The 57,671-nt window shown below is 40.5% G+C and carries 48 protein-coding genes and 1 pseudogene (1 of these 49 running past the window's edge); 23 read left to right on the top strand and 26 right to left on the bottom strand.

What is annotated here, in order from left to right; genetic code table 11:
- A protein-coding gene (gene ushA / locus L1272_RS13510; RefSeq protein WP_054552198.1) for a bifunctional UDP-sugar hydrolase/5'-nucleotidase UshA crosses the window boundary here: on the top strand, positions 1 to 15 show its end. Its footprint begins 1,599 nt before the window's first position; only the last 15 of its 1,614 coding nucleotides appear in the window; its start codon lies off the left edge, out of view; it ends in the stop codon at positions 13 to 15.
- A gap of 69 nt (positions 16 to 84) precedes the next feature.
- Here the strand turns inward: ushA and L1272_RS13505 are convergent, their stop codons facing one another.
- Together L1272_RS13505 and L1272_RS13500 are read right to left on the bottom strand one after the other, a co-directional pair.
- Complete coding sequence (locus tag L1272_RS13505; RefSeq protein WP_166340978.1) at positions 85 to 1,032, bottom strand: hypothetical protein; 948 nt, start codon at positions 1,030 to 1,032, stop codon at positions 85 to 87.
- Entirely contained in the window at positions 1,019 to 1,921 is a 903-nt protein-coding gene (locus L1272_RS13500; protein WP_187490391.1) for a hypothetical protein, read from the bottom strand. The genes L1272_RS13505 and L1272_RS13500 overlap by 14 nt, the downstream gene beginning before the upstream one ends.
- A 218-nt stretch (positions 1,922 to 2,139) precedes the next feature.
- Between L1272_RS13500 and L1272_RS13495 the strand changes: the two genes are divergently transcribed.
- Together L1272_RS13495 and L1272_RS13490 are read left to right on the top strand one after the other, a co-directional pair.
- Positions 2,140 to 3,003: a S1/P1 nuclease gene (locus L1272_RS13495; protein ID WP_235373659.1), complete on the top strand. Its 864-nt coding sequence runs from the start codon at positions 2,140 to 2,142 to the stop codon at positions 3,001 to 3,003.
- Positions 3,004 to 3,037: 34 nt separating this feature from the next.
- Complete coding sequence (locus tag L1272_RS13490) at positions 3,038 to 6,199, top strand: TonB-dependent receptor (RefSeq protein WP_235373650.1); 3,162 nt, start codon at positions 3,038 to 3,040, stop codon at positions 6,197 to 6,199.
- A gap of 506 nt (positions 6,200 to 6,705) precedes the next feature.
- Here the strand turns inward: L1272_RS13490 and L1272_RS13485 are convergent.
- From L1272_RS13485 to L1272_RS13465, 5 genes are all read right to left on the bottom strand, one after another.
- Positions 6,706 to 7,716 carry an ABC transporter ATP-binding protein gene (locus tag L1272_RS13485; protein WP_138617300.1) on the bottom strand — a complete coding sequence of 337 codons (1,011 nt, stop codon included), beginning with the start codon at positions 7,714 to 7,716 and terminating at the stop codon, positions 6,706 to 6,708.
- 11 nt (positions 7,717 to 7,727) lie between these two features.
- Entirely contained in the window at positions 7,728 to 9,227 is a 1,500-nt protein-coding gene (locus L1272_RS13480) for an ABC transporter permease (RefSeq protein WP_054552193.1), read from the bottom strand.
- The gene (locus L1272_RS13475; protein ID WP_235373649.1) at positions 9,227 to 10,267 is read right to left on the bottom strand and encodes an extracellular solute-binding protein; all 1,041 of its coding nucleotides are present in this window, start codon (positions 10,265 to 10,267) and stop codon (positions 9,227 to 9,229) included. The genes L1272_RS13480 and L1272_RS13475 overlap by 1 nt, the downstream gene beginning before the upstream one ends.
- The gene (locus L1272_RS13470) at positions 10,267 to 11,079 is read right to left on the bottom strand and encodes a hypothetical protein (RefSeq protein WP_054552191.1); all 813 of its coding nucleotides are present in this window, start codon (positions 11,077 to 11,079) and stop codon (positions 10,267 to 10,269) included. Before L1272_RS13470 ends, L1272_RS13475 begins: the two co-directional genes overlap by 1 nt.
- 95 nt (positions 11,080 to 11,174) lie before the next feature.
- Positions 11,175 to 11,630 (bottom strand): MarR family winged helix-turn-helix transcriptional regulator, encoded by a 456-nt coding sequence (locus tag L1272_RS13465; RefSeq protein ID WP_235373648.1) that lies wholly within the window; start codon positions 11,628 to 11,630, stop codon positions 11,175 to 11,177.
- 103 nt (positions 11,631 to 11,733) lie between these two features.
- Here L1272_RS13465 and hmgA point away from each other — a divergent pair, with 103 nt between their 5' ends.
- Both hmgA and maiA read left to right on the top strand, forming a co-directional pair.
- Positions 11,734 to 13,038 (top strand): homogentisate 1,2-dioxygenase, encoded by a 1,305-nt coding sequence (hmgA, locus tag L1272_RS13460; protein WP_235373647.1) that lies wholly within the window; start codon positions 11,734 to 11,736, stop codon positions 13,036 to 13,038.
- Entirely contained in the window at positions 13,038 to 13,667 is a 630-nt protein-coding gene (gene maiA, locus L1272_RS13455; RefSeq protein WP_138617312.1) for a maleylacetoacetate isomerase, read from the top strand. Before hmgA ends, maiA begins: the two co-directional genes overlap by 1 nt.
- A 53-nt stretch (positions 13,668 to 13,720) precedes the next feature.
- Here maiA and L1272_RS13450 read toward each other — a convergent pair whose 3' ends face one another.
- Positions 13,721 to 13,951: a TIGR02647 family protein gene (locus L1272_RS13450; RefSeq protein ID WP_166340967.1), complete on the bottom strand. Its 231-nt coding sequence runs from the start codon at positions 13,949 to 13,951 to the stop codon at positions 13,721 to 13,723.
- 77 nt (positions 13,952 to 14,028) lie between these two features.
- Between L1272_RS13450 and L1272_RS13445 the strand changes: the two genes are divergently transcribed.
- The gene (locus tag L1272_RS13445; protein WP_235373646.1) at positions 14,029 to 14,328 is read left to right on the top strand and encodes a DUF1496 domain-containing protein; all 300 of its coding nucleotides are present in this window, start codon (positions 14,029 to 14,031) and stop codon (positions 14,326 to 14,328) included.
- 56 nt (positions 14,329 to 14,384) lie between these two features.
- Positions 14,385 to 14,651 carry a VF530 family DNA-binding protein gene (locus tag L1272_RS13440; protein ID WP_054552185.1) on the top strand — a complete coding sequence of 89 codons (267 nt, stop codon included), beginning with the start codon at positions 14,385 to 14,387 and terminating at the stop codon, positions 14,649 to 14,651.
- 4 nt (positions 14,652 to 14,655) lie between these two features.
- Here L1272_RS13440 and L1272_RS13435 read toward each other — a convergent pair whose 3' ends face one another.
- Positions 14,656 to 16,278, bottom strand: a complete 1,623-nt coding sequence (locus L1272_RS13435) for a diacylglycerol kinase family protein (RefSeq protein WP_235373645.1) — start codon at positions 16,276 to 16,278, stop codon at positions 14,656 to 14,658.
- Positions 16,279 to 16,613: 335 nt separating this feature from the next.
- Between L1272_RS13435 and L1272_RS13430 the strand changes: the two genes are divergently transcribed.
- From L1272_RS13430 to L1272_RS13405, 6 genes are all read left to right on the top strand, one after another.
- Positions 16,614 to 17,144, top strand: coding sequence for a sigma-70 family RNA polymerase sigma factor (locus L1272_RS13430; protein WP_235373644.1), 531 nt, complete (start codon positions 16,614 to 16,616; stop codon positions 17,142 to 17,144).
- Positions 17,141 to 17,830, top strand: coding sequence for an anti-sigma factor (locus L1272_RS13425; RefSeq protein WP_166340963.1), 690 nt, complete (start codon positions 17,141 to 17,143; stop codon positions 17,828 to 17,830). The genes L1272_RS13430 and L1272_RS13425 overlap by 4 nt, the downstream gene beginning before the upstream one ends.
- 122 nt (positions 17,831 to 17,952) lie before the next feature.
- Positions 17,953 to 19,545, top strand: coding sequence for a DUF4331 domain-containing protein (locus L1272_RS13420; RefSeq protein WP_235373643.1), 1,593 nt, complete (start codon positions 17,953 to 17,955; stop codon positions 19,543 to 19,545).
- Positions 19,546 to 19,559: 14 nt separating this feature from the next.
- Positions 19,560 to 20,072 carry an Ig-like domain-containing protein gene (locus L1272_RS13415; protein ID WP_235373642.1) on the top strand — a complete coding sequence of 171 codons (513 nt, stop codon included), beginning with the start codon at positions 19,560 to 19,562 and terminating at the stop codon, positions 20,070 to 20,072.
- 39 nt (positions 20,073 to 20,111) lie between these two features.
- Entirely contained in the window at positions 20,112 to 21,104 is a 993-nt protein-coding gene (locus tag L1272_RS13410; protein ID WP_235373641.1) for a tetratricopeptide repeat protein, read from the top strand.
- Between the two features lie 9 nt (positions 21,105 to 21,113).
- A complete protein-coding gene (locus L1272_RS13405) occupies positions 21,114 to 21,623 on the top strand; it encodes a hypothetical protein (protein WP_235373640.1) in 510 nt (169 codons plus the stop codon).
- 126 nt (positions 21,624 to 21,749) lie between these two features.
- Here the strand turns inward: L1272_RS13405 and L1272_RS13400 are convergent, their stop codons facing one another.
- The 7 genes from L1272_RS13400 to L1272_RS13370 form a co-directional block, all read right to left on the bottom strand.
- Positions 21,750 to 22,367, bottom strand: a complete 618-nt coding sequence (locus L1272_RS13400) for a TetR/AcrR family transcriptional regulator (protein ID WP_235373639.1) — start codon at positions 22,365 to 22,367, stop codon at positions 21,750 to 21,752.
- A 128-nt stretch (positions 22,368 to 22,495) separates the two neighbouring features.
- Positions 22,496 to 23,899 (bottom strand): efflux transporter outer membrane subunit, encoded by a 1,404-nt coding sequence (locus L1272_RS13395; RefSeq protein WP_235373638.1) that lies wholly within the window; start codon positions 23,897 to 23,899, stop codon positions 22,496 to 22,498.
- Entirely contained in the window at positions 23,899 to 27,030 is a 3,132-nt protein-coding gene (locus L1272_RS13390) for an efflux RND transporter permease subunit (RefSeq protein WP_235373637.1), read from the bottom strand. Before L1272_RS13390 ends, L1272_RS13395 begins: the two co-directional genes overlap by 1 nt.
- 12 nt (positions 27,031 to 27,042) lie before the next feature.
- Positions 27,043 to 28,206, bottom strand: coding sequence for an efflux RND transporter periplasmic adaptor subunit (locus L1272_RS13385; protein ID WP_138599815.1), 1,164 nt, complete (start codon positions 28,204 to 28,206; stop codon positions 27,043 to 27,045).
- Between the two features lie 213 nt (positions 28,207 to 28,419).
- Entirely contained in the window at positions 28,420 to 29,508 is a 1,089-nt protein-coding gene (locus tag L1272_RS13380) for a 6-phosphofructokinase (RefSeq protein WP_235373636.1), read from the bottom strand.
- Between the two features lie 71 nt (positions 29,509 to 29,579).
- A complete protein-coding gene (locus tag L1272_RS13375; RefSeq protein WP_235373635.1) occupies positions 29,580 to 29,993 on the bottom strand; it encodes a hypothetical protein in 414 nt (137 codons plus the stop codon).
- 87 nt (positions 29,994 to 30,080) lie between these two features.
- Entirely contained in the window at positions 30,081 to 31,775 is a 1,695-nt protein-coding gene (locus L1272_RS13370) for a cyanophycinase (protein ID WP_235373634.1), read from the bottom strand.
- 343 nt (positions 31,776 to 32,118) lie between these two features.
- On the opposite strand from L1272_RS13370, the gene L1272_RS13365 reads away from it, so the two are divergent.
- The 3 genes from L1272_RS13365 to iadA all read left to right on the top strand — a co-directional run bounded on the left by L1272_RS13365 (position 32,119) and on the right by iadA (position 37,776).
- The gene (locus L1272_RS13365; RefSeq protein WP_235373633.1) at positions 32,119 to 35,046 is read left to right on the top strand and encodes a TonB-dependent receptor domain-containing protein; all 2,928 of its coding nucleotides are present in this window, start codon (positions 32,119 to 32,121) and stop codon (positions 35,044 to 35,046) included.
- A gap of 142 nt (positions 35,047 to 35,188) precedes the next feature.
- Entirely contained in the window at positions 35,189 to 36,598 is a 1,410-nt protein-coding gene (gene yfcC / locus L1272_RS13360) for a putative basic amino acid antiporter YfcC (protein WP_235373632.1), read from the top strand.
- Positions 36,599 to 36,609: 11 nt separating this feature from the next.
- On the top strand, positions 36,610 to 37,776 hold the full coding sequence (gene iadA, locus L1272_RS13355) for a beta-aspartyl-peptidase (RefSeq protein ID WP_235373631.1): 1,167 nt from the start codon (positions 36,610 to 36,612) through the stop codon (positions 37,774 to 37,776).
- 15 nt (positions 37,777 to 37,791) lie between these two features.
- Here the strand turns inward: iadA and L1272_RS13350 are convergent, their stop codons facing one another.
- The 4 genes from L1272_RS13350 to L1272_RS13335 form a co-directional block, all read right to left on the bottom strand.
- Positions 37,792 to 39,078: a hemolysin family protein gene (locus tag L1272_RS13350; RefSeq protein WP_054552168.1), complete on the bottom strand. Its 1,287-nt coding sequence runs from the start codon at positions 39,076 to 39,078 to the stop codon at positions 37,792 to 37,794.
- A 138-nt stretch (positions 39,079 to 39,216) separates the two neighbouring features.
- Positions 39,217 to 39,909, bottom strand: coding sequence for a substrate-binding periplasmic protein (locus L1272_RS13345; protein WP_138617338.1), 693 nt, complete (start codon positions 39,907 to 39,909; stop codon positions 39,217 to 39,219).
- A gap of 125 nt (positions 39,910 to 40,034) precedes the next feature.
- Positions 40,035 to 41,144: an arginase family protein gene (locus L1272_RS13340; RefSeq protein WP_054552166.1), complete on the bottom strand. Its 1,110-nt coding sequence runs from the start codon at positions 41,142 to 41,144 to the stop codon at positions 40,035 to 40,037.
- Positions 41,145 to 41,433: 289 nt separating this feature from the next.
- Entirely contained in the window at positions 41,434 to 42,213 is a 780-nt protein-coding gene (locus tag L1272_RS13335) for a DUF2189 domain-containing protein (protein ID WP_054552165.1), read from the bottom strand.
- A 145-nt stretch (positions 42,214 to 42,358) separates the two neighbouring features.
- Between L1272_RS13335 and udp the strand changes: the two genes are divergently transcribed.
- Positions 42,359 to 43,114: a uridine phosphorylase gene (gene udp / locus L1272_RS13330; protein ID WP_054552164.1), complete on the top strand. Its 756-nt coding sequence runs from the start codon at positions 42,359 to 42,361 to the stop codon at positions 43,112 to 43,114.
- Here the strand turns inward: udp and cdd are convergent.
- Both cdd and L1272_RS13320 read right to left on the bottom strand, forming a co-directional pair.
- Complete coding sequence (gene cdd, locus L1272_RS13325) at positions 43,111 to 44,043, bottom strand: cytidine deaminase (RefSeq protein WP_194441100.1); 933 nt, start codon at positions 44,041 to 44,043, stop codon at positions 43,111 to 43,113. The two genes, udp and cdd, sit on opposite strands and share 4 nt — an antisense overlap.
- Before the next feature lie 165 nt (positions 44,044 to 44,208).
- Positions 44,209 to 44,577 (bottom strand): hypothetical protein, encoded by a 369-nt coding sequence (locus L1272_RS13320; RefSeq protein ID WP_054552162.1) that lies wholly within the window; start codon positions 44,575 to 44,577, stop codon positions 44,209 to 44,211.
- A gap of 343 nt (positions 44,578 to 44,920) precedes the next feature.
- On the opposite strand from L1272_RS13320, the gene L1272_RS13315 reads away from it, so the two are divergent.
- Entirely contained in the window at positions 44,921 to 46,951 is a 2,031-nt protein-coding gene (locus tag L1272_RS13315) for an ATP-binding protein (RefSeq protein ID WP_235373630.1), read from the top strand.
- On the opposite strand, the gene ppc is transcribed toward L1272_RS13315, so the two are convergent.
- On the bottom strand, positions 46,948 to 49,593 hold the full coding sequence (gene ppc / locus L1272_RS13310; protein WP_235373629.1) for a phosphoenolpyruvate carboxylase: 2,646 nt from the start codon (positions 49,591 to 49,593) through the stop codon (positions 46,948 to 46,950). The two genes, L1272_RS13315 and ppc, sit on opposite strands and share 4 nt — an antisense overlap.
- A gap of 423 nt (positions 49,594 to 50,016) precedes the next feature.
- On the opposite strand from ppc, the gene L1272_RS13305 reads away from it, so the two are divergent.
- Both L1272_RS13305 and L1272_RS13300 read left to right on the top strand, forming a co-directional pair.
- Positions 50,017 to 50,763, top strand: a complete 747-nt coding sequence (locus L1272_RS13305) for an SDR family NAD(P)-dependent oxidoreductase (protein ID WP_235373628.1) — start codon at positions 50,017 to 50,019, stop codon at positions 50,761 to 50,763.
- A gap of 10 nt (positions 50,764 to 50,773) precedes the next feature.
- A pseudogene (locus L1272_RS13300) lies at positions 50,774 to 51,383 on the top strand (flavin reductase family protein).
- Between the two features lie 15 nt (positions 51,384 to 51,398).
- Here L1272_RS13300 and L1272_RS13295 read toward each other — a convergent pair.
- Positions 51,399 to 52,478: a M24 family metallopeptidase gene (locus tag L1272_RS13295; RefSeq protein ID WP_235373627.1), complete on the bottom strand. Its 1,080-nt coding sequence runs from the start codon at positions 52,476 to 52,478 to the stop codon at positions 51,399 to 51,401.
- Between the two features lie 129 nt (positions 52,479 to 52,607).
- Between L1272_RS13295 and L1272_RS13290 the strand changes: the two genes are divergently transcribed.
- The gene (locus L1272_RS13290) at positions 52,608 to 53,828 is read left to right on the top strand and encodes a M24 family metallopeptidase (protein WP_235373626.1); all 1,221 of its coding nucleotides are present in this window, start codon (positions 52,608 to 52,610) and stop codon (positions 53,826 to 53,828) included.
- A 152-nt stretch (positions 53,829 to 53,980) separates the two neighbouring features.
- Complete coding sequence (locus tag L1272_RS13285) at positions 53,981 to 55,387, top strand: YfcC family protein (RefSeq protein WP_235373625.1); 1,407 nt, start codon at positions 53,981 to 53,983, stop codon at positions 55,385 to 55,387.
- 222 nt (positions 55,388 to 55,609) lie between these two features.
- On the opposite strand, the gene L1272_RS13280 is transcribed toward L1272_RS13285, so the two are convergent.
- Entirely contained in the window at positions 55,610 to 55,939 is a 330-nt protein-coding gene (locus L1272_RS13280; RefSeq protein ID WP_209327721.1) for a HigA family addiction module antitoxin, read from the bottom strand.
- A 10-nt stretch (positions 55,940 to 55,949) separates the two neighbouring features.
- Positions 55,950 to 56,237: a type II toxin-antitoxin system RelE/ParE family toxin gene (locus L1272_RS13275; RefSeq protein WP_130167541.1), complete on the bottom strand. Its 288-nt coding sequence runs from the start codon at positions 56,235 to 56,237 to the stop codon at positions 55,950 to 55,952.
- 308 nt (positions 56,238 to 56,545) lie between these two features.
- On the opposite strand from L1272_RS13275, the gene L1272_RS13270 reads away from it, so the two are divergent.
- Positions 56,546 to 57,671 (top strand): IS1182 family transposase (locus L1272_RS13270; protein WP_235373624.1); only part of this gene is annotated, 1,126 nt, incomplete at its 3' end.

Below are 57,671 nucleotides of genomic sequence, written 5' to 3'. Positions count from 1 at the left end.
CCTAAGCAGTTTTAGATACCTAATCATCAATATCTAAATAGATAAAGGGAAGTCAGTGACTTCCCTTTTTACTTTAAAACTAGATTATTTGCCTATGACTTCAATATCGGTGATCTCAATCGACTTCAATCCGTAATGATGTAATCGAGAGCGTGAACCTTCACCATGGGCTTTAGGCGGATAATAGGTTTCTTTTATCTCAAGCTGGTCTTGCCAAACTTCATCAAGGGCTGCCCGAATTTCGCTTAAAGTTTTTTCTAAGCTATTGGTAAAGTTTGGTCGTTTACGTATTGTGTGACCAAGCTCAACTAACCGGTAAAAATACTTGTTCGCTAAAGTCAGTAATTCTTCTGGTACATCTTTATTTTGATTAAGCACTACGTCTGGTTGCTCAATACAAAACTCAACTAAAGCGAGATAAAAACACAATGGTTTATTCGCAAGGGCCACTGTTTTATCGACATCGCAACTAGCAGCCAAGGTTTTATTTTGAAGATCGACTATCAATTTAGGTTTTTCTTCTATCTGAACTGCAACTTCAGGTTCGTTTTTAGCTATTTGAATCTTGGTTCGTTCACTGATAAATAATAAGTAGGTAAATGTAGATGCAAATAAGCAGACCAGAATGAACACAGCTATATCGTTTTTATCTAATAAGGAAGATGCGATAACAAAGCTAACCGTTAATGATTTTTGAGGTGCATGTAATTGCTTAGTAATTAAATCAGCACGAGCAGGATATTCCGAAATACCTTCAATAGAGTAAACCATCACGCCTGAGTCTGCTAACTGAGCATTAAGACGCGTGATATAATTGAGTACCATGTCTCTACTACCGGAGTGCTTCAAAAAACCATCTGGTAAATTTAAATGGTTTAAATCAAGAGCAATACGGTTTTCAACTTTTGCTAAAGTCAGTGCATCATTAGTTGTTGTCTTATAAGCTTTTGCAGTAATGAAGGTAGCAAATAATACCAAGCAGCAGCTTAAAAATATTGCGCCATAAATAAGCTTAATTCTAATTGGCAACATTGCTATCCCCTACTTTCATTGTTTGCTGAGTCGAGTCACATTCCCAAAAAGACTCAACATGATTAAAGTAATGAGAATTCTGATTGTGTGCCAAAAGGGTTAATTGCGCTTGAACTGCACATAAAAGGTCGGTGTTTTCGTCCTGCATTTTTAAATACCAACGACTGCCACTTATATTGTCGCGTATAGGCGTAATATAATTTTTAGAAAAACGTTGCTGATCACTGTCTTGCCAATAAGAAGAAATTAAATCAACCTTTCCACTGGCAAGCAGCTCTCTTAACTCAGTATGGGAACTAGCGTAAGTTATATCTAGGTTTTCTAGGTTGATATCTAATTTTTTAAATAGCTGCTTTGGTAAAATATGTCCTGAGCGACTGGTTGGGTAATCAAGTAAACCAATGCGTTTATCTAAAAAGTAGCTCTTATCAATTCTAGGTTTTTCTTTACTCGAAATTAAATAGGCAGTGTAATCAGGAAATCCAACAACAGCTTGATAGTTGTAAGTTGACTCCGCCATAAAAGCGTTAATTAAATTTTCTTTAGCAAGGATTAAATCAGCAATCCCTTTGCCTAAAAACTCAATCGTGTCTGAGGTTTTATAACCCCAATAAGAGGTTACCTTGCCATATTGTTTACTTATGATGTCATCATCGCATAAGGTTTTAGCCACATCCTCAGCCAACACTTTGCCCGATGAATACACCACTAACTCGTTAAGGTTAACCTCTGATTTGGTATCACATTGAAAAGACGTTTCAATAAATGCATCGATATCAGAAACAGCCGGTTTACCCTGCAAAATTCCGATATAAAAAAACAAAATAACTGATAGAAACAAAAATGTAACAATCGAAGATTTTTTTATTAGTATTGTTCTTAAATTCAATTTTAATAGCCAACAACGCTCCGTTGTCTCTATTTGAACAATTATTCTTACTTATTACAACAAGTAATTTTACCTGAATAATTTAAACTATTGATAAATAACATATATGAACAAGAAATTATGAATCTTATTGAGTCCTTTCTATTTGATTTTAAATTCAGGAAAATATGTCACAAGAAATCGTGCTTCATTGCACATTCATTTTGGACACTGAGTCAATGTTACAAAAAACAATAAAAATGTTGCTGTTATCAACACCAGTTATTTCAGCAGTGTTAAGCACCCCTGCAAATGCATGGGGTCAAAATGGTCATCGTATTGTTGGTGAAATTGCATCTAAGCATATTACAGACACCACTAAACTAGCATTAGTTCCTCTACTCGATGGTGACTCACTACCACAAGTTGCAACGTGGGCTGATGAAATGCGTTCTGCTCCAGAAAATTTCTGGCAAAAGAAATCTTCGCGCTGGCATTACATTAACTTTAAAGAAGGCGATGCTAAACCCCATTACGATTCAGATGCCCATCATAATAAAGAAACCGTGTCAGATATCCTTGAAGGCATGGAATACTCAATCTCAGTTTTACAAAACCAGAAAGCCTCACTAGCTGAAAAACAGTTCGCACTGCGTTTTTTAGTTCATCTAGTTGGTGACAGCCACCAACCTTTTCATGCCGGACGCGGTGAAGATCGTGGTGGCAACAATATTTCTGTCACATTCTTCGGTCAAGATACCAATTTACATAGCCTATGGGACACAAAACTCATTGAAAATGAAAATTTGTCCTATACTGAGTTTGCGCAATTTATAAATACAACAAATCAAGCGTTAATCACGGACTATCTTGCCAGTTCACCTAGCGATTGGTTAATCGAATCAAATAATATTGCAAATTCACTGTATAACGAAAATGAAACAAACGTAAGTTATAGTTATATCTACAAAAACTTACCCATTGTTAAAACTCGCCTACAACAAGGCGGTATAAGATTGGCTGGTTTATTAAATACGTTATTTGATAAATCAGCAAAACCGTTAGTAAAGGCACTTAAGATGCCAACTGACAGCAAACTATAAATGAAACATAACCTCTAACACGGGAAATAACATAATGAAAATCCAACTCCGCAAAACAGCTCTATCACTTGCTATTGCAGCATGTGTTGGTGTGAGTGGTGCAGCGTTAGCAAATGAAACAACATCTGCTATCAAGGGTCAAATCAAAGGTCCTAGCGGCAACCCTGCTGCTGGCACTAAGATCACTATCGTTCACTTACCTTCAGGTTCAACTAAAGAAACTGAAACGAACGATGCGGGTTACTTCACAGCAAAAGGCCTACGTGTAGGTGGTCCTTACCGCGTTGTTGTAGATTCTGACGTATTCGCAGATCAAACATTCAACAACATTAACCTACAAGTGGGTGCTGACTACCCAGTTAATGTTACGTTAGAGAGACAATCTGATGTAGAACAAATCGTAGTTACTGGTCGCCCTATCAGCCGTATGTCTGGTGGTACAGGTCCTGCTGCAACGTTCACTCTTGAAGATTTAGAAAACCAACCAGCTATCAACCGTGATTTAAAAGATATCATCCGTATCGACCCACGTGTAACTATCGATGATAGCCGCGGTTCAATCAACTGTGGTGGTGGTAACCCACGTTTTAACAGCTTAACCCTTGACGGTGTTCGTATGAACGATAACTTCGGTTTAAGCTCAAATGGTTACCCAACTATCGGTGCTCCTTTCTCTTTCGATTCAATCGAGCAAGTTGCAGTTGAGCTAGCACCATTTGATGTTCAATATGGCGGTTTCACATCATGTAACATCAACGCAGTTACTAAATCTGGTGGTAACGAAGTACACGGTGGTGTTTTCTTCGATTACACAAATGATTCAATGAAAGGCGATAAAATCGAAGGTGAAGACTACGACAACGGTGATTACACTGAAAAACGTTACGGCTTCAACGTTGGTTTACCACTAATCAAAGATAACCTTTTCTTATTCACCTCATACGAAAAAGTTGAAGGTGTAAAACAATACGAGTATGGCGGTTTAAACACAGGTAGTGTTTCAGCTGCAGACGTTGCTCGTGTACAGCAAATCGCACAAGACGTATACGGTTATGACGCAGGTGGCATGCCATCTAGTGCTCCAGTAGAAGATGAAAAAATCTTAATTAAGTTAGACTGGAACATCAACGATGACCATCGTGCAAACTTAATCTATAACTACAATGATGCTTTCACGCTATCTCAATCAGATGCATACAGCGATACAGTAGCTTTAGATAATCACTTCTTCAAGCAAGGTGCTGAGTTTACATCAATCATCGGTTCACTATACTCAGATTGGTCAGACAACTTCTCAACTGAAGTTCGTATTGGTAAGTCAGAGCTAGATGCAACGGTACAATCTTTAGATGCTGCAAGTAGCTTTGGTGAAATGCAAATTGATACCGCTGACGGTGGTACTATCTACATTGGTCCAGATGACTCACGTCAATCAAATGACCTAGACTATGAGACAACGACTGTAAAACTTGCAGGTACTTACTACCTTGATCAACACACGATTACCGGTGGCTATGAGTACGAAAAGCTAGACGTATTTAACCAATTCGTACAGCATACGCAAGGTGAGTGGCGTTTTAACTCTGTAGATGATTTTGAAGATGGAATTGCTGATGGCTTGTACTACAACAATGCTGCGGGTACAAACAACCCGACCGATGCAGCTGCAAGCTTCTCTTATGCACAACATACTTTCTATGTGCAAGATGAGTACAGCTTCACAGATTTAGATGCGACGTTAACATTTGGTCTTCGCTATGATAAATACACAAGTGATGACTCACCTAATTACAACGAGAACTTTACAAACCGCTACGGTTTCAGCAACCAAGCAACATTTGATGGCATCGATTTAATTCAACCACGTGTAGGCTTTGAATGGTATGCAACAGACTCGTTAGAAGTACGTGCAGGTGTAGGCCTATTCTCTGGTGGTAACCCGAACGTTTGGTTATCTAACTCGTACTCAAACGACGGTATCACTAATATTAGTACCGGTATTAAAGATGTAGACGGTGTTTATTATCTAGATGAAGAACAAAGACAAGCACGCCTAAACCTATTTGACACTCCAAATGTTAATGGTGGTACTCCAGGTTACGAAGTACCTCAAGATTTATATGATAAAGTTGCTAACACTGAAATAGGTGCAGGTGACTCATCAGTAAATGCTGTTGACCCAGACTTTGAAATGCCATCAGAGTGGAAATACTCAGTAGGTGCAACATACACAACTGAAGATGAATACGTTTTCACTCTAGATTACTTATTCACTAAGCGTAAAGATGCTGCAATTTTACAAGACATCGCATTACAAGATTCAGGCAGAACTACATTTGACGGTCGTCCAATTCTTGAGTCTATCGAAGGTCGTAGCGGTGACTTACTGCTGACTAACGTAAGTGGTGATAGCGGTGAGTCTCACATCATTTCTGCTGCAATGAGTAAGCGTTTTGATAACGGTATTAGCGTACAACTTGCTTATGCTTACACTGACTCAACAGATGTAAACCCAATGACTAGCTCTGTAGCGAGTTCAAACTACGGTAACATGGCGACATACGATCCGACTAACCCAGGTGCACACACATCTGATTACGAGATCCCTCATCGCTTCACAATGACATTAGGTTATACAACTGAGTTGTTTGATGGCTACAGCACACGTTTCAACTTATTCAGCGAAACGTTCAAAGGTCTACCTTACAGCTATACATATAACGGTAGTGACGGTGTTTGGGGTGATAGCAACTCTAACCGCAGCCGTCAGCTAATGTATATCCCTGAAGTAAATGACCCTAACGTTGTTTACGACATGACACCTGAAGAAGTAACTGAGTTTAACCAGTGGATTTCAGCTCAAGGCCTTGAACGCGGTGAAATCGTTAGCCGTAACAGCCAAAATGCTGATTGGTTCACTAAAGTTAACTTCAAGGTGACTCAAGAGTTACCTGGTTTCATGCCTGGTCACAAAGGTGAAGTATTCTTCGTTATCGATAACTTAACTAACATGTTAAACGATGACTGGGGCGTACTTAAGAAAGGTAACTTCGTTGGTAACCGTATGATCAAAACATCAATCGATGACCAAGGTCGTTACGTATACTCTGACTTCAGCCCTAACAATGGTAAAACTGCAACTCAAAGCGGTGCATCAGTTTGGGAAATGCGTGTAGGTGTACGTTACACATTCTAATAACGAGTTAAACTTGTTATGAAGCAAAAGCCCGCCCCTACTGGCGGGCTTTTTTACGTTTTGGAGAAAGTTAGGGAGTTGCTAGTTACGAGAGTAAAGCTACTAGGGGAAAGTTAGCAAGCGTAAAGCTCCAAGAGTAAAGTTAGCGAGTTGCTAGGTAGCAGCGATTTTACATCGCGCCCTTCTACATAAAACCTAGAACCTAATACCTGATAAATCTTTTCGTAGGACTGGCTTTAGCCGGGAATGGGTGTAGATATGAGATACGAGATACGAGAGGAAAATAAGCCAGTACCAAGATTAAAGCTTGAAATAACAAATTAATGCATTTACATGTAGCAGATTTTATATCGCGTCTGAGGGCTGATGTTTAACTCGATCTAAGATTGTTATGTAGGTCGTCATTTATGGCGACAAATGTTTAAACACCGAATGATGACGGGCTAAAGCCCGACCTACACTGATATGTAAATGCAGGCCAATGAGACCTGCACAGTTATGTCTATTTAAGCTGCGTAAACCGCAAGAGGGTGTGTTGTATTGATAGAAACATGCACTGCATCACCTGGGCGTACCATCACTTCATGGCTAACACGGCTTGTCACCACAGTATCACATGCCAGTTTAACAGCGCATAAGCGGCTGCCACCTTCGTAACGGACCCATGTCACTTTACCATTACTGGTATCAGCATTTTGAATAAGATTAATATCATCAGGGCGAAGTAATACATCAACCTTCGCGGTTTCATGATCAACCTTAATAGCTGGGGCATTACCTAAATCAGTGGTGGCAATATCACCTTCACAGTTACCGGCAATGAAACTTGCTTCACCTAAGAAACGCGCAACAAAGCGATTGCTTGGTAAGCTAAAGCAGCGTTCAGGGGTATCGATTTGCTGAATAATCCCTTCTTTAAGTACGCCAACTCGGTCACCGACAGATAAAGCTTCCTCTTGGTCATGGGTTACCCAAATTGCAGGTACACCCGCATCTTTTAATGCATTACGAATATCCCAACGAAGGGTATCTTTTAAAGCTGCATCAAGGTTTGATAACGGTTCGTCAAGCAATACAAAGTCAGGTTCGTGAGCCAATGTACGGGCAAGTGCTACACGCTGCTTTTGACCACCCGATAAAGTAGCGGGCTTTTTATCACGAAAAGCTTCAAGACCCAGTAACTTAATCCAGTGATCTGCTTTAGAAGTATCGGTTAATCTAAAGCAAATATTTTGCTGTACCGTTAAGTGCGGAAATAACGCAAAGTCTTGAAATACCATCCCTACTTTACGCTTTTCTGGTGGTACTTTTAATTTGGGTGTTGCCCGCCATGAGCCTAAGTTAATTTCGCCTTCGCTGATAGGAATAAGACCAGCTAACGCTTGTAAAATTGTACTTTTACCACAGCCAGTTGGACCAACTAGCATGAGGATCTCACTTTCCCCAAGTGATAAGTTAAGTTCACTTACCACACGATTGCTACCATAATCGATAGACAGCTTACTAACTGATAGCATTAAACTGATCCTTAATGTTCTAATTGACTGCGCTTTTCACCTGAGAGCATTATAGCTAAGCCACATGCTGATATCACTACTAACAAGAGCCCAGGAATGGCAGCGCGACCGAAATAACCGGCTTCATAAACTCGCCACAAATAGGTTGATAGGGTTTCAAATCCTGTTGGGCCGAGTAACAATGTTGCTTCAAGCTCTCGCATTGATTCTAAAAATACCAAGGCTGCACCAGCAATGATACCGCGCAGTGTTAAAGGCAATGTAATACGCATAAATGCTTCACGAGGGCTTGCGCCTAATACGCGTGCTGATTTAATTAAACTCGAATCTAAGTGCTCTGTGCTGGTTCGCACAGAGCCAACTGCCAACGGTAAGAAGCGCAGCACATAGGCAATCACTAATAATGCCAGAGTTTGGTATAAAAGCGGTAATTGCAGGCCACCATAAACAAGTGCAGTACCCATTACGATACCTGGAATACCAAATCCGAAATAAGTAACCCGTTCCATAATGCGCCCTACTTTACCGCTTAAGGCAGCATGCGCTACAGGCACAGCAACCACAACAGCGACAATAGCCGCAATGCCAGATGCATAAGCTGAGTTCCACGCAATGCTGAAATCAAAATCAGCAACACCATCACGGGCAAGCCAAAGGGTAAAAATGGCTAACGGCAAACAAATAGCCAATAATAAAACAGGTAGAAAAGTCACCAGCATGGCTAACTTTTGCCCGTTAGATGGGAATAACATTAGCGGTCTACCGTGGCGCTCTGAAGCTGTTTTAATTTGTGATTCGATGAACAGTAAAAAGCCTACTATTACCATTAATTGAAGCGACAACATCGCTGCACGACTTAAGCCAAAGGCGTTATATTCAACATAGATTACCCGAGTAAAGGTATCTAAGCGCATCATCGCCGGTGTACCAAAATCTGATAGGGTATAAAGTGCAACCAGTAATGAGCCCGCCGCAATACCGTTTATTACGCGCGGTAATATGACTTTAAACACACTCATCGGCATCGACATGCCTAAAGTGCGAGCCGCGTTTACCATGCTGGCATCGAGACTAAGTAAAGACGAACGCGTAGTTAGCATCACAAACGGAAATGTGTATAGCGTCATTACAATGGCTGCCCCCGTTAAGCCATACATAGGCGGGGTTTCAAAGCCTAGCAGCTGATTTATCTCACCACCGGGGCCAAATGCTGCATATAAAGTAAACGCGCCAATATAACTTGGAATAGCAAGTGGCGCTGCAAACAAAACAAGCCAAAGCTTTTTAAAAGGAAGTTGAACATAGGCACTAATAAACGCCAGAGGCACGCCAATTAAAATAGAGCCTAAAACAGTTAACACCATAAGTGATAAGGTGTTACCTAGAATTTTTAAATTATGACTATCAAAAACAGCCGTCGCATCACTGGCTAAGGTGATCAGAATATAAACTGGCACTAACGCCAAAAGCGCTGCAAGCAGCGCCATGGGATAAGAAGCAGGTATGCGCATTATAAAATACCGCTACTGCGCATAAGGTCAAGTGTTGGCCTTAAATCTGCCAATTGAGTTAAATCGATTTTCGGCGGTGACACATCCGTTAATGCTGGTAACCCAGCAGGCTGTTCAATGCCCTGGATCAATGGAATTTCGTACGCTTCACGTGCTAAGTAACTTTGTACTTCAGAACTTAGTAAGTAGCGCATAAAGTTCATTGCATTTGGGTTGTCTGTCAGTGATAACACACCTGATGCATTAACTAAACAACCGGCATCTTGATTGGTGAATGCTAGATCAAGATTAGCATCAGGTTTACCTGACTTAAGACGTAACGTGTAATAATGGTTTGCAAAACCGATATCCACTTCACCACGCTCAACAGCCATCACTACGCCAAGCTCGCCTGCATAGGTTTTCGAACGTTTTTGAACTTTCTTAAGCCATTTAGCGGTTTTATCTTCACCTTCAAGAATACGCATTGCCGTGACAAATGATTGGAAAGAAGCATAAGCCGGTGCCCAACCAATAGATAAATCGCTATCAGCAATGGCCATTATGCTATCTGGGATCTGATCTTTACTTAGGCGCTTAGTGTTATAAGGCAATGTACGAATACGACCTGTCACAGGTGCCCAGCCCGGATAACGAAACTGCGGTTGTAACTGCGCCTCTAAGTCAGATGGTAGCGGTTTAGCTAAACCTGCATCTGTGACTAAGCCAATCGCACCAGAGTCAACCGCCCAAAATAGATCAGCACGTTTAACACCCGCTTTCGCTTCTGCCACTATCATGTTGGCAAGTGCAGCAGTTGGGCCACGGCGAATAGATAAATTAAGTTTTGGGTTTTTCTTTTGGATTGATTGCAGTACGTTTTCGTACAAACCACCTTCACCACGGCCTAAATATAAAGTTAGGTCACCCTCTAGGGCTGGTAAGTTTTTCACTGAAATTGGGCTTGCAGCAGAGGCTGCAAAGGCACGAGAAAGAGGTAGCGGCATTGCGCCTACTACCCCAAACGCAGCCAGGCCTTGAATAAAGGTCCTACGCTTCACTAAAATACATCCTTACGTGCTTTTTCGGCTTCTTCTAGTAACACCTTAGCGCGATCTAGTTTTTCTTGCATATCAACAACCACTGCACGGACTTGGTCAACAGACCCTTTATCAGAAATAGCTTTAGGCAGGGTTACGTTAAAATCTTTTTCGAGTACTTCTACTAACTTCGCATCTTTTTCGATAAGTGTACCTTCAACACCTTCAAATAAGTGAAGGTAAGTATCGTGTACAATTTGCGTTGCTTCATCGCTTAAACGTTCTGCGTATTTTGCAACAACACGGTCTAATTTATGTTTGATCTCATCGATAGTAGCGCTTTGCGTCATTGTTTCAGAAGCAGTTGCTTTTACAGCTTTTAATAAGCCTTTTTGCTGGAAGTCAGCAGCAAGTTTAACAGCTCCAAGACCCTGCCACAAGGCAGCATTTAAGGCCTTTTGGTGCTTACGTACTTCGCTTGCTGGTTTTTTGTCATCAATAGCCATTTTGATACCATAAATGCCTTGCCAGATTGATGCATAAACCGGCACATAATTCGTTTCAATCGCACTGTGAAACTTTACTGATTCCCAGTATTCAATTAAATCATCGCTTTTAACTGCTTTTGCGCCTTTTGTTTCATAATCGGTAACCATGGTGTCAACTTTACCGACCATCCACTCAACGTCTTCTGAGTAATCTTTTAAATTTTCTTTTAGATGATTAACGTGCTCACCAATTGGGCCATTTGCCAATACAGGTTGGGCAATAAAAGTAGATGCTAATACTAGGCTAAGACCTAGTGTTTTAACGGTGTTTAACGCTAATTTCATAGGGGGGACATCCAAGTTTCTAATTGTAAATGATAGCCATTATCATATACGTATCGATTGTCTAAATCAATTGCTATAAAGCCTTGATTACAGATTTAAACATTTTTATTTAAGTGATTGGAAAGCTTACTAAGAGTGTTCATAAATTGTTTAAGTTCTTGGCTATCTAAGTCACTCACTAAATCTGCTTGCCACTCATTTGCTAATGGCACAATTTGATCATGCAAACGGTTCCCCTCAACGGATAGTGATAACAAACTTGCGCGTTTATCCTTAGGGTTTTCTTTGGCCATTATAAGGTTTCTGGTCAATAGCGACTTTACTGCACGAGACACCGTTGATTTATCCATTTGTGCCATATCACATAACTCTTTGGCAGTGCGCTCGCCATATTGGGCCAAATTCGCAACTATACGCCATTGTGGCACGGTTAAATCGAACTGCTGTTTATATAGCTCACTAAACTGCTCACTCATTTGCATTGCAATATTAGTTAGTGAATAAGGTAAGAACTGTTGTAAATCGAGCGTTGTTTGATTATCTGTCGTCATGGCTGCACTACTGTCAAAGAATATTTACACAAGTAAATTCAGTGTAGTTTGAATTTAGTCTCACATGAGAGTATCTTACCTAAAACCTTTCAGGAGTCTAGTGATGAATAACGAATTACAATATATGACTGGCTTTGGTAATGAATTTGAAACCGAAGCATTACCCGGTGCATTACCTATCGGTCAATTCAGCCCGCAAAAAGTTAAATACGATTTATATGCTGAGCAGTTCAGTACTACGGCTTTTACAGCGCCCCGTGCTGATAATCGTCGAACTTGGTTTTACCGCATTCGCCCGTCAGTAATACAAGGTGATTACACGCCAATTGATAATGGCCTTATTCGCACCGCTCCTATTACAGAAGTGCCAACACCACCGACGATGCTGCGTTGGGATCCAATCGACATTCCTACGAAGCCAACTGATTTTATAGATGGTTTAGTCACTATGGCTGCCAACGGTAGTGCCAATGCACAAACAGGTATTGGTATTCATATTTATGTCGCTAATAAATCAATGCAACACCGTTACTTTTATAATGCTGACGGTGAAATGTTATTCGTGCCGCAACAAGGTGAGCTATTACTTAGAACCGAGTGCGGGATACTCACCGTTCGTGCAGGCGAAATTGCCGTAATTCCTCGTGGCATTAAGTTCGCAGTTGATTTGCTTACTGATACAGCCCGTGGCTATATCTGTGAAAACTATGGCCATGCCTATATTTTACCAGAGCGCGGCCCTGTCGGTGCCAATGGTTATGCTAATGACCGTGACTTCCACTACCCTGTAGCGGCTTTTGAAGATGTAGAAGGTGATTTCGAACTCGTTGCTAAATTCAATGGCAATATGTTCCGTTGTGATATTGGCCACTCGCCATTAGATGTGGTTGCTTGGACGGGTAACAGTGCACCTTACAAGTATGACCTTGCTAGATTCAATGTTATGAATACAGTAAGTTACGATCACCCAGACCCATCAATCTTTACTGTATTAACATCACCATCAGGTACAGAAGGTGTTGCTAATATCGATTTTGCTATCTTCCCTCCACGCTGGATGGTGGCTGAAAACACATTCCGCCCACCTTATTACCACCGTAATATCATGAGTGAGTTTATGGGCCTAATCGAAGGTGTCTACGATGCCAAAGAGCATGGCTTTGTACCAGGTGGTTCTAGCTTACATAATTGTATGTCGCCACATGGACCAGAAGCCGATGTATTCGAAAAAGCATCAAATGCTGAACTTGAACCACAACGCTACGAAAACACTTTGGCATTTATGTTCGAATCGCGTTACGTTATTTCACCAACTAAATATGCCCTTGAAGGTAAAGAGCGTCAGCCTAATTACACTGACTGTTGGCGCACTATTAAAAAACATTTCACAGGTAAACAGGACGTATAATGAAACTTTATAGCTATTTTCGTTCATCAGCTGCATATCGAGTACGCATTGCGCTTAATTTAAAGAACATTGATCACGAGTTGGTGACAGTTAATTTATTAAAATCCGAACAGCAAAGCGACGAGTACCTAGCTAAGAACCCTCAAGGGTTATTGCCTGCATTAGAAACTGAGCAAGGGGTACTTGCGCAATCGCTGGCTATTTTAGAGTGGCTAGAAGAAACTCATCCAGAAACGCCACTGTTAACGGGTGATGCATGGCAAAAAGCTCAGATCCGTAATTTATGTTATGCCGTAGCGTGTGATATCCACCCTATCGATAATTTGCGCGTATTAAAATACTTGGCTAACGATCTGGGTGTTGATGAAGAAGCAAAAACAACCTGGTATAAGCATTGGGTAGAAGTTGGCTTTGAGAGTATCGAAAAGCTACTTGATGAAGCGAACACGTTTTGTGTGGGCAACAAACCAACGCTTGCAGATGTGTGCTTAGTGCCGCAAGTATTTAATGCCTTGCGCTTTAAGGTTGATATGACCAATTACCCTAAAATTGCAGCTGTTTATGAGCAATGTAATAAGCTTGATGCCTTTATAGATGCTGCACCACAAAATCAGCCAGATGCGATTTAAGCGTTAGTATGATTAATGTAAAAGGCCCGAACAATTCAGGCCTTTTATATTTGTTATCTAAGCGCTGAGTTAATCACACTCACATGGTTGATTAAATCGAGCCCTAAGTCCGTTAAGTAGCCCCCATCAGGACTATCAGTAATACCTTTATCATAAAGCCGTTTTGCTGCATCTTTAATTGAGTTTTCAGCATCGGAGTGTATTTTAATTCCCTGCATTTGAGAGTTACGAGGAAATTTTGCAAGCAGGATTAGTTCATCGATCATATTTTTATCAAATTGCATGTGTTCACCTTTTTATTATTTATTCCTTGTCATAAGCTTAGTGTAGTTATACAAATCTGCCCAACGGGAGGCGTATTTTGTTAAAGAAAATTTTACTGTTAAGTACTTTGTTTACTTTAGGGTTTCTAAATCAAGCGCACGCTAAGGAAAAACCATTAATCGTGCTTGATGGTCAAGAGGCGTTAAACAATGAAGAAGTGTGTTGGTATGAAAATAAACGCTATACCGAAGGTGCCTATATTGTCGTTGGCGAGATGACCTTAATTTGCAGCGCCAAACAGCCTAATTTTTCAAACAGTGATTTGGCGTGGCTCAGACTAAATGCTAATGGCGAGATTATTTACCCTAAACAAACGAAAACGATTCACGTCAATTAGATTAAAACGCACAGATAGGGTACTATTGCGCGGTTGCAAATAACCTAAGATTTATCATGGACAATCAACCAAATAATCCGTTACATGGCGTTAAATTAGCCGACATCGTTACTAAACTTGAAGAAAAACTTGGTTGGGAAGGTATGGCAGCGCACGTCGATGTACGCTGCTTTCAAAATGACCCAAGTGTAAAGTCGAGTCTTAAATTTTTACGAAAGACCCCTTGGGCACGAGAAAAAGTAGAGCAGTTATATATTGATACCTTTATCAATAATGACCTAGCTGATGATGGCACTTTCCAATGGAAAAGCATCAAAAAGTAACCACTTAATCTTCAGCTGCTACAATCACCGAAAGCGATTTCGGTGATATCTCCACCTCTAGTTTATCTGCGGTTTTCACCTCACCATCAATAACATAGCTCAACCCTTTTGCTGCGCTTACTGTTACTCGTTTAGCATTTGTGTGGTGACTGTTAATAGCAAAACTAGTTTGCGTAATACTCGAGAACACTAACTCCGCAATACTTAAAGTACTCGCTTTAGAATCGGCACTAGGTGTTAGCCAGTTAACATCCAATAAACCATCTTGGTGATCTGGCTGCCCTGCGGATTGCGCAAGTAAGGTAGTAAATGGCGCGGCGTTGGCGATGATTAAACTGGTGGTATTGATTGTTTGCTCATCGTTATTATCAACCGTAACAATATAGTCTTGCGCCTCATGCTCACCTAATGCTTGCCAAAACCCTTGTAAATAAGCTAATTGCCCAGACTCATTTTTTGCATCACGATGGGCTTTTTCAATCATCTTTTGTTCAAAACCAATTCCTGCAAGTAATAACATACGCTCGCCATTACACACAGCGGTATCTATCCGACTCGCCTGCCCTTCAATAATAAGCTCACACGCCTGCTCTACCGGAATAAGCTTCGATTGTATACCCATCAACACATGAGCGAGGGCATTTGCAGTACCTAAAGGAATAATCCCCAGTTTACAGTCTGTATTAACAAGTACACTTGCCACCTCTGTTACTGTACCATCACCACCACAGGCGATGACTACATCAGGGTTCAATTCAAGTGCTTCTTTGGCTAACTCAGTACCATTTACCTGCTCTGAAGTGGTGTAAACAGTTAAATCGTAATACTCAGACAAACGAGATGTAATTTGCTTACGTTTAGCTTCCCACAGTTTAGTGCCAGAAACAGGGTTAGCAATGAGCACAGCTTTATTTTTGATTAATAAGTCACCTCTACGATGGCGGCGCACTAGATGACGCAGCTGGCGCTTGTTTAAATTCGCAGTTTCTCTAGTTTCTTTAATTTGTGCGAGTACTTGGTGTACATCGGCATCTTTATTTTGGCTAAGTAAGTAAGCAGCCATCACAAATACAGAACGGCCACGCCCTAAAGCGCAATGGACTACCACACGTCTATCTGCTTTTACTTGATGGTCAATCCAATTAATCGCTTGGTGTAGTTGCGCGCGTGTTGGCACGCTATGATCAAGAACAGGGATATTTAAATAACGAATATTCTCTTGCGTAGAAGACCATTCAAGGCCATCAAACTCGCAAGTTACATCTAAAATAGCCGTAATACGCATTTCTTTCATAGTGTCTATATCGGAAGGAAATAAACGACAGGCTAAAAATAAATGCTCATTAATTTGTTGTAATGGCGGTACTTTATCGTGTTTACGCGACCAAGCATTGTAAAGCTGTGCACCCAATAAAAAGGGGATAAAAGCCCAACGAATATAAATAGGAATAACGCCATTTTCGCGTTTTCTAAAAATACGCGCGATATTAAAAAAATATGCGCCACTGACTAATAGTAACGACAGTGCAGTCCAATAAAAAAACAGTGCAAAGTACACAGTTTCTACGCGAATAGCCGCAATTATAAATACAATCGCTAATGCTAAGTAACTAAATGCTGCCCACATAATCACTCCTTGTTATTCTAATTGCACAATACCTTGCAAATTTCACTCCATATAAAGCCATTTAAATAGCTTTATAGACTATGAAAAATCAGCAACTTAGCAATTATTAAAAAGCTTACCAATTTAGTTTAGGACATTTTTTCACTACTTTATGAATAACTTACACAAGTTTACATAATATTCACATGTAAGTTTGCCTTGTCTTGCAACCCTGCTACGCTAACTAATGGAAAAGAATTACTTTTACAAAATTAAACCATTCTTTTTGTAAAAACATAAATGAATTGCATCTAAAACTGTCAGCTAATCGTTATTAATAATAACAAAGGAAATCTATGGAAAACGATGAATTATTAACCCTATTAAGTGCTACAGCTAAAGGCGATAAAATTGCTTTTGGTCACTTATATCAGAAGACCAGCGCAACACTTTTCGCAATAAGTCTTAAGATGCTTGGCAATCGAGCGCACGCCGAGGAAGCTTTACAAGATGCTTTTGTTAAAGTTTGGCATAACGCAAGTGAATATCAATCATCTAAAGGCGCTGTTATGTCTTGGATGATCAGCATAGTTAGATATCGAAGCCTAGATATGATTCGCCATCACAAAGTGCGTAAGGAACAAACTCTTGTTGATGAAAATGATCATTTAGATGATTTACCTATTGATGTTAATTATGAAGACAACAGCAAATTGGTAGATTGTATCGAACAGCTTGATCCTCAGCAAAGACAGGCTATTCATTTAGCATACTATAGAGGTTTGACTCATCACGAATTAGTTGACCACATCGCGACACCGCTTGGAACAGTCAAAAGCTGGATCCGACGTGGTTTTCAGCAACTACAAAGGTGCTTAACGCTATGAATTATGAAAATCAAACACTCATTGATATGTTAGCGGCTGAATATGTACTGGGGACATTACGTGGTTCAGCAAGAGATAGATTCACTCGGTTAATGCTAACTTCAACGCGGGCACGTGAAGCAACTTGGATGTGGGAACAACACTTGAACAACCTTGCAAGTTCAATAGAATCTGTGCCTCCAGATGAACATGTTTGGCAGAAAATTGTTAGCAGGATCGATCCTCAGGTAATACCTATAACAAGCAAGCCAAATAAATCTAAATCATCGATATTACAAGCTTGGTCACTCATCGCTACGGCTGCATGTATAGTGTTAGCTTTAATTATTTGGCAACCTCAGGAAATAACGAAAGTTAAATCAGAACAAATAGCCCTTTTTAAAAATGAGGCTGAACAACCCCTTTGGTTTATTGATGTAAAAGATGAAAACTTATCGATTCGAGCTGCAACAGCACTTGTTCCGCGCACTGATAAAGATTATGAGCTATGGATGATCTTAAAAGGTAAAGATGCGCCGGTTTCTTTAGGTTTACTTCCAAAATCGGGAACACTTGAATTACCAAAACACATAGACTTTGATGCGACAGAAATTTCACTACTCGCTATCAGTTTAGAACCTCTAGGAGGCTCGCCAAATGGCTCTCCAACCGAGGTACTTTTCACTACAGAACTCATTATTTTGTAAATTAAAAGCCGTGTTTAAACACGGCTTTTTACTTTTTTCTAAAAAACTTTAACTTTTTTGCATCCAATAAGATTACCAATTCGTTACTAGCAATGACTTATTTTACAACTAAGGAAAAAGTCATGAACAAAGTAATACCATCTCTAATCACTATTGCAGTATGTAGTACCTTATTCACTTCTATTTCTGAAGCATCTAGCCACCGAGAAGCACCTAATATTACGCGCTTTCCAACGTTAGATTCGACTGACTTTTATGCTTTTAATAGTTACGAAGAAGGTCGAGGTGACTACGTAACCTTTATTGCCAATTATATTCCTTTGCAAGATGCCTATGGCGGACCAAACTACTTTGCGATGGATCCAGACGCGACTTATAGCATCCATATTGATAACGATGGTGATGCTGTTGAAGATATGACATTCGCATTTAATTTTAAAAGTATGTTACCGAACAACAATATGGGAGTTGCTCTTACCGTCGGCCCCGAAGGTAATCAAAGAACAGTCGCAGTTCCTCTAAAAAATGTTGGTGGCGTTTCAGCAGGCAATAATGCTGCCGTTAATTTCAGTGAGTCATATACTGTGAGTGTAATTTCTGGCTCACAACGTTCCGGCACAAAAAGCATGCTGACAAACATCACCAATAGCAGCAACGATTTTTATAAACCTCTCGATTACATTGGTAATAAGACATTCTCTTCAATGGCTTCATACCAAGAGTACGCAAATCAATTTGTTTATAGTGTCGCACTGCCTGGATGTGATGGCATGGGCAAAGTGTTTGTAGGTCAAAGAAAAGACCCATTTGTTGTGAATCTAGGCAAAACATTTGATTTAGTTAATTACGTCCCTGTTGAAGGTGATAGTGCGCCAGGTGCTGGCGATGGTGGTGGATTCCCAGGCGGGATTACACAAACAGCTGATAATGATGACTTAGCTATGAAGAATGTCACTGCAATTGCTGTAGAAGTACCAAAAGCCTGTGTAATAGGTGAAGGGAATGGCACAATTGGTAGCTGGACAACGGCAAGTTTGCCCCAAGCACGCATTTTAAATCCTAATGCCGCATTTGCAAAAACTTCGGTAAATGGCGGTGCTTTAACGCAGGTTTCGCGTCTTGGTAACCCATTAGTGAACGAATTAGTAATTGGCCTTAAAGATAAAGACACATTTTCTACTTCAGCACCTGCCGATGATGGTCAATTTGCCGACTATGTTACCCACCCTTCTTTACCTGAATTATTAAATATTCTCTTTAAAGACGCTGTTAATACGACGTTGGGCACAGATATTGAAACATTGGCACCGACTAACTTCCCACGAAATGATTTAGTCACCGCATTTTTAACGGGTTTCCCTGGTGTAAATCAACTTGCTACAGTAACGCCATCTGAAATGCTGCGCTTAAACACAGCAATTGCCGCAACACCTCAAAATGAACAATCAGCATTTGGTGTCGCAGGTGATGATTTAGCTGGCTTTCCGAATGGCCGTCGCCCTGGTGATGATGTAGTTGATATCGCATTACGTGTTGTAATGGGCCGTTTATGTTATCCGATCCCTGTTAATGGCACAGACACTGATCTTGGTTTATGTACATCAGATGATGCAAGTGTTGGTAATGTACCTTTCACAGATGGTGCGCCTCTTGATGCAAGCATGATGGATAGCAGTTTCCCATACCTTGCTACTCCAATTGCTGGTTCTAAATAAACAGGAGAGTCATTATGTGTAAATTACAACTCTCAAGTATCACACTCATTGTATTGTCTAGCTTACTAGTCGCTTGTAACGATAGTGATAGTAAGAAAAATATGGATACTGAAGTCGTTAATTCAGCACCTAGCGCAGAAGATGCAATGGTAACCACTCAGACTGAAACCGTTATTAACGACATGCTCGAAGGCTCAGACCCTGATGGCGATACGTTAACGTTTAGTTTAGTGAGTGAGCCAAGTTTAGGTACTGTAAATGTAAATACGGATGGTAGCTATATTTATACGCCAAGCCTAGAGACTGTCGGTTCTGATAGTTTTCAATTTGCAGTCAGTGATGGTGTGAATAGTCAGGTAACAGCAACAGTAAGTATCACGATAGAGACCTTACAAGTTGACTTTGCAACGCTTGGTCGCGCCGCATTTATTCAAGATGTAAATGATGAACCTCTTCGATTGAATGGTCGAGAATTTATTAATACAGGTTCTGAGGCAAATTTTGATGATCTATTAAACGGGAATTAGTTTTTAGCTTGGCCACGGATGGCTATTTCTGGAGCAATCATGAAATATCTTTTATACATAGCTTTCGTTTTTAGCACTTACAGTCATGCGGATCCTTATATACCCAATGATAAAGATGTTATAGCCTTATCAAGCAAACCGAAAGAAACTGAATTCACTAAAGAGCAACTAACCGCCTTATTTAATAAAAGCCAATTTGTTGGTCAAACAGAAACAAATCAAGGTATGTTAAAAAGCTATTTAGAAAAACAAATTACTCTAACCGAAGATCCCGATATACATTATTTTTATGCTCGCTTACTACAAAGAGAACATGAGTTTGAAACAGCAATTAATATTCTGACAGAAGTTATCTCACGCAAACCTGATCATACGAATGCTATTTTATTAAAAGCAAATTTACTGATGGTTAAAGGTCGATTTGAACAAGCACTTGCACAGTGTTTATCATTATTTGGTTTAGTTGGACTGGAAACTATTTCTACCTGCTCTCTCGATGTTAAGAGTCAAACAGGTGAACTTGAGCAAAGTTATCAAGCTTTACAAACCATTGTAAAAGAATCGTCAATGACTAGAAACACGCGTCATGTGCTCGCAGAGATGGCCTATAGGTTAGGCTATCCAGAACAAACGATAACTTACCTCAGTAAGCTTGACCTAAAAACAGCCCCTGTCAGTTTAGTTGTTCTATGGGCTGACGCTCAAATGGCAAAGAAAAACCACCAGCTAGTATTATCAACGTTAGCACGTTTAACTGCTGAAAATACTAACTTGGAAGACGCTATCTTATTACGCCTAGCGCAAGCTGAAAAAATTGAGAACCAATCAGATAAATGGCAAGAAAAAATGAGAAAGCGAGTGATACTAAGAGAACGGCGTCAAGACACCTATCATGCCAGTGATTTAGCTTTGTATTACTTAACATTAGATAAAAATAATGTAAAAGCTAAATATTGGGCAGAAATGAACTGGCAACAAGCTAAATTAGACAGTGATAAAAAACTTTTAGCACTCACTAACACTAGCAATTAAGGAATTATCATGAAAATCTTAGCAGCGGCTTTTTTATTTTTAATAGCATGTAGCTTTAAAATAAACGCCCATCAATTAAGTACAGCGTATCTTAACTTAACAAAAACCGAAAACGAGCAGTTAGTGTTAAAAGGGCAATGGCAAGTTGCTGTTATTGACTTAGAACATGTTATACCTTTTGACATTAACACAAATGATGTAATTACATGGCAAGAGATCAAGACCCAAGAAGAGAGTATTTTAAAATACTTAGCTAAACATTTGGTTGTGAATCAGAATGACATAGGCTGTAAGCTGCATAAAGAGGGGGATTTAAAAATCGACTCACATTTTAATGAATCATATATTGTCGTGCCTGTTCAAATAACATGCCCTACAACACAAGCATTCACCATAAACTACAGTGCGTTGTTTGAAGTTGATGCTAATCACAAGGCAATTGCTGACATTGCAAACTTTAGTAGAGTGTTCACGTTAAGTGAAAATAATCAATCATTTGATACCAATTTACCTAATTAGTACGTCGATTGATAGGTATGAAAACCCTATGCTACTTAGGCAAAATTTCGTTTTGTAAATCGATTTATTGCCATGAAATTTAGTTCGTAACTATCTAAAGCTTTAGTAAGCGCTAGTAGATGCGCTTTATTCAAAAGGTAGTAACAAGGTTTTCATTGTTGGGCGAAGTGCTTTAAGTAATTCATTAATATCTAGATCTGGGTTCAGCATTTTGCGTAGTAAAAGCCCCCCCATCACAGAAAACATCACTTCAATACGAGCATTCACTTCTTCAAGTGCCGTTCCTTGTAACGGCCCTCTTTCACCCACTAATAATTCGCGCATTGAATCACGGGCGTGGCTATCTGACTCACGCAGTAAGTTAGCGACTTTTTCATTACGTGCTGCTTCGGCAAGCATTTCTAAATCAAGCGCACCTTGATTTAAATCGGTATGGCGCTCAACGCCTCGGTCAAGACCATCTAGCAGAACAGTGACACGATCGCCGGGTTTATCAGCAAACTCTTTAAAGATTGAGAACATTTCTTCCATATCACGTTCAACAATCGATTCTATAATTGCTTCTTTACTGGCGAAGTAATTATAGATATGGCCAGCACTCATACCCGCAGTCTTCGAGATTTCCGCCATTCCCGCGCCATGATAGCCTTTACGTCGAAAACAATCTGCCGCGGCACAAAGCACTTGATTACGTCTTGCCTCGGCAAGCGCAGGGTCACTGTGTCTTTTTGTTTTTTGCGTCATGGTTTCTCCAAGCTTTACTGACTAGGGTTAACTTTAATTTAAACAAGGTTTACAGGATCTTAATCTTAGAGGAGAGTCAAAACAACTAAGAACCTGCAAAACCTTAAATAAATTATGCTTTTGCTGATTTATTGCACAGTATTTTGTGCATTCCAGCCGCCGCCCAGTGCTTTATACAAATTAATTTGGCTCGCCAAATACGCTTGCTTACCCAAAATTAACTGTTGTCCTGCACTGTACCAATTTCGTTGTGCATCCAATACTTGCAAGTAGCTGTCTGCGCCTTTTTGAAAACGCGCATCCGATAAAGTAAAAGATAGCTCATTACTTTGGTACAAATCATTCAGGGCATCTAGCTGGTGCATATAACCTTCACGGTCAGCAAGGGCATCAGAGACTTCTTTAAATGCCTGTTGAATGGTTTGCTCGTAACTGGTTATTGCCATTTCTTGCTGTGCTTTTGCAACATCGAGATTAGCTTGATTGCGACCCATATTAAAAATAGGCAAGTTTACTGAAGGTACAAAACTCCAAGTACCTGAACCTGAATCAAAAAGATTACTCAAGTCAGCAGAAGCTGTACCCGCATTCGCGGTTAAACTGATGCTTGGATAGAATGCCGCTTTTGCCACACCAATATTTGCATTGGCTGCCAATAAATCATGCTCTGCAGCTTTGATATCAGGTCGCTGAGTAAGAAGCTCTGACGGTAACCCTACTGGCACATCCGGTAAACTCAGTACATCATCAATATTTTGTGATGGTAATAAATCCGCAGTCACGGTTTTACCCACTAAAAAATCGAGAGCATTTTTATCGCGCTTTAATAAACGCTGATAGTTTGCGATATCAACTTTCGCGGTTGCTACTGTGCTTTCAAGTTGCGATAGCGTTAACTGAGAGGCAGCACCCAGAGCAAATGTTTTACGGGTTAGCTCTAAAGACTCCTGCTGAGACTTTAAAGTCTCGTTTGCTAAAGCCAATAGCTCTTTGTCAGTCGCATAGTTAAGCCATGCATTCACTAATTCAGAAATCAAACTAATGCGTACACTGGTTAAACTGTATTCTGCAGAATACAGGTTTTGCAAAGCTTGCTCTGATTGGTTGCGGACTTTGCCCCAAAGATCAATCTCATAAGCGGTTAGGCCTACAGTTGCTGAATAGTTTTCAGAGATAGTTGCTTGACCAGTACCAGATAAATCTGCCGGAAGACGCTGACGGTTTCCCGATGCATTGAGATCAATGCTTGGGTAAAGTGCAGAATCTTCAATCTGATACATTGCTCTAACCTGCTGCACATTCAGTGCAGCAGTTTTAATATCTTTGTTGTTTTCAAGCGTTAGCGCAATCAACTGTTGAAGTTGCGCATTACTGAAAAATGACTCCCAATTGAGCGCATTGATATCGCCTGCTGTACCTTGGGTATCATAGTTTTGAGCAACAGGTAATTCACGTTGCTCCATATCTGGCGCCATATTACAGGCAGATAACATAAGTGCAGCAACAGACACTGAGATAAGTTTAGCTTTCATTATGCCTGCTCCTCATTAGTTGATTTTGTTTTGCCTGGGAATACTCGGCGCACCAGTACAAAGAACAGCGGCACAAAGATTACCACAATGGTCGATGACGCAAGCGTACCGCCAATAACAGCAATACCGAGTGCGTTTTGTGCACCTGAGCCTGCACTTGATGCAATTGCCAGTGGTAGTACACCACACACAAATGCCATTGATGTCATAAAGATTGGACGTAACCGTAGACGAATAGCTGCTACCGCGGCATCGACAAGTTTCATACCTTCATCCATTTTATGAATAGCAAACTCTACAATTAAGATGGCATTTTTTGATGCCAAACCTATGGTGGTTAATAGACCCACTTGTAGATAAATATCGTTTGATAAATTAAATACAAATGACGCAATCGACGCACCAAATACACCAAGCGGTACAATGAGCATAACCGCTGCAGGAACTGACCAGCTCTCATATAACGCCGCTAAACATAGGAATACAACCAATAATGAAAGTGCATAAAGTAATGGCGCTTGACCACCACTTAAACGTTCTTCATATGAAATACCTGTCCATTCGAACGATACACCCGGTGGTAACTTCTTAACCATTTTCTCAACTTCAGCCATCGCTTGACCCGTACTGTAACCCGGTGCAGCAGCACCTTGGATTTCCATCGCTGAGAAGCCGTTATAACGCTCAAGACGCGGTGAGCCATAAGTCCAATAAGAATGAGCAAAGGCAGTAAATGGCACCATGTCACCATTATTGTTACGTACATACCACTCATCTAGGTCTTCTGGCACCATGCGTGATTCTGGCGTACCTTGTAAGTACACTTTTTTCACACGACCACGGTCAATAAAGTCATTTACATAGCTACTACCCCAAGCCGTTGATAACGTATTATTGATATCTGCTTGCGTTAGGCCTAATGCTTCGGCTTTTGCTAAATCAATATCAAGCTCAAGCTCTGGCTTATCTTCTTGACCATTCGGGCGCACACCTGATAACACCGGGGTTTGTGCAGCCATACCTAAAAACATGTTGCGTGCTTCAAGTAGTTTTTCGTGACCTAGGCCAACCCTATCTTGTAAGAACAAGGTGAAACCGTTTGCAGTACCAAGCTCAACAACCGCAGGAGGTGGGAAAGCAAACACGAATGCTTCTTTAATGGTTGAGAAGTACCCCATGGCTTTACCTGCAACCGCACCGACGGTTAGATCAGGGCGTTGACGCTCATCCCAGTGTTTTAAACCCACAAAGCCGATTGCCGCGTTTTGACCAGAACCTGCAAAGCTAAAGCCTGTTACCGTAAAGATAGATTTTACCGCTTCTGATTGTTCTTCTAAGAAGTGATGTTCCATCTTTTCAACAACTTTTAACGTTTGCTCTGTTGTCGCACCGGCAGGTAAGCTGACTTGGTTAAACAAAATACCTTGGTCTTCATCTGGTAAGAATGCCGATGGTAATTGTGAGAAAATAAACACCATGCCACCCACGATTAAACCGTAAATAAGTAAATAGCGTTTACTGTGCTTGATCATGCGAGACACAAAACCTTGTGTACCCGAGTTCGTTCTGTCAAAACCACGGTTAAAGCCAAGGAAGAAACGACCAAATAAAGATTTATCGTTATGTACATGACTTGGTTTTAGCATTGTCGCACATAAAGCTGGCGTTAAAATCAATGCGACAAGCACTGATAAACTCATCGCAGTTACCAAGGTAATTGAGAACTGGCGATAAATAACCCCTGTTGAGCCTGGGAAGAACGCCATAGGCACGAATACTGCCGAGAGCACCATCGCAATACCAACAAGGGCACCTTTGATTTCATCCATTGATTTACGTGTTGCTTCAAGAGGAGATAAGTTCTCTTCAGTCATAACACGTTCAACGTTTTCAACAACAACGATGGCATCATCTACCAGTAGACCGATTGCAAGTACCATCGCAAACATGGTTAGGGTATTAATTGAGAAGCCAAACACTTGCAAGATAGCAAACGTACCAAGCAATACAACAGGTACTGCAATAGTCGGAATAAGTGTTGCTCTGAAGTTCTGTAAGAATAAGTACATGACCAAGAACACCAGCACAACAGCTTCGATTAGAGTGCTTACTACTTTCTCAATTGAAAGTGATACGAATGGCGTCGTATCGTAAGGAACAACCGTTGTTAAACCTTCAGGGAAGAAAGGCTCAAGTTCAGCAAGAGCGGCTTTTACGCCATCTGCTGTATCAAGTGCATTAGCACCACTGGCAAGCTTAACACCTAAACCTGATGCCGGTTTGCCGTTAAAACGCGCAACAACACCGTAGTTTTCACCACCTAATTCAACATCAGCAACGTCACTTAAACGAACAACTGAACCATCAGCATTGGTTTTTACAAAAATATTTCTAAATTGCTCAGGCGTTTGTAAGCGGCTTTGTGCAGTCACCGTTGCATTTAATTGCTGGCCACTCACCGCTGGCAATGCACCTAGTTGACCTGCTGAAACCTGCGCATTTTGAGCACTGATTGCAGCACTAATATCAGCAGGAGTTAATGAGTACTTCAGTAATTTAGCTGGGTCTAACCAAATACGCATTGCATATTGAGAACCAAACAGCTGTACTTCACCGACACCGTTTACACGCGAAATAATATCAAGCACGTTTGATGAAACATAATCACCGATATCGATGTTGTTCATACTACCGTCTTCAGATACAAAGCCTACAACCATTAAGAAGTTACGAGCCGATTTTGCAACCGATACACCTTGACGCTGTACTTCTTCTGGTAATAACGGTGTTGCAAGCGACAATTTGTTTTGTACTTGAACCTGTGCGATATCAGGGTCTGTATCTGCACTAAAGGTTAAGGTTAACGTCGCTGAGCCGTTAGACTCAGAGGTTGAAGACATGTAGAGCAAGCCATCTAGCCCTTTCATTTTTTGTTCAATAACCTGTGTAACCGTATCTTCTAGAGTACGGGCCGACGCACCAGGGTATGTGGCTTGAATACTAATTGCAGGTGGTGCAATGGATGGATACTGCGCAACCGGCAAACTTCTAATTGCTAAGATACCTGCCAGCATCACAACGATAGCAAGCACCCATGCAAATATGGGCCGATCAATAAAAAATCGTGACATTAAGTTTCTCCGTTACTGGCTGTTAGCTGCTGATTCTGCAGGCATTGCATTGACTGGTGCACCTGGGCGGATTTTCTGTAAACCTTCAACAATTAACTTATCGCCACTGTTTAGGCCGTCTGTCACTAACCAATTTGAACCAACAGTACGATCAGTTTTAAGCACGCGTGCTTCTACGGTATTGCCTTTGCTTACTACCATGGCAGTAGGCTCACCTTTGGTGTTTCTGCTTACGCCACGCTGTGGTGCTAAAATCGCATCACTTTTCACACCTTCAACAATCACTGCACGAACATACATACCTGGCAACAGTAATTTTTCAGGGTTAGGAAATTCAGCACGCAAGGTTACTGAGCCTGTGCTTGGATCAACAGTCACTTCAGAGAATTGCAATGTACCTTTATGTTGATAAGTACTGCCGTCTTCCATCTTTAATTCAACTTTTGAATGTAAAGCGGCATCTTTATCAAGCTCACCCGCAGCAATGGCTTTTTTCAAACGTGTTAGTTCACTGCTTGACTGGGTTAAATCAACATAGATTGGGTCTAATTGAGTAATGGTTGCTAATGCTGTTGCTTGATTAGCACTCACAAGGGCACCGGCTGTGACATCTGATTTACCAATTTGGCCACTAATTGGCGCTAATACTTTGCTGTAGTTTAAATTGATTTCAGCGGTTTTAAGCTGCGCTTGAGCCGTTAGTAAATCAGCTTTTGCACCTTTGTATGCTGCATCAGCTTCGTCGTAATCTTGTTGGCTTACAGCTTTGATGCTCAATAGCTCTTTGTAGCGTTCTGCTTTTGCCTTGGCATTAGCAATACTGGCTTGAGCTTTAGTAATAGCGGCTTTACTAGTCGCTACTTCAGCTTCAAATGTAGATGGGTCAATCTGATATAAAGCTTGGCCTTTTTCAACCTCAGCACCTTCAACAAACATACGAGACTGAATAATACCGTTAACCTGCGGACGAATTTGCGCAATACGTGAAGCAGCCACACGACCTGGCAATTCTTTAGTTAGTGTAAGTGGTTTACTTTGCATCTCAATAACGCCAACAGGAACAGCTTGAGCTGCCTGCGTTTGCCCTTGAGCCGATTCTGATTGGCCGCAGCCTGATAATAAAACAGCACCAGCCAAAGCTGACACTGCAAAAAATGGAATGCGAGAGCGCTGCATGTGTAGTTCCTTAGTTTAGAGTGAACGATCATTCTAAACCAAAAAAGGCACAGATCAACCATCTTTAAAGAACTTTACATTAAATAAAATGCTTGCTTTAACGCATGAATTTTGTGCAATACATAAATTGCGCATTGAATTATTACGAACGTAACTGAGAAAGTTGTTTTAAAACTATTAGTTATGCGAATTGAAGTTATATCAATTCGCAGATTATTCGCCTAAACACATGCCCATTGCGCGGGCACTTGTTATTAAAGGATGTTCTAGAGGAATGACGCGATATTCAGAAGTAGCTTCTTTTAAACTGATTGGTTTAATTTCACCGTCTTTACTGACAGGGATAAAACCAAATTGGCCTTGCTTTACTAGCTCAAATGCTTGCACCCCAAACTCTGCTGCAAGCACCCTATCAAACGCATTAGGTGTGCCACCACGTTGAATATGCCCTAATACGGTTACTCTTACATCAAGGTCAAGCGCTACACGTATTTGTGAAGCAAGCTGCTCAGCAATACCACCTAGTACAGGGTTTTCGTAACCGAGTTCATTTGATTGTTTACTAACAACACCACCAGCAACAGGTTTAGCTCCTTCTGAAATGACAATATTGGCAAATCCGTGGCCTTTATCAAAACGTGATGTTAGTTTGGCTTTAATCGCTTCAATATCGTAAGGAATTTCTGGAATAAGCGCGACTTCTGCGCCAGCTGCAATAGCAGAGTGCAAACAAATCCAACCGGCATCGCGTCCCATTACCTCAGTCACAATCACTCGGTTATGACTTTGCGCTGTTGGTATTAATCGATCAATTGCTTCGGTGGCGGTGTCGACAGCAGTCTGAAAACCAATTGTGTAATCAGTGCCATATAAATCATTATCAATGGTTTTTGGTACGCCTACGATATTTAAGCCATGCTCAAATAAATGCTGAGATACCCTATGCGAACCATCACCACCAATATTTATAACGGCATCAAACCCAAGTTGCTTAATAATACTGATTAACTCATCAGAGCGGTCAATAAACACTTGTTCGCCTGCTATTTCAGCAGGAAAAGCGGTTGGATTCCCTTTATTAACAGTTTCGAGAATTGTTCCACCACGAACATGAATACCCGCCACCACTTCACTAGTTAAGTGTATAATATCATTTGGTTTTTCAAGCACACCAAAGTAAGCTCTTCGGCTACCATACACCTGCCAATTGCCATCATGCTCGGCTGCTTTAACCACCGCTCTGATCACCCCATTAAGCCCAGGGCAATCACCCCCACTTGTTAATAGCAGTAATTTTTTCATTGTGTTATCAACTTCGTTCACTGATTAATTACAGATTAGCTTATATGTTGAACTTTCGCGTATGACTTACATCAACTAAAGTTCGGTTTCTTATGAGTAGAAAAAAGCGCAGCAAAAAGCACTAGTAATAGATACTTAGGCAGACTAGTCAGTAAAGTGGTGTTATCAATATTTGCAGAAAAGCTGTTAACAGCAAAATATAAATGCAGCGCTAAAAATGGTGTCAGCAATATAAAGTATGAATACGCTTTATCTTTAAGGTAAAGAGACTTACTAATGAGTAAAAATACTAAAAGTAACGCTAACAAAGGAAGGCCTAAAGTAACGATATCAACCATTGATAAAGCAAAGTTAGGTGACAAGTCATAAAGGGCTGAAAGTACTTCGGTTGGAATCGCAATAGCTGAACCATAACCTATGACTGGTATAGATAAATAGGCAAATAAACAGCCAAAAATAAATAAAAGTAGTACGTTATATTTCATAACCCCATTCCATGGTTTGTTCATTATTAGCCTTACGCTAACTAATAATGAACAAATAATCCACTACTTTTTCAGTACCTTACATCGTTAGAATGTCTTAACTTTAAAGGCTAGGTTTTCTACCGCACAGCCTGTACTACTGGTGTTTACACGGTAATAATGAGTATTGTCAGTGGCATTTAAATCCAATAAAAACTCATCATGCTGAGCGACTGCTTGTTGCTCTTGTGTTAAGCACATAGCTTGTACAAGCGAACGTAATTTAGCATCTGAAAATATAGTGCCAAAACGCTGCATCGGCAGTGGCGGAATTTTAATACTAGGGAGTGCATTATCAACAGTTCGTTTAGCTAGAGTAAAACCATCCTTTGTTACATCAATAACTGCACCAGCAGGCCAATAACTGATTGCTCCGTTATTTTTAGCGTTAGATTTAACATGCACGACACCGCTTTTACCAATCACCGTCATTAGTGCGGTTTCACCAGCTCGAATTGATACAAGGGCGGTGGTCTCATCAATGCCAAAACCATGCTGTTGCCCGGTATCTGCCAGTAATCTTGCCAAACGCATTGTTCTGTTGCGCTCGCTAAAGTGTGTATCAAGAACACCATAAGTAAAGCTGCCAAGCCCACCTTGTTTTTCATAGGTAAGACTATCAGCCGAAAGCTTATCACCGCATTCATTTTCACAGCGCTCACTTGGCGGTGATACTGCAAACGAGCCTTCTCTCATTGCCGCTAAACTTGTACCATTTGAAATCATCGGCACTGTGCCATAGGCATTTTTACCACCACTTTGCACCGCTGTACCTGCGCTTGTGCCAACAAGTAATGGTCTTTGTAAAATTGCCTGAGTCCAAGGATATTGCTTACCGTTATCATCAAACAGTACTTTTCTGGTTAAACTCTGATCGCCACCGTTAAACATAATACCCGTCGCGTTTTTAATCAGCTTAACTAAATGATCGACCCCTTTATCACAAAGCGCTTTTTCGGCCTTGATTCGATCAGGGTAAATAGTCTCACGATTAAAAACGCCCATAGACTCTGTACGTAAAGATTCCAAACTCTCACATTGCTTACTAGTAATCGCAATTGCTAAGGCGGGTGTTAGAGGTAACCAGCTTGATTCAACACCAGTAAAGTTTAATAACCCTTCATAAAAGTCAGCTGATTCATATGGATCTCTGCTTGATGCAGTAACCGCTAAAATTGTTGGTGATTCGGTGGTTGTTTTTAATGAAGCAGCAACAAAGTCTAAAACATCATTGGCTGCACGTTCGTTATTATCGCTTGTACTTACCAACTCTTTTTGGCGGGTCGAATCTGTATTTGATACAGCCACTTCAAGTGAGTCTATGACAAAGTTGTATTCTGAATCAGTAAGCTCGTTTAGTAACTTGTTATCTAAATCGCGCCAAGCCCATAAAATATCACTTTTGGTGATCACACCTGACTTTTGACGTGCAATCTGTGCTAATACCTTAAGCGTTTGCTGACGATTTTTTTTGTTCTTGGTTGGCCAATTTGTCTTTATTGCAGATAAAGCATCATTATTTAATCGATATTGATTAGTCTGTTTACCACTAATCTGTTTATTCGAAAGACAATTTTTAGGGCTCATACTTGAGCAGGTGGTCAAAGATCCGCCAATTAAAACCATCGTTTGCTGTTGATCATTTGCATAGACTTTGCTGTCAAATGATGCGAAAAACAAACTAAATACCAAAGAAAAAGCTGAAGTTTGATATTTAGTCTTTTGCTCCTTAAGGATGTTCATATTGTTACACTCTTGTAAAAAAATATTAGAAAATTGCTTGCGCAGCTTTTTGTTGCTTGCTATAAAAAAAAGGAACATTTAAAAACGCGAGTAAGCTAGCACTGTATCGCTAGCTTTGTCAAAAGACCTTACGGATTGGAATTATGTTGAAAAACGCATTATCGCTTTGCACATATTTCTACTCTCCACACTACCTTTCGGAGTGGTTTGACGAGTAGCCACCCCTCACTTCCTGTGAGGGGCTAGTTGTGTCTATAACCCACTGCCCTGTCTAAAAAATTATAACAATTATTCAAAACGTCACGGTTTTGCCGTGTGTTTTTTAAGGCAAAGGTAAATCAATATGTTTCGTCAGTTATCAATTGCTGTAGCAATCAGTGCTGTGCTGTGCCCAGTACACGCTGTGTATGCTCAAAACGACCAACAATCAGAAAAAATTGAACGAGTAGAAGTAACAGGATCACGAATTAAAGGGGTTGATTTAGAAGGAACCATCCCGCTTACCGTGCTTGACCAAGATGCAATCAAGCGCTCAGGAGCGAACACTATTCATGAATTATTGAAAGATTTATCGGTTTTTAAAGGCGGTTCCGGTACCTTTTCAACATCTGAAAGTGGTGGTACATCAACCTCAACGCCAGCGGGTCAATCCGCTGCAAGCTTAAGAGGTATGGGTCCCTCAGCCACATTAACACTCATTAATGGCCGCCGTGTTGCACCAAGCTCGTTTGCAGCAGGCACTGAAAACTTTGTTGATGTAAATTCAATTCCGCTTGCTGCAATCGAGCGCATTGATATTTTAGCCACTGGCGCATCAGCAATTTATGGAGCTGATGCGGTAGCCGGTGTTATTAACTATATTCTCAAAGATGACTATCAAGGAGCTGAAGTAAACACTTCTTACACCAATAGCTTTGACAGTCATGACGAAGCTAAGAAGCAACTTAACTTAGTCTACGGAACCAATATCGGTGAAAGTAACTTAACGGTATTTGCTGATATTTACGACCGCAATGCCTTTAAAGCGACCGACAGAAGTTATACCGCAACGCCTAATCTAGTAAATGGTTACTCATATTTACCGAAACTTGAGAACTCACCAAACATTTATTACTTCAGCAGCCGAGATGGCAATGAACTACCAGCCCCAAACTGTAAAACAGAGCTTGTCACGACTGAGTATGGTGAGCAAATTTGTGCTTACTATGCAAACCAAGATGATTACCTAGAAACCCCATTTGAAAGCCTATCAACTGGCTTTATGTTCAACAGCACCTTAGGTGATTTAGATTGGCATACCGATTTCTTCTATAGCCAAACTAAATCAAAAGCCTATTCATCACCTGCACCAATCAATCAAATAAACGACGATGATGGTCCGTTTATCATAGAAGATGCGCTATTCATTTATGATAACGCTGATGGCAGTAACGACTTAATGGACCAGCTTTATATTGATCCATTTACCACTCAAGCGGGTCGAGATGTGTATGGCTTTGCATTTGATGCACGTTTTAATTCACCACGAACTGTTGAAGTTGAAACTAAAAACTTTCGCTTAGTCAGTAGCCTAGCCGGTTACATTGGTGACTGGAGTTGGGAGTCAGGTGTAACATTTTCTCGTTCTAAGTCAGAGCAAGAAGCGATTGATGGTATTTACAACCGCTACCAATTTCATGCTGCAATCACTGGTGAATTATGCTCCGACGGTTCATTAGCTACATTTGATGGAACTCAGCTCAATTGTGCGCAAGGTCAGTTAATGCCATTCTACAACCCTTTTTTACAGGGTGATGCTAATAATGATGCGGTGCTTGAGCTTGCAAAAGCAAACCCAAGTAGAAGTGGTGAAAGTACAGTCTACGGATGGGATTTAAACTTTAATGGCGATTTATTTACATTTAATGAGTTACCCATTTATGCTGCATTTGGTATTGAGGCTCGCCGAGAAGAGTTAAAAGATATTCCGTCTTTAGACTCTCAAGCGCGTGCTGAAAATGGTTATTTAGTCGACGTTTTTGGTTTTGGCTCGAGCTTATCAGAAGCAGACCGCACACAGTACGCTGCATTTGTAGAGTTGAATATGCCAGTTACTGAGCAGCTAGAATTGCAAATTGCTGGTCGTTACGATCATTACGATGACTTTGGTGGAACATTTAACCCTAAAGTGGGTTTAAGCTACCGCCCTTCAGATTCTCTAATTATTAGGAGCTCTTGGTCAACGTCGTTTAGAGCACCATCATTAACTCAAGCTGGCGTAAAATTACGGACCACACAATCAAGCTTTGATTGCGGCGCAAATCAGGCTGTTGCAGATTTATACTGTATGGGTGATGGTACAGAAGTCAGTGTTAACAGCCTAGAGCTTGGTAATCAAACACTCAAAGCCGAGGAATCTGAAGCGCTCAGCATTGGCTTTGCATGGAGTCCATCTGTAAATACCAACCTAACTGTCGATTATTGGCATTTTGATCATGAGCAAGTCATCGATACCAATATGACTGCCGTGCTAGATAGAGCAATTACGGACGCGTCTCTTCGTCACTGTGGCTTAGTACCACAAGGACAACAAGGTATTTCCTACGAGCAGCAGCTGTGTGAAGTAACCGATAATGCAGGCCTTAATATCGAAAGTGATGGCGCTAATCTTTCAGAGATCCTAGCAAACTATATAAGTGAGTTTAACCCGCGAGAAGATGAGCTATTCCTGCCGCTATTTAGAGACCATGTTATTCCACTGGAAAATACCGGCACACAAACCTTAGCGGGAATCGACTTTAAGTTCGATCATCGTTTTCTTTTTGCACAAGGTAACTTAACGCTCGCTTTTGATGGTACACACTATTTAGAGTTTGAGAGAAATAAACCCGGTTCAGATGCAATCGAAAAGCTAATCGGCACTTATCGCTACCCTGAAAATGTTGGCAGATTCTCTATCGATTGGGATGCCGAGAGTTATTACATAAATCTAGGTGCCAATTATACCAGTAGCTATGAGGATGATATTGAAGGGCTTCGTGGCCGTGAAATAGACGAGCTAGAAGAACTTGGCGAGCTTAATGATGAGTTAAAGCGTGATGTTGATGACTGGCTAGTATGGGATTTATCAGCCGGATATTTTATCAATGATGCATTATCAATCCGTGCTCGTATCGATAATATCTTCAATAAAGAACCGCCTAAACTATATGGTTCAAGTCGAGGTTTTGATTCTATAAACCATAATGCGTATGGCAGTCGCTATACGTTAAGTTTGAGCTATCGCTTTTAGCAAGGTATGGGCGGCTTAATAGTCGCCCACACTTTTGAGCTTACATTATCTTAAACTGACGACTCTCAGTATTAATCTTTCTTAGCAAGGGCTACAATACCTTGCTTATCTTATAAACGTCGAATGACATTTAAGTGACTTTATGAAAAACAAACAGTTTGCGATGCCAGATGCGAGCATCATTTTGTTGTGCGTCGCAGTTATCGCCTATTTTGCCAGCCTATTTATTACCCCCGGTGTATTTAATGCCGAAAAAGATAGCCATAGTGTTGAATTATCACAATATCAAACAGCCTCAGATCATACCCCGCCAGCATTATTTGCAGAAGGTGGTGAAATTGGCCTCGCTAATGTCTTATTTGAAGGATTAGTGTCAGGTGATAAGTATGGCGCAGCGATTGGTGTGATGGCGTTTATTTTAATCACTGGCGGTGCGTTTGGGATTATCTTAAAAACCGGTGCGGTAAATAACGGCATCATGGCACTGATCAATAAAACACAACATATTGAGTGGGTATTCATTCCTCTCTTGTTCGTGCTTTTCTCTTTAGGTGGTGCGGTTTTCGGCATGGGTGAGGAAGCCATTGCCTTTTGTATTGTGTTATTCCCGATTATGAAACAACTTGGCTATGACGCAAAAGTAACGGTATTAACAACCTATGTTGCTACACAAATTGGCTTTGCCACCTCATGGATGAACCCGTTTAGCATTGCCATAGCTCAGTCTATAGCTGAAATTCCCGTTTTTTCTGGCGCAGGGTTCAGAATGGTTGCTTGGCTTGTTTTTACTTCATTTGGCCTTGTATTCACTATTCGCTATGCCAACTCTATCAGAGCCACTAAACAACAATCTAACCAACACCAAGACAGTGCAATAAATTTAGATAGCGCAGATAAACTAATCTTACTTACTTTTATTGCTGGCATTGTTTGGGTTATTTGGGGCGTGATGGCTAGGCAGTATTATATTCCTGAATTAGCAGCGCAATTCTTTTGCCTAGGGATTGCTTGTGCTGTAATCGCCAGCCTATTTAAAAAACAAACTGCCAATGAAAGCGCAAACGCATTTAAAGAAGGTGCTCAAGAACTGCTACCTGCCGCGCTTTTAGTGGCACTTGCAAAAGGCGTTATTTTAATACTTGGCGGTAGTGACTTAACCTCGCCTTCAACTCTAAATACCTTGCTGTACTACAGTGCCACCAGCATTTCAGTTGTACCCGACTATATTGCGGCTTGGGGCATGCTATTATTTCAAAGTGTATTTAACTTCTTTGTTTCGTCAGGCTCTGGACAAGCAGCCATAACGATGCCGCTAATGTCACCGCTCGGTGATTTATTAAATATCTCACGTCAAATTGTGGTGTTAGCATTTCAGTTGGGTGATGGTTTAACCAATATTTTTATTCCGACTTCTGCTAGTCTCATTGGCTGTTTAGGTATTGTTAAATTAGATTGGAGTGAATGGGCACGTTTTATTTGGCGCTTCACTTTAGCTTTGTTTGGCCTTGCTAGCTGCTTTATTTTTCTCGCACACTTTATTAACTATCAGTAAAAGATTTAATTATGTTAACACTTATAAAAGGCGCAGACGTTTTCGCCCCCTCACCTTTAGGCACTCAAGATGTACTTATTGCTGGCGGAAAAATAGTTGATATACAGCCTGAAATCACCATCGATACTTATCAGAGGATTACCACAGTCGATGGCACTCATTGTATTTTAGCCCCAGGGTTTGTAGATTCACTCGTTCATATAACTGGCGGAGGCGGCGAAGCTGGCTTTGCAAGCAGAACACCAGAAATGAACCTGACTGATTCAACATTGCATGGCACAACAACCGTTATTGCAGCCCTTGGCACTGACTCAAGTAGCCGAACGCATAGTAACCTGATTGCTAAAGCAAAAGAGCTGAAAGAGCTTGGGCTCAACGTGTTTTGTCATTCGGGCTCATATCATTTACCTGCGAAAACACTGACTGGCTCAGTCACCAGCGATTTAATGTACATTGATGAGTTTATTGGTGTGGGTGAAGTTGCTATATCTGATCATCGTAGTAGCCAACCCACGGTACAACAGCTGGCAGAGCTTGCCGCAGAGGCAAAAGTGGCAGGCATGTTAAGTGGTAAAAAAGGCACAGTCAGCATTCATGTTGGCCCTGTTGATACACATTTATCGTTATTACATGAGGTTGATAAGCTAACCGATATTTCACTGGCACAATTTTACCCAACTCACATGAATCGAAATATCGACTTACTTAATGCTGGGGTAGAGTTTTGTAAAGCCGGTGGCACTATCGATTTTACAACAAGTACAACCGAGTATGACCTTGCTCATGGTGAATACTCTGCCGCACACGCACTCGCTTATTGCCTAGAGAATAAGGTCGACCCAACAAAGCTCACTATGAGCTCTGATGGCCATGCAAGTCTCCCTATTTTTGACAAAAGCTATAATCTGCTTGGCCTTGAAGTCGGTAAAGAGTCTACATTGCATGGTTCGTTTGTAGAAGCAGTGCAAAAATATAATGTTTCGATTGAACACGCTTTAATGGCGATTACATCAAACCCTGCACAGATACTGGGTATCAATAAAGGTGTCATTAAACAAAATGCAGATGCCGATCTTGTGCTACTTAATAAAACAACGCTTGCGCCAACAGAATGCTGGTCAAAGGGTGTTCATATGGTAAGCAAAGGTAACGCCCTTGTGAAAGGCGCCTTTGAGTAAGGCCGCATCGGCGGCCTAAACAGTATCCGAAATGCGAGTAACGAGTAGTTGCTCGACTTTCACTCCTTCAACATCGACAACTTCAAACTTATAGCCACCAAAATTGATAAACTCAGCGCGTTTAGGCAGGCGTTTCATGGTGTAGATCAAAAACCCTGCGACTGTTTCGTAATGAGATTGCTCAGGAAACTCTTCAATTTCAAGTACCTTAGCAAGCTCAACCACAGGTGTTAAACCATCGACCAGCCAAGATGAATTATCACGTTGAATAATTAACTCTTCGCCTTGATGGCTAATTAAATCCCCCATAAAGCCTTTCATTAAATCTTTGACAGTGACAATACCTACCATGAGTGCATACTCGTTAACCACAACGGCAAATGGTTCAGCCGCTTTTTTGAATGTGTTTAAAGCTTCAGACAAACTCAATGTTTCTGGAAGATAAAAAATATCTTGGCTTATCAATTCATTATCAATTTCGGCGCTTTGCCCTTTAAGTACTTTGCGCAAAATATCTTTTGATTCAACTGAACCTATTAATTTATCTAAATTACCATCACAGACTAAAAAGTGGTTATGTGGGTGTTCGATAATTTTGGTCGCCACTTCTTGAGCATCTGCTTTAACATCAAAATAGACAATTTGATCACGTGGGGTCATTACACTCGATAAAAAACGCGCTTCTAAATCGAATACATTGCCAATTAACTCATATTCTTGTTGCTGTAAGCTACCGTACTCTGCCCCTGCATCCATCATCGCCACAATGTCTTCTGTCGTAACAATGTCTTCTCGTTCAGCGGGTACTTTAAACGCGCGCAAAATCAGGTTGGTAATTCCATTAAAGAAAACGACAAAGGGTGTTAGCGCAAAAGTTACCCAGCGCATTATAGAAACCACATTAACTGCAACGGCTTCCGGCATAATCATCGCTAACCGTTTAGGTAATAAGTCAGCAAATAGAATAAACAAAGAGGTAATACTCAAAAACGAAATCAAAAAGCTGATTTGGCTTAGTAAAGGTCCTTGGTAAATCATACCTAAGATTTGTTCGATATAAGGCGATAATGCTTGCTCACCAACAATACCACCCAAAATGGCAATTGCATTCAGGGCAATTTGTATCATGGCAAAGAAAGCACCAGGTTGCTCTTGCAACGCCAGCACCGCTTGGGCTTTAGAACTCCCCTCGTCCACCATTACTCGTAATTTAATCTTGCGTGATGCTGCTATTGCAATTTCGCTCATAGCAAACAACGCACTGATCAGAATTAAAATAATAATAATGAGTAAGTCACTCATTGTAACTCCTAACATTTAAACGCATTCAGAGTGTTGAATGCAAACAACTTTTTGCTCGTTTTGCTAGCTAGAGTTTGGCGAGAATGGACAAAAAGCAGCTGATTATAGCCGCTTTATTACAATCAACAAGTGCTATTTTTAATCGTAATCAGCAAAGGCTTTACTTAACTTCTCAAGCCATGCAGTGTTCATATTTTTATTACAAGCAAAATATAAGTCAGGATTAACAACAGGAATACTAAACACTGGTTTTAGTGAGTTGAGTGTAGAGTCTTTTTGTAATTCAAAATCAAATTGTTGATCACTTAAAACGACTAAATCTATGCTCGTTCGACGACTTTTTAACACATCATAAATATTGTCAAAACTATCAAGTAATATCAGCTGATTTGTTTCATCAAAGCCATGTTCTTTTAAGAAAATATGAGAGTAATTATCTTTTAGCACCGCAATACGGTATTGCTTAGCTTGTTGTAAATTACTAATTGAAATTTGCTGAAAATTAAACGAATAAAATGAAGCAGAGAAACGTCCAAGTTTTGACAACCAGATAAAATCACGCTCCCTAGCAGGTAATCTAGCTATTGAGAATATACATGTATTTTCATCTCTAAGAGCAGCATTGTAAGAAACAGACCAAGGGTTCACAGAAATTTCATAGTTGATGTTACTTTGCTTGAGCGATGTTAGTACTTTATCAACTACAGTCCCCACTAACTCACCATTCTCATCTTGATACTGTAACTGCGGTAAATTTTCAGTGACCACTGTAATTGCAGAGAATACAGGTAGAGACACTAGTAAATAAAGTAAGATAAAGAGCTTATGCATAGTCGCTATACCGGAAATTATAATTATTTTTTATACAAATATAGCGCGAGGTGATGAAATTTGAAATGTAAAATAGAAATAAACAATTAGCGGAAACTAAGTTTCCGCTAATCTTGCAAAATGAATTACTTATTCATTGCACCAATCAAAAATGCAGAGATTTTAGCACCTTCTCTGAGTGTCGTTTCAGAACTTGTTTGGCCGATTAGTGAGCTGTCGGTGAATGGCGCGATTTCCATCATATCAGCACCTGTAATTGGGAACTCGTCAGCCAATGCAACAAGAATGTCTAATGCATGCTGAGGTGTTAAGCCACCTGCTTCTGGTGTTCCTGTCGCTGAAGCAAAGCTTTCATCAAGCGCATCAATATCAAAGCTCACATAAAGCTCATCAACATTATCTGCTTTAAGCTGTGCAATCACTTCTTCAGCAACTGCTTTAGAGCCACGTTCGATGATTTCGTGGGCCCAATGTTGTTTAACACCAAACGTGTCTTCCCAATGTTGCTTAGGCTTACCACTAGAGCGGATACCAAATTGAATTAGGTTACGTGGCGCTGGTAAGTACTCAAGAATATGTGTACACCAAGAACCAAAGCATAAATCAATACCAAGACGCTCTACTAATAAATCTGTATGAGCATCAAAGTGAATGATTGCAGTGCGTTTGCCAGCATCACGTTTTGCTTTTAAGTAAGCTTTAGTTAGCGGGTAGCTAATTGAGTGGTCGCCACCGATACCAAAAATACCCTTATCAGGGTAGTTCGCATAAAAGCCGTCACAGACATCTTCAGTGATAGACAAAGGTGATACATGGTATTCACTGTTTTCATCAGCATATAACGCTTTTTGGCAGTTTGTGATGGTCGCATCGTTAAGGTATTTATCATGCAGTAAATGTGGGATCACACGCACATCACCTAAATCAAAAGCGCGTGCTTGCGGTTGTTGATCAATCAAGGTAGAGCGTAAAAAAAGAGGTCCCCAGTTAGCACCACGTAATATACCACCGCCGCAGTCAGAGCTAATACCTAAAATAACGGCTTTGTGCTCAGACTCTGCCAATGTTTCAAGTGACTCTTTCCAAAGCACATCAACATTGTCTGTTTGACCGTATAATTTAGTACGCAACGCATCTTTACGCTCTTTTGCTGTATTTACTGTAAATACACCATCGCCAGGAGGACAAAGACACTGACTTAGTTTTTCGTGGAATGCTTTTTGTGTGTTACTCATCTCTACTCCGCTGATTATTATCTGCATATTCATGCGTAATTAAAAAACTTGCGCAATCAGGTTTGTGTATAGTTAAGATTTTTAAGACTCAACAATCACTTGCTCAACTAAACCTATAACTCACTGATATTAAATGATTATATTTTCTATGCAGATGAATTTAAACTGCTCTAGTCAAATTAGAGCGCTGTATTTTGGCAGGTATAACATGCGCGAAAAGAAAGTCAAATTTTGCGGCAACCGAGTCGATTGCCGCTATAGATTTATATTCAAACGAAGTGAATACTCATTATTCGTAGCCTCTTGGCTTCTTGGTTTTGATAACCGCAATGTATGCATGCCAACTGGCGTAGCTTAATAAAGGCATAATCACAATAAACCCAGCAGTGCCTGTAATAAAACCAACAAACACTAAACAGAGTATTATCCCAGCCCAAACAACCATGGCAGCAAAATTGGTTTTAACCGCATTCATTGAAGAAATTACCGCAGTCATAATATCAACTCTGCGTTCCATCATAATTTGCGGGGTAAACGCTGAGATAGCAAATACAGTGACCAGTAAGATACCACCGACAATACTACCGAGCGTTAAAAACGCAGATAACTGCTCAAAACTCGGGTTAACAACATTCGGATATAGGGCGTGGATGAGCGCAGCTAAACGCATCCAAACAATCATAATCACCATTAATAACACAGCAAAGCCCCATTCACCTGCTGGGTTTCTAAACATCGATTTCAGGCTATGCATTAGAGTAGGTTTATGGCCTTTTTCAAGCTCCCACGCTACATCATAAAGGCCAGCAGCAAAGGCAGGGCCTATTAATGCAAAGCCAACCACAGCAGGCAAAATAACTAAGTGCGTATCAAACTGATATACAAAATACATAATTGTCGCTGGTATCAAGGTAAATACTAATCCGTAGACAAGACTCAGTATTGGCGCATTAGCGATGTCCTTAAATGCAAGTGCTAACCAATGAAACGGTGCAGATGCAGATATTTGAGAGCTCTCTAAACAACGAGCAAATTCGTGGTTTTTGTTCATAGAAGATGATGCTGGCATAATGTATCCTCATTAAAGGTGACATCTTTAGGTTTAGGTTAACTGTGCAATTCTTGCAACATTGTTAAGTTAATCGGACATCTGTCCTGTACTTTAAACACATATGATTAAAGTATTACGCTTTAGACAAAAATAAGGTTTAATAATGGAAAAGGTATTTCACTTAGGGATCACACGTGACGACTTAAAAGGGGCAACTCTTGCTATCGTACCTGGCGATCCTGACCGCTCAGCACGCATTTCTACGCTTCTTGATAACCCTGAATGCTTAGCGAAGACTCGTGAATTTCATGTTTACCGTGGTGAGCTAAACGGCCACAGTGTTGTCGTTTGTTCAACCGGTATTGGCGGCCCATCTACTTCAATTGCTGTTGAAGAGCTTGCCCAACTTGGTATTGATACCTTTTTGCGAATTGGCACGACCGGTGCTATTCAGCCGCACATCAATGAAGGCGACATTTTAATTAGCCAAGCATCTGTTCGATTAGATGGCGCAAGCCAGCATTTTGCACCACTAAGCTACCCTGCTGTGTCTGACTTTTTTGCTACACAAGCAATGGTCAATGCATGTGATAAATTAGGAATTAATTTCCACATTGGTATTACTGCATCAAGTGACACATTCTACCCAGGTCAAGAGCGTTACGATACTTATTCAGGTTATGTTCCGCGCTCATTCCAAGGCAGCTGTGAAGAGTGGCAAAAACTAGGTGTGATGAACTACGAGATGGAATCAGCAACACTATTTACTATGTGTGCTGCCCTTGGCTTACGCGCAGCATGTGTTGCAGGTGTTTTAGTAAATCGTACTAAACAAGAGATTCCGAATGTTGACCACGGCGAGATTGAGAAAAAATCAGTCGCCGTCGTCATTGAAGCTGCAAAACTATTGCTTAATTAAGCGTTACTTAATTTCGCAATATAGTGCTCAAATGCTGGTGGGTTTGCAAAGCTTGCCAGCACAGATTTAGCCACCTCATATTGATTTTCTGCCCCTTGTGTTTCTAACAAGGTTATCGACTTAACTGTTTTATCATCAAAGCTTAAACCCGCAAGATAAAACTGACTCAATGCACTTTGTAATGGCGAAAGGCTTGGACTATAGGCAGCATTTTCGGCATAGCTTCCGTAAAAATCCCCTTCGGTAAATGTACTTAATTTAACAGCACTAAAATTACCTGTGTATGGCACATATGCATTGAGTGCTAATTGAATAAGTTTTGCGTCATCAATGGTAAGGTCGGCAAATTGTTTATCACTTTGCTTATGCGAAAATAAACACGCATCATTACCTAAATCTTTCGGGCCAAATGAATAAGGTAATAACTCATGAAGGTTAAAGTCACGCTCTGGTAATAAAATCTCAAGTGAGTCTGCAGTACTCAATTCATTCATAAATTGACGGCAATAGCCACAAGGAGCGTCACTGATTGCAATTCTTTGTACTGCTTGCGCGCCATTAAGCCAAGCATTATTAATCGCTGATTGCTCAGCATGAACGACTAAACTCAAGGCTTGATGAGAAAACTCAACATTAGCGCCAAAATAGAAATTTGTTTCGCCTTGCTCATTTAACCCAACTGCAATAGCGCCCACGTAGAATTTAGAAATAGGCGCCACAGAAAATAAACTTGCGACGGGTACACAAGCTTTTAGTAACTCAAGTTGGCTAACTTGAAACTGCTGACAAAGAGAAGAAATATCTGTTTGAGATAAGATGCCACGTTGCTGTTTTAGCTGGGCAAAAAGAGAATTTTTTTGTTGATCATTGAAGCTAAACGGCTCTGAATTTTGAGCTAGTTTGCTTGCATCTATCCTAGTTGCTGTCATAACAAATTATAATTATTAATTGGCTAAACAGTTTAAAAGGTTACGTAATGAATTGCTAGGTTTTGGCGGTAAACATCAAGGTAAATCGCACAATAAAAGCTAAAAATTAGCGGTATTTGTAAGCCCAGATATACACAACAAAATAGCGATGACTAGCTCGACCAATTATTGACGAACCAGCCAATTTTTTGCTTTGTTAAAACATTCAAAGTTTTCAGCTTGTAAGTTATAGCGCTTTGCTTTTTGCATAAATAAGTCGTGCATAAAACCATCAAAACTTACGACAATTGCTACAACAGCTTCTTTCAAAGAGTTTGCCACTGCCGGCATAATTGTGAATAAATCAGCAGGTGCGAAATTGTGCGTCAACTCAGACACGTCAACGAGTATTTTATCTGACCCATATAATACTGAGTATTGTTGGGCGATTTGGTAAAAGTTAATCACATCCTGTGCGCTTGCCGTCCCTCTTAACGTCATCATAACTAACGACGTAGATGCATCATAGGTAATGCAAGTAGACACGTTTGACATAAAAATACTCTTAAACTGCGTGAGTGGTTAGGGGTTAACTCTAGCTCTCAGAGTTGAAAGCCAGCATATTTTATTTATAACCCTAACCTAGTCAATAGCTAGCAATTAAATAGGTATGACCAGCATTAAATATAAGAATTTATAACTAGAAAAATACATTTTTGGCGTTACCTTAAATTAACCTTTAATGCTTTTTTTAAACATGCACGAGAATTCTGCCTTTAATTTAAGCCTTTTCAGATGCCCTTAAAATGAGTGAAAACTTACAATGAACATCATCTTAAAGCAGTAGAGTAAACACGTATTGTCAGATGATACATGTTTGCTTGGATAGGAATAAATCATGAGATTCATGGTTCCAATTATCGCAGGCATGTTTTTGTCAGTTCCTTTGCAAGCAACCGCAATTACAGCAACAGAATTTGAAAAACTACGCAACCAAGTCAGAAACACTTACGCAAACTCAAGACAGCTAGGTTTAGAAGAAGTAAATAAAATACTAGCCGATTCTGAGTTGAATCTTGAACAGAAGATCATTATGACTAACTATAAAGCGTGGGTTTTATCTGGTAATAATAAACTAGATGAAGCGATGATTACGCTTGTAGAGTTCGAGAGTATGGTTGCCAAATCGAAAGATAAGAGTCTGATGTATGGCTACTATAATATTTCGGGAAATATCTATTCCCATTTAGGGTTATATCAAGAAGCACTTAATCATTACAAACAAGCGCTCCCTTTTGCAAAGATGAGGAATAATAACCTTGTAATGCAAACTGAAAACAACATCGCTGTTATCTACTTAAAATTACACCTATATAACAATGCAGCAGAAATATTTAAAAAATTTAGAGAGTATAGCAAAACAAATAACCATACCTTTAATGAGTCGTTTACGAGTAATCTTCTTGCTAAGGCTTTGCTTGGTTTAAAAAAATATGACCAAGCATTAGAACTACTTAGTAACATATATAACTTTCAGAAAAGCAACGACTTTCTTTCACACCAAATAGTTAATATAACCACTCAGGGAAAAATTTATAACTTTCAAGCACAATATAAAAAAGCAGAAATAATATTGAAAAAAGCACTCAATTTACTAAATGAGAATAATCTTCAAAGCGATAAGCTTGCTGTAATATTAGAACTTGCTAAAACATACAAAGCCCAAAATAAACCTGCATTGGCTCTAGCACAAATTCAGTCAATTGATTTAAAAAATAAAAAAATCTCTGACTATCAATTATTGCTAGCTACACAAGAGCTATCAGCCTCTTTGCATTTACAACAAAAAAACTACCATGCAGCAATTGATGCATACAAACAGCTCTATGAAACTCAAGAAAAAATTCTAAGAAGACAAACCAGTACTAATCTTGCCAAAGCGTTAGCAGAATTAGATATAACGACTAAAGAAGCAGAAATAGAACTTTTAACTAAATCAAATCAAGTTCAGGCTTCAAAAAATAAAGCAAATAAAGTGATCTTTATGGCGATTGCTTTTGCCTTATGCTCAATTTTAATCGTATTAACGTTGATGACAGTGAGGACGAAGCAACAAAAGAATGCCCTATCTAAAACATTAACAAAACTTCATAACACACAAGCACAACTTATTGAAATCGAAAAAATAGCATCGTTAACCGCATTAGTATCTGGTATGGCGCATCAATTAAATACGCCCATTGGCACCATTGTAACCGCTAGCTCTTTAATTGATGATCAACTTACACTTATTTGCCAAAAGTTTAAATCTCAAGAGCTATCTAGCAAGCACCTTCATAGCTTTTTAAACGATACAAACGATGCAAAAGATTTAATACAGGCTAGCATCGCTCGACTTGCCAGTATTGTCGAAGAATTTAAGGCACTCAATGTGTCTATTGATTTAGATAAACCGCTAGTCCAGTTTAACCTAAAAGAAGAAATATCACGCAGAGTTCTGCCTTTCTCAAGTTATTTAGGAAAGTGTATTAAATTCGATATTCAGGGCGATAATGTTGTAATAACTTCTTACCCTGCAATTATTGGAGACATATTAAAAACCTTAATCATTAATTCCTGCGAACATGGTTTTGCAATAAAGCTACACGGCTTAATTGAGATCGAGATTAAAGCTTTTCCTAAGCATGTCGAAATTATTTATCAAGACAACGGGGTCGGTATTAAGGAAACTATCTTGCATGATATCTTTACTCCTTTCTATACCACTAATATGGGCGATAAACACCTAGGACTTGGGTTAAATGTTGTTTTTAATGCAGTTAAATTTAATTTGAAGGGAGAAATATGCGCCGAGCCTTATGAACACGGCGCACAATTTGTTATTAGCCTACCAATCGATGCTCGATTGGTTGATGATACTTGCTATTAACCGGTATTACGCATACCAGCAGCGATACCTGTCATAGTGATCATCAAGGCATTATCAATATCGCCTTCAGAGCCCACGTCAGCTTCGCGTGAACGACGCAGTAACTCAACTTGTAATAAGTTAAGTGGATCTGTGTACGGGTTACGAAGCGCGATTGACTCTTTGATCCAAGGTTGGTCTGCAAGCAGGCTCTTTTGTGGGCTAAGCGATTGCACAAGCTCAATAGCCTCACTCAACTCCTGACGAAGTTTTACGCCTAATGGCTTATATTGCTCAGTTACTAATGCATCATCGTAATGCGCACTTAACCATGAATCGGCTTTACTAAATACCATTTCTAGCATCTCTAAACGAGCACGGAAGAATGGCCATTTTAAGCTCATTTCGTGAAGTGTCTCGATGCCATACTTATCTAAAGCAGCTTTAAGGCCTGTTAATGCACCTAACCAAGCTGGCAGCATTAAACGGTTTTGGCTCCATGCAAAGATCCATGGAATAGCACGAAGACTTTCTACCCCACCGTTCGGGTTGCGCTTCGCAGGGCGAGAACCAAGTGGTAATTTAGATAGCTCTTGCTCTGGCGTTGCCATTCTAAAGTAGGGTACAAAGTTTTCATCATGGCGCACAACTTGGCGGTAATGCTCACACGAATCAGCACTAATAAGTTCCATAACATCACGCCATTCGCTCTTCGGCTCTGGCGGTGGTAGCAAGTTACTCTCGAGTACAGCACCAGCGTAAATATTTAAGCTTTGCAGGGCAACAGCAGGCAAACCAAACTTAAAGCGGATCATTTCACCTTGCTCTGTTACTCGCAAGCCACCTTTTAATGAACCTGGAGGCTGTGAACGTAGTGCTTGCGCAGCTGGCGCGCCACCACGACCAACAGTACCACCACGGCCGTGGAATAAAATAAGTTCAATACCGCGATTTTCGGCTAATTGAACAAGTTTATCCATAGCTTCATATTGTGCCCAACCAGCAGCCATCATACCTGCATCTTTTGCTGAGTCTGAGTAGCCGATCATGACATTTTGTTGGTTTTGAATATGACCACGGTACCAAGTGTTATCAAGTAAACATTCGATAACCTCTTTACCATTATTTAAGTCATCTAACGTTTCAAATAATGGCGCAACCGGTAAGTTAAACTTACAACCACTTTCTTTAAGCAGTAACTGTACTGCCAGCACATCAGATGCAGTGCGTGCCATCGAAATAATATACAAACCAAATGTTTGAGCATCTTGCGCTGCAATTACATCAAATGTATCTAGCACCTCTTGTACTTCTGGGCTTGGTTGCCAATGCTTTGGAATAAGCGGACGTCGAGAGTTTAGCTCAGCAAGTAAGAACGCTTGTTTGTCTTCCTCTTGCCATTGATGGTAATCACCTAAACCTAAATAACGTGTTAGTTCAGAGAAAACATCACCATGACGCGATGAATCCTGACGGACATCGAGTTTAGCAAGACGCAGACCAAAGCTGTTAATACGGCGTAGTACATCAAGCAACAAGCCATCGGCAACTACTTTCATGTTGGTCTTAATAAGCGAGCGATAGCACACTTCGATTGGGTGTTTAATTTGCGCGATATCGGTAATTAAATCTTCAGAATCAGTGCGCTTATTCTTAATTTTAGCGCCCAAATGCGTCACAGTTTCGGCAATTTGATTCTTTAATTTTTTAAGTACCGCACGATAAGGTTCAAAATCTTGACCTGCAAGCTCAATAAGCTCATCGCTTGCATCCGACATTGATAGCTCATTGCTTAGCGTTTCGATATCACGCGAATACAAATCGAGTGCCATCCAGCGGCCATGATCAAGTACTTGCTGTGTGACTTCAGCGGTGACGAACGGGTTACCATCACGGTCGCCGCCCATCCAAGAAGTAAATTCAATTGGGCTGAAATCAATCGGCAGCTCTAGATCAAGCTCTGCTTTTACGTCTTCGCCAAACTCGCGTAAGAAGCGCGGAACAGCATGCCATAAGCTATTTTCAATAACCGCAAAACCCCATTTAGCTTCGTCAATTGGCGTTGGGCGTGAGCGACGAATGTCGTCGGTATGCCACGCTTGGCTAATAAGTTGGGCAATGCGGTTTAATAAATCTGCACGTTCACTTGGTAAGTTGTCTTTACGCTCTAAAGAGGCAAGGCAATCACTTAATTCAACGTGTTTATTGATCATTGTACGGCGTGTCACCTCAGTTGGGTGAGCCGTCAGTACTAAATTGATGTGGAGTTTTGAGAGTGTTTGTGCCAAGTGATTCGGATCAACTTGACCTTGCTTTGAAGCTGTTGCTAACGCTTTTAATGTTTGAGTGAGAGGGTTTAGTTGGCAAAAGCCAACATCATTAAAGCGCGATACGGTATGAAATTGTTCAGCAACATTAGCAAGATTCAAAAAATGATTAAATGAGCGTGCAACCGGTAATAGTTCTTCATCTGTGAGAGCGTGTAGTACTTCGATAAGCGCCTGTCTGTCGGCTTCGTTACCACTACGTGACGATTTAGATAAAGCGCGAATCTCTTCTACCTTATCTAAAATGGCTTGTCCTTGTGCATCTTTAATGGTTTGACCCAGCATTTGTCCAAGCATACTAACATTACCGCGAAGTGCAGCGTATTGTTCACTCATTCTCATACTCCTTTCTTTAACTAAGTTGAAAGTACTTACTGCACAGTATTTAGCCAAGCACGAGCGCAGCTAAATACTGATCCCTTTTATTAATATCATTGTCAGCGTTAATTTAATAGATCGAATTTTCTAACATACTCGTAAAAAAGAATAACCAATCTATAAACATAAAAGTGTAATAAATACGCAGCTTAGTCAGCTACAAAGCGTTAAAGCTAGCTCAATTGGTAAAATGGACTTACCAATTTAAAAGGTAAAATCCCCGTAAATTAAGGCATCCTTAATGTTTGCATGGTCAAATCTTTACCCGCCTTTTTTTATATGTTTGTAGGGTTAGCTCAAGACAAACAGAGCTACTATCATTTTATTAGTTGGTGATAGTTTGAGCGAAATTTTTTCAAATATTTTTATAACAGGTCAAAAATGCAACTCTATATTTTGTGTGGTGCACGCAGTGAAATTGCAAATGCCTATTTCACTACTCTTCATAAACAAATCAACACGGGTCATATCGTCACCATCAGTCGAGATGAATTTAAGGCAAGTTTCAATGAGTCATCAAGCAATGAGATAAGTCACCAGCATTTTATTACTGATTATTCAGAGCAAAGCTTAAGTGGCATTGCTAAAGAACTTGCCGGTGGCCACTATGATTTAGCCCAGTTGATGATATTTAACGGCCTATTGCATGATCCAAATAATGCGCCTGAACGTAAACTTGAGCAAATATCTGAGCAGCACTTTATAAATAGCATGACAACTAATGCTCTACTGCCAATTCGCTGTGTGACTTTATTCTCAATACTTTTAAAGCCACAAGCTTCAACTGTGGTGTGTGCTCTTAGTGCACGTGTTGGTAGCATTAGTGATAACAAGTTAGGCGGTTGGTATAGCTATCGGGCATCGAAGGCGGCATTAAATATGTTATTTAAATCTGCAGCGATTGAACTTAGCAGACGCTATAAAAAGTGCCACTGCGTGTTATTTCACCCAGGTACCACTGATACGCCTTTATCAAAACCCTTTCAGGCAAATGTACCCAAAGGAAAGTTATTTACCCCTGAGTTTGTAGCCGAGCAGCTGTATTCATTGATAAGTGATGCTGACTATTTACAACAATCACACAACCCTGCCTACTTGGACTGGCAAGGAAAACCCATAGACTGGTAACAGGAAATTTATGCATTTTACAAAACAAGCCATTGCTGATTTAGAAAACCGCTACCGCGCTCATTTAATTAATAGTTTGTCGGGGTTTAAAAGTGCCAACTTAATCGGCACTCAAGATAGCAACGGCCAAACCAATTTGGCGATTGTCAGTTCAGTATTTCATCTTGGGGCACATCCCCCTTTAGTGGGTATGATCATTAGGCCCCATTCAGTGCCTCGCCATACCCTAGAAAACTTATTAGCCACTAAGCAGTACACGATTAACCACGTGAACAAAGACATTTATAACAAAGCACATCAAACATCGGCACGCTACGACAAAGACGAGTCTGAATTTGATGCAACAGGGCTCAGTACTGAATACCTAAATGACTTTACAGCGCCTTTTGTTAAAGAAAGTAAGCTTAAATATGCGCTTGAGCTGAAAGAACACCTTCACCTTGCCATCAATGGCACTGAGCTGATCATAGGTGAAATAAACCGATATTTACTTAGATGAGGCTTGCTTGCAAGAAGATGGCTTTGTCGATATTGAAGCCATTGACACAGTCGCAGTGAGCGGGCTTGATAGTTACCATGTAACTGAACGTTTAGCCCGCTTAGCGTATGCTAAAAAGTAACCTTTAATTTAAGCACTAGATTATAAATGGCTTAGGCGCATGGGTTAACACCTCAAAACCAGATTCGGTGATAACTATGTCATCTTCTAAGCGCACACCACCATAGCCTGGTATATAAATGCCGGGCTCAATGGTGATCACATTACCAACTTCAAGGTTGTAGTCTGTCAGAGTGTTGATGAATGGCACTTCATGTAAAAACAGCCCTAAACCATGGCCAAGCCCTTTACCGGCGTATTCGCCAAAGCCCGCCTCAGTAATCACCTTGTTTGATATAGCATTTAAATCTAAACAGTTAATACCCGGTTTAACCATTTCAAGTGCCGCATTTTGTGCATCAAGAACAGTATTATAAATACGGGTTTGTTTTTCTGACGCTTCGCCAATGATGTAACTGCGGGTCATATCAGAGCGATAGCCATTTACAACCGCACCAAAATCAAGGGTTACAAAGTCACCTTGCTTTAAAACCTGATCTGACTGGTTACCATGCGGCAAGGCTGAGCGCTCTGCAAACAGCATGATGGTGGCAAACGACATTCCTTCTGAACCAAGCTTTTGCATTCTAAATTCAAGCTCTAAGGCAAGGTCACGCTCGGTTACACCCGGTTTAAAATAAGGCAACGTTTGTGCTAATGCTTCATCAGCGATGGCCGCAGCAGCTTTAATTTGTGCAACTTCCCAGCTATCTTTAACGCGCCTTAGTTTTTCAATTAAGCCGTTTACCGCAGTTAATGTGTGGCCGCTTAGCTCATCTGCCACACCTTGCCAAATGGCTACCGTGACATAGCTTGCATCAAATGCGACATGGCTGTTTGGGTTAAGGTGCCTGTTAATACAATGACCAAGAGTTTCGTTGTCTCTGTCTCGACAAACAACTTCAAACCCTGTTGTTTCAGCAATTGCACGTTGGTGGTATCGGTAATCAGTGATCAACACACACGCATCTTGAGTAATTAATGCATAAGCAGCATTACCGCTAAAACCACTTAAGTAACGAATATTTTCATGACCAAGTACTAACATGGCGCTGTAACCTTGTTGCTCTAGCAAGGCTTTAAATTCAGCTTGTCTTTTTAAGTAATTAACTTGCATTGTCGCTCCTTATTTTTTGCGCATGCTAACAGTTATGTCAATAAATACGAATATTATGCGATTAGTCGCAGTGAGTTTGCATCAACTGTTTACTCAAGCCACAATGCAGAAAAAACCAAGGAGTACACAATGATAACATATGGTATTGGCACACAAACGCCAGAGCAGGCGCTTGACTCTTTGTCAGATATGACAACAGATTTAACCCCTATTCAAAATGACGAATTTCATGCGCGTATCGCAAAAGCACAAGCGTATATGCAAGCAAACAATATTGATGCAATTTACTTAAATGCAGGCACTAACCTAGCCTACTTTACGGGTATGCGTTGGTACGCAAGCGAGCGTTTAGTTGGCGCTATTTTACCTGCAAAAGGTGATGTTCAATATATAGCGCCGTTTTTTGAAATCGGCAGCTTAAACGATTTTATGGTGATTGATGGCCCAATTCGTGGTTGGCAAGAACACGAAAACCCTTATCAATTGTGTGTAGATGTTCTTACAGAAATGGGCATTAGCAAAACAGGCACCCTTGGTATTGATGAAAGCGCGCAGTTTTTCATCTACGACGGCATTAATAAAGCGAACGGCGATTACAACATTGTTAACGCACAGTGCGTAACAGCGCACTGCCGCATGCATAAATCAGCCAATGAACTTGCCTTAATGCAACGTGCTATGGACATGACTTTAGAAGTACATAAAGCAACGGCAAGTATGCTTTATGAAGGTATCACCACAACTGAGGTTAAAGCCTTTATTAAAAAAGCGCACCAAAAAGTCGGCGCACCGGGTAACTATTTTTGTATTGTGCTATTTGGTGTTGCGTCGTCTTTCCCGCATGGTGTTAAAAACCCGCAAACCCTTAAAAAAGGTGACGTGGTACTGATTGATACTGGCTGTAAAGTACATGATTACCTCTCTGATATTACCCGTACTTATGTATTTGGTGAAGCAACTGATCGTCAACGTATGTTTTGGCAACACGAGAAAAATGCCCAACTTGCTGCTTTTGCTGCCGCAAAAATTGGTGAGCCATGTGGCAAAGTAGACGATGCTGCAAGGCAGTACCTAGCCGAAAACGGCATGGGGCCAGAATATCAAACACCAGGCTGCCCACATAGAACCGGCCATGGCATTGGTTTAGATATTCATGAATGGCCATACCTTGTGGGTGGTAACCCTACTCCACTCGCAACAGGTATGTGTTTTAGCAATGAACCTATGATTGTCGTACCTGATGAGTTTGGTATTCGCTTAGAAGATCACTTTTATATGACAGACGAAGGTCCGCGTTGGTTTACCGAGCCTGCTCATAGCATCGATGACCCATTTGGGTTAGCTAAATAAAATTCAAATAAACTTTATAAGGCCAGTTTCCTGGCCTTTTTTGTATCTTAATTATTACAATCATTAACAGTGTGGACATTTTAGAGACAACCTATCCGCTTTTATCATGTTATTATTTCAAGAATTTAACCTAACATAATTACGGAGAATAAATGGGTTTACGTTTTAAAGTTCCACATACCCTGATACTGCTGCTGGGCATGATGGTTGTTGCGCTTATTGCTACTTGGTTAGTACCACAAGGTTTTTTCACTACTACATTAAGTGAATCAGGCCGAGAAATGGTTGTTGCGGGCACCTATCAAACGGTTGCTGAGCGCCATTACTTAACTCCATGGGATTTATTACAAGCCATACCTCGCGCTTTTGCTGCTGCTCAAGATGTTATTTTCTTTGTGTTAATTGTGGGCGGCGTATTAGCTGTTGCACGTGCCACAGGCACTGTTGATGCTCTCATTGGTAGGCTTTTAGAGCGACACGGTAAAAAACCGCAACGATTAATCTTTATGGTGGTGTTTTGCTTTGCCTTAGCATCAAGCAGTATTGGTACCGCCGGCGAATATATTCCTTTTGTTATTATTCTCGTCGCGCTTTGCAAAGCAATGCGCCTAGATGCAATGACCGCCGTAGGTATGATAGTCGCAGGTTATGGTATTGGTTATGGTGTTTCGGCATTTAACCCATTTACGGTATTAATCGCACAGCAAATTGCAGGTATTCCTGTTTACTCTGGTCTGTGGTTACGTTTAGCGATATTTATTCCATTTGTACTCATTGGTTTTCATCATGTTTGGCAATACACCAAAAAGGTAGCGCACGATCCGTCTAAATCAATGATGATTGGCGTGCCTTGCCCACTCGAAAATCAAACAGCAACAAGTTACCCAGCACTTGCCCTGCGCCATAAACTAGTTTTAGGTAGCTTTATTATTACCCTAGTAATTGCAGTATGGGGCATCGCAACTAAGGGCTGGTACTTATACGAGCTAGGTGGTGTTTTTATTGCTTGGGGTGTGGTTGTAGCCATTTTAGGCAAACTATCTGCTGATGAAGCAGCAAACAAATTTATAGAAGGCGTATCTGATCTTGTTACCACCGCAGTGTTAATTGGTGTTGCACGTGGTATCGCCCTTATTTTAGAAGACGGCCAAATCCTGCATAGCCTTGTACATGGCATGTCGTTACCGCTTTCTTATGTATCAGCAGAAATATCTGCAATTGGCATGCTGGTTATTCAAACCCTACTCAATACCTTTATTCCTTCTGGTTCAGGGCAAGCTTATGTCACCATGCCACTCATGGCGCCACTAGGTGATTTAGTCGGTGTACCAAGACAAGTTGCTGTGCTTGCTTACCAATTTGGTGATGGCTTTTCAAATATGATCATACCGACCAATGCTGTTCTTATGGGCATTTTAGGGATGGCAGGTGTGCCCTACGGACATTGGTTTAGATTCTGTTTACCACTACTAATTAAACTAATGGTCGCAGCATCGGTTGTATTGGTATTAGCTGTAATGTTCGGCTATGGCTTAGATGTGCAGCCCACCCTAAATTAACTTAGTTGAGTGAGCTAATTGGCTCCTAAATTAATGATGCACGCTAACACCTATGTGTTAGCGTGGCTCTGAGCATTACTTGCCACAAATAATTGTCAGATGAAAAGCTAATTATAAAAACTTCTGTACGAAAGCTTTTAACTCGTCTTTCTCAGCTTCACTAGCAAATGAATTTGCCGTAATGATCAAGATTGTGGATTAACAATATACGTTATGAGTTCTTTAAATAGTTTGTGATGTACGTAGTGAAGTTTCTTGAGCAGAAAGTAAGGGTTTTACAGATTTAGCTTCTTCTTGATAACGATTTCTCGTATCCCATAAATCTACAGAGTGCTGGATATTAAGCCAAAACTCGGGTGTATTCCCTAAGGCAGCAGCCAGTTTAATTGCAAGTGGCGCTGTTAAGCTACCGCCATTGATCAAGTTACTAACCGTATTTCTATGCACACCCATAGCTTCAGCTAAAGTTTTTGATGTAATGTCCATAGGCTCTAAAAACTCTAGCTTCAGCATTTCACCTACACTCACAGGACGACGCTTTGTTATACGCATAACTCTTACCTCAATACTTATGAGGGTCTAAATAGGTGTTTTCTGCTACACCATCAACCCACTTAAAAATCAATCGATACTGTTTGTTCACTCGTATTGAACACCAATCTTTCAAGTTACCTTCAAGATGTTCAAACCGGTTACCTGGTGGTACTCTTAAGTCAGATTCAGCCTTTGCTGCATCTAATATTTCTAGCTTACGATATAAAGCATTCTCTATAACCTTAGGGATTAATCGATGCCGCTTATCCTCTTCATAGAATGCTTCGAGCCACTCATCCTTAAAATCTACAGCCATATCCTTGCACTGTCCTATTGTGCATCAATATAGAAATAATAGCGCACAGTCATAATATGCACAACATATACGTTTAAAAATCACTATGGGCACTTGTGTCGTGTATAAACTTATTCGTAGAAAACCATTTTTGGATATAAATGGGTTGGTGCTGAAGGACAGTTCTGTGCCCAGACTGTGTGAAAACTCTGATCACCTTTTGGTCTAAGTATGTTCTGCTTATGATCTATTAATCTATACATTTAGTTCACTTAATATACTGATATTTATATAATTAGACTATTGATTCAGTTGAGGGTTGAGGCAGTATGTCAAAGTTTATAAGCGGTGAAAGTCGTGACCAATCAACGTTATTTCCAGAATCGTTGGAAGACTACGTCAGTGAAGATAATACGGTCAGAGTGATTGATGTTTTCATTGAGGAACTAAATCTAGCTGAATTGGAGTTTAAAGGGTTAACTTTAAAGTCCACAGGCCGCCCTAAGTATCATCCAGCCACATTATTAAAACTGTATCTTTATGGTTACCTCAACCGTATTCAATCATCCCGCCGATTAGAAACCGAATGCCAACGCAATATTGAACTGATGTGGCTACTTGGTAAGTTGGCACCCGACTTTAAAACGATTGCTGATTTTAGAAAAGACAACGGAGATGGTATAAAAAATGTGTGCAAAACGTTTGTTGAAGTCTGCCGTCGTCTGAATATGTTTGAGAAACCAGTTGTTGCCATCGATGGTAGTAAGTTTAAAGCTAGCAACAACAAAGGCAATAATTTTACGCCAAGCAAAGTTAAATTCCACATCGACCGAGTCGAAAAGAATATTGAACGTTACCTTGAATTACTTGATGAAGCCGATAAAGAGCAAGCTAACGTCACAAAAATTAAAGCCACAAAAGATAGGCTAGCTGACTTTCGCAGCCAGTTAAAAAAACTACACGAGATTAAAGAACAAGTTGAAGCTCATCCTGACAAGCAAATATCCACTACTGATCCTGATTCACGTTTAATGAAAACTCAAGGTTTTACAAGAGTTGTGAGTTATAACGTGCAAAGTGCGGTTGATACCAAGCACCACCTTATAGTGGCGCATGAGGTGACCAACGTGCCAGATAGAGGCCAGCTTGCGTCAATGACAAAACTCGCACAAAAAGCATTGCGCAAGGAAGATATAAGGGTATTAGCAGATAAAGGTTACTTCAGTCAGCCCGATATAAAAGATACTATCGATTTGGGTGCAGAGCCAATCATGCCCAAGACGGATACATCGTCCTCTGAAAAGAAAGGGATATTTAACCGCTCACTCTTCAAATACGATGCAAATAAAGATATTTACTTATGCCCCGCTGGTAATGAACTTCAAAATCGAATGCAGGTATTTGAGCAAGGTAAATACCTTGATGTTTACTTCAATCACATTGCTTGTCGAGATT

This window comes from Pseudoalteromonas sp. PAST1, from assembly GCF_021532515.1.
In the GTDB taxonomy this organism is placed as follows: Bacteria; Pseudomonadota; Gammaproteobacteria; order Enterobacterales; family Alteromonadaceae; genus Pseudoalteromonas; species Pseudoalteromonas simplex.
The sequence above is the reverse complement of the archived record's forward strand: the minus strand, read 5'-3'. Positions and strand labels throughout refer to the sequence as shown.

Bases quoted from the DNA above. Each gene is read 5' to 3' on its own strand.
- L1272_RS13340 (WP_054552166.1), bottom strand. From the start codon at position 41,144: ATGAGTAACACACAAAAAGCATTCCACGAAAAACTAAGTCAGTGTCTT.
- L1272_RS13295 (WP_235373627.1), bottom strand. From the start codon at position 52,478: ATGCAAGTTAATTACTTAAAAAGACAAGCTGAATTTAAAGCCTTGCTA.
- L1272_RS13490 (WP_235373650.1), top strand. From the start codon at position 3,038: ATGAAAATCCAACTCCGCAAAACAGCTCTATCACTTGCTATTGCAGCA.
- L1272_RS13440 (WP_054552185.1), top strand. From the start codon at position 14,385: ATGGACAATCAACCAAATAATCCGTTACATGGCGTTAAATTAGCCGAC.
- L1272_RS13305 (WP_235373628.1), top strand. From the start codon at position 50,017: ATGCAACTCTATATTTTGTGTGGTGCACGCAGTGAAATTGCAAATGCC.
- yfcC (WP_235373632.1), top strand. From the start codon at position 35,189: ATGAAAAACAAACAGTTTGCGATGCCAGATGCGAGCATCATTTTGTTG.
- L1272_RS13375 (WP_235373635.1), bottom strand. From the start codon at position 29,993: ATGAAATATAACGTACTACTTTTATTTATTTTTGGCTGTTTATTTGCC.
- iadA (WP_235373631.1), top strand. From the start codon at position 36,610: ATGTTAACACTTATAAAAGGCGCAGACGTTTTCGCCCCCTCACCTTTA.
- L1272_RS13425 (WP_166340963.1), top strand. From the start codon at position 17,141: ATGAATTATGAAAATCAAACACTCATTGATATGTTAGCGGCTGAATAT.
- L1272_RS13465 (WP_235373648.1), bottom strand. From the start codon at position 11,630: ATGACGACAGATAATCAAACAACGCTCGATTTACAACAGTTCTTACCT.
- cdd (WP_194441100.1), bottom strand. From the start codon at position 44,043: ATGACAGCAACTAGGATAGATGCAAGCAAACTAGCTCAAAATTCAGAG.
- L1272_RS13505 (WP_166340978.1), bottom strand. From the start codon at position 1,032: ATGTTGCCAATTAGAATTAAGCTTATTTATGGCGCAATATTTTTAAGC.
- L1272_RS13415 (WP_235373642.1), top strand. From the start codon at position 19,560: ATGTGTAAATTACAACTCTCAAGTATCACACTCATTGTATTGTCTAGC.
- L1272_RS13280 (WP_209327721.1), bottom strand. From the start codon at position 55,939: ATGCGTATAACAAAGCGTCGTCCTGTGAGTGTAGGTGAAATGCTGAAG.
- hmgA (WP_235373647.1), top strand. From the start codon at position 11,734: ATGAATAACGAATTACAATATATGACTGGCTTTGGTAATGAATTTGAA.
- L1272_RS13345 (WP_138617338.1), bottom strand. From the start codon at position 39,909: ATGCATAAGCTCTTTATCTTACTTTATTTACTAGTGTCTCTACCTGTA.
- L1272_RS13410 (WP_235373641.1), top strand. From the start codon at position 20,112: ATGAAATATCTTTTATACATAGCTTTCGTTTTTAGCACTTACAGTCAT.
- L1272_RS13435 (WP_235373645.1), bottom strand. From the start codon at position 16,278: ATGTGGGCAGCATTTAGTTACTTAGCATTAGCGATTGTATTTATAATT.
- L1272_RS13420 (WP_235373643.1), top strand. From the start codon at position 17,953: ATGAACAAAGTAATACCATCTCTAATCACTATTGCAGTATGTAGTACC.
- L1272_RS13400 (WP_235373639.1), bottom strand. From the start codon at position 22,367: ATGACGCAAAAAACAAAAAGACACAGTGACCCTGCGCTTGCCGAGGCA.
- udp (WP_054552164.1), top strand. From the start codon at position 42,359: ATGGAAAAGGTATTTCACTTAGGGATCACACGTGACGACTTAAAAGGG.
- L1272_RS13315 (WP_235373630.1), top strand. From the start codon at position 44,921: ATGAGATTCATGGTTCCAATTATCGCAGGCATGTTTTTGTCAGTTCCT.
- L1272_RS13320 (WP_054552162.1), bottom strand. From the start codon at position 44,577: ATGTCAAACGTGTCTACTTGCATTACCTATGATGCATCTACGTCGTTA.
- L1272_RS13380 (WP_235373636.1), bottom strand. From the start codon at position 29,508: ATGAAAAAATTACTGCTATTAACAAGTGGGGGTGATTGCCCTGGGCTT.
- L1272_RS13275 (WP_130167541.1), bottom strand. From the start codon at position 56,237: ATGGCTGTAGATTTTAAGGATGAGTGGCTCGAAGCATTCTATGAAGAG.
- L1272_RS13470 (WP_054552191.1), bottom strand. From the start codon at position 11,079: ATGAAATTAGCGTTAAACACCGTTAAAACACTAGGTCTTAGCCTAGTA.
- L1272_RS13495 (WP_235373659.1), top strand. From the start codon at position 2,140: ATGTTACAAAAAACAATAAAAATGTTGCTGTTATCAACACCAGTTATT.
- L1272_RS13385 (WP_138599815.1), bottom strand. From the start codon at position 28,206: ATGCAGCGCTCTCGCATTCCATTTTTTGCAGTGTCAGCTTTGGCTGGT.
- maiA (WP_138617312.1), top strand. From the start codon at position 13,038: ATGAAACTTTATAGCTATTTTCGTTCATCAGCTGCATATCGAGTACGC.
- L1272_RS13430 (WP_235373644.1), top strand. From the start codon at position 16,614: ATGGAAAACGATGAATTATTAACCCTATTAAGTGCTACAGCTAAAGGC.
- L1272_RS13290 (WP_235373626.1), top strand. From the start codon at position 52,608: ATGATAACATATGGTATTGGCACACAAACGCCAGAGCAGGCGCTTGAC.
- L1272_RS13390 (WP_235373637.1), bottom strand. From the start codon at position 27,030: ATGTCACGATTTTTTATTGATCGGCCCATATTTGCATGGGTGCTTGCT.
- L1272_RS13405 (WP_235373640.1), top strand. From the start codon at position 21,114: ATGAAAATCTTAGCAGCGGCTTTTTTATTTTTAATAGCATGTAGCTTT.
- L1272_RS13480 (WP_054552193.1), bottom strand. From the start codon at position 9,227: ATGCGCATACCTGCTTCTTATCCCATGGCGCTGCTTGCAGCGCTTTTG.
- L1272_RS13395 (WP_235373638.1), bottom strand. From the start codon at position 23,899: ATGAAAGCTAAACTTATCTCAGTGTCTGTTGCTGCACTTATGTTATCT.
- L1272_RS13485 (WP_138617300.1), bottom strand. From the start codon at position 7,716: ATGCTATCAGTTAGTAAGCTGTCTATCGATTATGGTAGCAATCGTGTG.
- L1272_RS13285 (WP_235373625.1), top strand. From the start codon at position 53,981: ATGGGTTTACGTTTTAAAGTTCCACATACCCTGATACTGCTGCTGGGC.
- L1272_RS13335 (WP_054552165.1), bottom strand. From the start codon at position 42,213: ATGCCAGCATCATCTTCTATGAACAAAAACCACGAATTTGCTCGTTGT.
- L1272_RS13370 (WP_235373634.1), bottom strand. From the start codon at position 31,775: ATGAACATCCTTAAGGAGCAAAAGACTAAATATCAAACTTCAGCTTTT.
- ppc (WP_235373629.1), bottom strand. From the start codon at position 49,593: ATGAGTGAACAATACGCTGCACTTCGCGGTAATGTTAGTATGCTTGGA.
- L1272_RS13350 (WP_054552168.1), bottom strand. From the start codon at position 39,078: ATGAGTGACTTACTCATTATTATTATTTTAATTCTGATCAGTGCGTTG.
- L1272_RS13450 (WP_166340967.1), bottom strand. From the start codon at position 13,951: ATGCAATTTGATAAAAATATGATCGATGAACTAATCCTGCTTGCAAAA.
- L1272_RS13365 (WP_235373633.1), top strand. From the start codon at position 32,119: ATGTTTCGTCAGTTATCAATTGCTGTAGCAATCAGTGCTGTGCTGTGC.